This is a genomic window from Mesorhizobium sp. M0500, assembly GCF_040321165.1.
Taxonomy (GTDB): domain Bacteria; phylum Pseudomonadota; class Alphaproteobacteria; order Rhizobiales; family Rhizobiaceae; genus Mesorhizobium.
Window position 1 is genome coordinate 114,464 of record NZ_JAMYRB010000011.1, and the last position, 55,073, is coordinate 169,536.

Annotated in this window: 60 protein-coding genes and 1 tRNA gene (2 of these 61 running past the window's edge); 46 read left to right on the forward strand and 15 right to left on the reverse strand. The window is 61.9% G+C overall.

Annotated elements, in window-relative coordinates; translation table 11 throughout:
• Positions 1 to 1,002 carry the final stretch of a DNA gyrase subunit A gene (gene gyrA / locus NKI70_RS20410; protein ID WP_023674872.1) on the forward strand. The gene continues 1,809 nt to the left of window position 1, outside the view, so only the last 1,002 of its 2,811 coding nucleotides appear in the window; its start codon lies beyond the left edge, outside the window; the stop codon is at positions 1,000 to 1,002.
• A gap of 54 nt (positions 1,003 to 1,056) precedes the next feature.
• Here the strand turns inward: gyrA and NKI70_RS20415 are convergent, their stop codons facing one another.
• The gene (locus NKI70_RS20415; RefSeq protein WP_352646477.1) at positions 1,057 to 1,209 is read right to left on the reverse strand and encodes a hypothetical protein; all 153 of its coding nucleotides are present in this window, start codon (positions 1,207 to 1,209) and stop codon (positions 1,057 to 1,059) included.
• A 195-nt stretch (positions 1,210 to 1,404) separates the two neighbouring features.
• Here NKI70_RS20415 and coaD point away from each other — a divergent pair, with 195 nt between their 5' ends.
• The 8 genes from coaD to NKI70_RS20455 all read left to right on the forward strand — a co-directional run bounded on the left by coaD (position 1,405) and on the right by NKI70_RS20455 (position 7,599).
• Positions 1,405 to 1,905: a pantetheine-phosphate adenylyltransferase gene (gene coaD / locus NKI70_RS20420; RefSeq protein WP_023674874.1), complete on the forward strand. Its 501-nt coding sequence runs from the start codon at positions 1,405 to 1,407 to the stop codon at positions 1,903 to 1,905.
• A gap of 75 nt (positions 1,906 to 1,980) precedes the next feature.
• Positions 1,981 to 2,571, forward strand: a complete 591-nt coding sequence (locus tag NKI70_RS20425) for a peptidylprolyl isomerase (RefSeq protein ID WP_352471695.1) — start codon at positions 1,981 to 1,983, stop codon at positions 2,569 to 2,571.
• A 29-nt stretch (positions 2,572 to 2,600) separates the two neighbouring features.
• Positions 2,601 to 3,113 carry a peptidylprolyl isomerase gene (locus tag NKI70_RS20430; RefSeq protein ID WP_352568728.1) on the forward strand — a complete coding sequence of 171 codons (513 nt, stop codon included), beginning with the start codon at positions 2,601 to 2,603 and terminating at the stop codon, positions 3,111 to 3,113.
• Positions 3,110 to 3,508 (forward strand): hypothetical protein, encoded by a 399-nt coding sequence (locus tag NKI70_RS20435; protein WP_352568726.1) that lies wholly within the window; start codon positions 3,110 to 3,112, stop codon positions 3,506 to 3,508. The genes NKI70_RS20430 and NKI70_RS20435 overlap by 4 nt, the downstream gene beginning before the upstream one ends.
• Positions 3,509 to 3,520: 12 nt before the next feature.
• On the forward strand, positions 3,521 to 4,606 hold the full coding sequence (queA, locus tag NKI70_RS20440; protein WP_352568725.1) for a tRNA preQ1(34) S-adenosylmethionine ribosyltransferase-isomerase QueA: 1,086 nt from the start codon (positions 3,521 to 3,523) through the stop codon (positions 4,604 to 4,606).
• A complete protein-coding gene (locus NKI70_RS20445; RefSeq protein WP_023674879.1) occupies positions 4,596 to 4,865 on the forward strand; it encodes a hypothetical protein in 270 nt (89 codons plus the stop codon). Before queA ends, NKI70_RS20445 begins: the two co-directional genes overlap by 11 nt.
• Positions 4,866 to 4,873: 8 nt before the next feature.
• Positions 4,874 to 6,004, forward strand: a complete 1,131-nt coding sequence (gene tgt / locus NKI70_RS20450; RefSeq protein ID WP_023674880.1) for a tRNA guanosine(34) transglycosylase Tgt — start codon at positions 4,874 to 4,876, stop codon at positions 6,002 to 6,004.
• A gap of 215 nt (positions 6,005 to 6,219) precedes the next feature.
• A complete protein-coding gene (locus tag NKI70_RS20455) occupies positions 6,220 to 7,599 on the forward strand; it encodes a glycosyltransferase family protein (protein WP_352697705.1) in 1,380 nt (459 codons plus the stop codon).
• Between the two features lie 9 nt (positions 7,600 to 7,608).
• Here NKI70_RS20455 and NKI70_RS20460 read toward each other — a convergent pair whose 3' ends face one another.
• Positions 7,609 to 8,028, reverse strand: coding sequence for a DUF4864 domain-containing protein (locus tag NKI70_RS20460; RefSeq protein ID WP_352697703.1), 420 nt, complete (start codon positions 8,026 to 8,028; stop codon positions 7,609 to 7,611).
• Between the two features lie 243 nt (positions 8,029 to 8,271).
• On the opposite strand from NKI70_RS20460, the gene NKI70_RS20465 reads away from it, so the two are divergent.
• The 15 genes from NKI70_RS20465 to glpK all read left to right on the forward strand — a co-directional run bounded on the left by NKI70_RS20465 (position 8,272) and on the right by glpK (position 24,720).
• Positions 8,272 to 8,508, forward strand: coding sequence for an Lrp/AsnC ligand binding domain-containing protein (locus NKI70_RS20465; RefSeq protein WP_023674883.1), 237 nt, complete (start codon positions 8,272 to 8,274; stop codon positions 8,506 to 8,508).
• 173 nt (positions 8,509 to 8,681) lie between these two features.
• Complete coding sequence (locus tag NKI70_RS20470; protein WP_352448777.1) at positions 8,682 to 10,094, forward strand: circularly permuted type 2 ATP-grasp protein; 1,413 nt, start codon at positions 8,682 to 8,684, stop codon at positions 10,092 to 10,094.
• Between the two features lie 178 nt (positions 10,095 to 10,272).
• Complete coding sequence (locus tag NKI70_RS20475) at positions 10,273 to 11,214, forward strand: alpha-E domain-containing protein (protein WP_023674885.1); 942 nt, start codon at positions 10,273 to 10,275, stop codon at positions 11,212 to 11,214.
• Between the two features lie 61 nt (positions 11,215 to 11,275).
• Entirely contained in the window at positions 11,276 to 12,070 is a 795-nt protein-coding gene (locus NKI70_RS20480; RefSeq protein ID WP_352455718.1) for a transglutaminase family protein, read from the forward strand.
• A gap of 31 nt (positions 12,071 to 12,101) precedes the next feature.
• A complete protein-coding gene (locus NKI70_RS20485) occupies positions 12,102 to 12,833 on the forward strand; it encodes a proteasome-type protease (RefSeq protein WP_352593478.1) in 732 nt (243 codons plus the stop codon).
• 61 nt (positions 12,834 to 12,894) lie between these two features.
• Positions 12,895 to 14,307 carry a pyridoxal phosphate-dependent decarboxylase family protein gene (locus NKI70_RS20490; protein WP_352697701.1) on the forward strand — a complete coding sequence of 471 codons (1,413 nt, stop codon included), beginning with the start codon at positions 12,895 to 12,897 and terminating at the stop codon, positions 14,305 to 14,307.
• A gap of 128 nt (positions 14,308 to 14,435) precedes the next feature.
• Complete coding sequence (locus NKI70_RS20495) at positions 14,436 to 15,203, forward strand: DeoR/GlpR family DNA-binding transcription regulator (protein ID WP_023674889.1); 768 nt, start codon at positions 14,436 to 14,438, stop codon at positions 15,201 to 15,203.
• 125 nt (positions 15,204 to 15,328) lie between these two features.
• A complete protein-coding gene (glpD, locus tag NKI70_RS20500; RefSeq protein WP_352697699.1) occupies positions 15,329 to 16,855 on the forward strand; it encodes a glycerol-3-phosphate dehydrogenase in 1,527 nt (508 codons plus the stop codon).
• A gap of 39 nt (positions 16,856 to 16,894) precedes the next feature.
• Positions 16,895 to 17,974 (forward strand): ABC transporter ATP-binding protein, encoded by a 1,080-nt coding sequence (locus tag NKI70_RS20505; protein ID WP_352697697.1) that lies wholly within the window; start codon positions 16,895 to 16,897, stop codon positions 17,972 to 17,974.
• Between the two features lie 9 nt (positions 17,975 to 17,983).
• A complete protein-coding gene (locus NKI70_RS20510) occupies positions 17,984 to 19,051 on the forward strand; it encodes an ABC transporter ATP-binding protein (RefSeq protein ID WP_352455722.1) in 1,068 nt (355 codons plus the stop codon).
• 1 nt (position 19,052) lies between these two features.
• Positions 19,053 to 19,919 carry a carbohydrate ABC transporter permease gene (locus NKI70_RS20515; protein ID WP_023674893.1) on the forward strand — a complete coding sequence of 289 codons (867 nt, stop codon included), beginning with the start codon at positions 19,053 to 19,055 and terminating at the stop codon, positions 19,917 to 19,919.
• 1 nt (position 19,920) lies between these two features.
• Entirely contained in the window at positions 19,921 to 20,835 is a 915-nt protein-coding gene (locus NKI70_RS20520) for a carbohydrate ABC transporter permease (protein ID WP_352523506.1), read from the forward strand.
• A gap of 173 nt (positions 20,836 to 21,008) precedes the next feature.
• On the forward strand, positions 21,009 to 21,275 hold the full coding sequence (locus NKI70_RS20525) for a DUF2160 domain-containing protein (protein WP_031211283.1): 267 nt from the start codon (positions 21,009 to 21,011) through the stop codon (positions 21,273 to 21,275).
• Between the two features lie 78 nt (positions 21,276 to 21,353).
• Complete coding sequence (locus tag NKI70_RS20530; RefSeq protein ID WP_352646485.1) at positions 21,354 to 23,081, forward strand: ABC transporter substrate-binding protein; 1,728 nt, start codon at positions 21,354 to 21,356, stop codon at positions 23,079 to 23,081.
• Between the two features lie 145 nt (positions 23,082 to 23,226).
• On the forward strand, positions 23,227 to 24,720 hold the full coding sequence (gene glpK / locus NKI70_RS20535; protein ID WP_352724861.1) for a glycerol kinase GlpK: 1,494 nt from the start codon (positions 23,227 to 23,229) through the stop codon (positions 24,718 to 24,720).
• An 86-nt stretch (positions 24,721 to 24,806) separates the two neighbouring features.
• Here glpK and NKI70_RS20540 read toward each other — a convergent pair whose 3' ends face one another.
• Positions 24,807 to 25,280 (reverse strand): BA14K family protein, encoded by a 474-nt coding sequence (locus NKI70_RS20540; RefSeq protein ID WP_023674898.1) that lies wholly within the window; start codon positions 25,278 to 25,280, stop codon positions 24,807 to 24,809.
• A gap of 317 nt (positions 25,281 to 25,597) precedes the next feature.
• Here NKI70_RS20540 and NKI70_RS20545 point away from each other — a divergent pair.
• Positions 25,598 to 25,673, forward strand: a tRNA-Lys gene (locus tag NKI70_RS20545).
• A gap of 88 nt (positions 25,674 to 25,761) precedes the next feature.
• Here NKI70_RS20545 and NKI70_RS20550 read toward each other — a convergent pair.
• Genes NKI70_RS20550 through NKI70_RS20570 form a run of 5 tightly spaced genes read right to left on the reverse strand, consistent with a single transcriptional unit; the run spans position 25,762 to position 30,219 of the window.
• Complete coding sequence (locus NKI70_RS20550; RefSeq protein ID WP_352646487.1) at positions 25,762 to 26,157, reverse strand: hypothetical protein; 396 nt, start codon at positions 26,155 to 26,157, stop codon at positions 25,762 to 25,764.
• 46 nt (positions 26,158 to 26,203) lie between these two features.
• Positions 26,204 to 27,328: a DNA-processing protein DprA gene (gene dprA, locus NKI70_RS20555; protein ID WP_352540581.1), complete on the reverse strand. Its 1,125-nt coding sequence runs from the start codon at positions 27,326 to 27,328 to the stop codon at positions 26,204 to 26,206.
• Entirely contained in the window at positions 27,325 to 27,912 is a 588-nt protein-coding gene (gene plsY / locus NKI70_RS20560) for a glycerol-3-phosphate 1-O-acyltransferase PlsY (RefSeq protein ID WP_352455728.1), read from the reverse strand. The genes dprA and plsY overlap by 4 nt, the downstream gene beginning before the upstream one ends.
• A 58-nt stretch (positions 27,913 to 27,970) precedes the next feature.
• Entirely contained in the window at positions 27,971 to 29,257 is a 1,287-nt protein-coding gene (locus NKI70_RS20565) for a dihydroorotase (RefSeq protein ID WP_352455729.1), read from the reverse strand.
• Positions 29,257 to 30,219, reverse strand: coding sequence for an aspartate carbamoyltransferase catalytic subunit (locus NKI70_RS20570; protein ID WP_023674903.1), 963 nt, complete (start codon positions 30,217 to 30,219; stop codon positions 29,257 to 29,259). The genes NKI70_RS20565 and NKI70_RS20570 overlap by 1 nt, the downstream gene beginning before the upstream one ends.
• A gap of 155 nt (positions 30,220 to 30,374) precedes the next feature.
• On the opposite strand from NKI70_RS20570, the gene NKI70_RS20575 reads away from it, so the two are divergent.
• The 3 genes from NKI70_RS20575 (at position 30,375) to NKI70_RS20585 (ending at position 33,028) form a co-directional block, all read left to right on the forward strand.
• Positions 30,375 to 32,003, forward strand: a complete 1,629-nt coding sequence (locus tag NKI70_RS20575) for a DNA alkylation response protein (protein WP_352455730.1) — start codon at positions 30,375 to 30,377, stop codon at positions 32,001 to 32,003.
• Between the two features lie 159 nt (positions 32,004 to 32,162).
• Positions 32,163 to 32,717 (forward strand): hypothetical protein, encoded by a 555-nt coding sequence (locus NKI70_RS20580; protein WP_352697693.1) that lies wholly within the window; start codon positions 32,163 to 32,165, stop codon positions 32,715 to 32,717.
• On the forward strand, positions 32,717 to 33,028 hold the full coding sequence (locus NKI70_RS20585; protein ID WP_352448794.1) for a DUF6105 family protein: 312 nt from the start codon (positions 32,717 to 32,719) through the stop codon (positions 33,026 to 33,028). The genes NKI70_RS20580 and NKI70_RS20585 overlap by 1 nt, the downstream gene beginning before the upstream one ends.
• Here the strand turns inward: NKI70_RS20585 and ruvX are convergent.
• A complete protein-coding gene (ruvX, locus tag NKI70_RS20590; protein WP_352448795.1) occupies positions 32,995 to 33,480 on the reverse strand; it encodes a Holliday junction resolvase RuvX in 486 nt (161 codons plus the stop codon). The genes NKI70_RS20585 and ruvX overlap by 34 nt on opposite strands.
• A 116-nt stretch (positions 33,481 to 33,596) precedes the next feature.
• Between ruvX and NKI70_RS20595 the strand changes: the two genes are divergently transcribed.
• From NKI70_RS20595 to NKI70_RS20620, 6 genes are all read left to right on the forward strand, one after another.
• Entirely contained in the window at positions 33,597 to 34,304 is a 708-nt protein-coding gene (locus NKI70_RS20595) for a metal-dependent hydrolase (RefSeq protein WP_352697691.1), read from the forward strand.
• Between the two features lie 24 nt (positions 34,305 to 34,328).
• The gene (locus NKI70_RS20600) at positions 34,329 to 34,745 is read left to right on the forward strand and encodes a hypothetical protein (protein WP_352471669.1); all 417 of its coding nucleotides are present in this window, start codon (positions 34,329 to 34,331) and stop codon (positions 34,743 to 34,745) included.
• A 76-nt stretch (positions 34,746 to 34,821) separates the two neighbouring features.
• Entirely contained in the window at positions 34,822 to 35,109 is a 288-nt protein-coding gene (gene gatC / locus NKI70_RS20605) for an Asp-tRNA(Asn)/Glu-tRNA(Gln) amidotransferase subunit GatC (protein WP_023674910.1), read from the forward strand.
• A 7-nt stretch (positions 35,110 to 35,116) separates the two neighbouring features.
• On the forward strand, positions 35,117 to 35,575 hold the full coding sequence (locus NKI70_RS20610; RefSeq protein WP_352448798.1) for a GNAT family N-acetyltransferase: 459 nt from the start codon (positions 35,117 to 35,119) through the stop codon (positions 35,573 to 35,575).
• Positions 35,575 to 37,140, forward strand: a complete 1,566-nt coding sequence (locus NKI70_RS20615; RefSeq protein ID WP_352697689.1) for an amidase — start codon at positions 35,575 to 35,577, stop codon at positions 37,138 to 37,140. Before NKI70_RS20610 ends, NKI70_RS20615 begins: the two co-directional genes overlap by 1 nt.
• 29 nt (positions 37,141 to 37,169) lie before the next feature.
• The gene (locus NKI70_RS20620) at positions 37,170 to 37,964 is read left to right on the forward strand and encodes a YdcF family protein (RefSeq protein WP_352697687.1); all 795 of its coding nucleotides are present in this window, start codon (positions 37,170 to 37,172) and stop codon (positions 37,962 to 37,964) included.
• On the opposite strand, the gene NKI70_RS20625 is transcribed toward NKI70_RS20620, so the two are convergent.
• Positions 37,913 to 38,656 (reverse strand): DUF599 domain-containing protein, encoded by a 744-nt coding sequence (locus tag NKI70_RS20625; protein WP_352697685.1) that lies wholly within the window; start codon positions 38,654 to 38,656, stop codon positions 37,913 to 37,915. The genes NKI70_RS20620 and NKI70_RS20625 overlap by 52 nt on opposite strands.
• A 170-nt stretch (positions 38,657 to 38,826) precedes the next feature.
• Between NKI70_RS20625 and NKI70_RS20630 the strand changes: the two genes are divergently transcribed.
• The 4 genes from NKI70_RS20630 (at position 38,827) to NKI70_RS20645 (ending at position 42,307) form a co-directional block, all read left to right on the forward strand.
• Positions 38,827 to 40,230 carry an L-serine ammonia-lyase gene (locus tag NKI70_RS20630; RefSeq protein ID WP_352448802.1) on the forward strand — a complete coding sequence of 468 codons (1,404 nt, stop codon included), beginning with the start codon at positions 38,827 to 38,829 and terminating at the stop codon, positions 40,228 to 40,230.
• 85 nt (positions 40,231 to 40,315) lie between these two features.
• A complete protein-coding gene (locus NKI70_RS20635) occupies positions 40,316 to 40,753 on the forward strand; it encodes a DUF1489 family protein (RefSeq protein WP_352697684.1) in 438 nt (145 codons plus the stop codon).
• Between the two features lie 124 nt (positions 40,754 to 40,877).
• Positions 40,878 to 41,609 carry a vWA domain-containing protein gene (locus NKI70_RS20640; protein ID WP_352593453.1) on the forward strand — a complete coding sequence of 244 codons (732 nt, stop codon included), beginning with the start codon at positions 40,878 to 40,880 and terminating at the stop codon, positions 41,607 to 41,609.
• Complete coding sequence (locus NKI70_RS20645) at positions 41,609 to 42,307, forward strand: DnaJ domain-containing protein (protein WP_352593451.1); 699 nt, start codon at positions 41,609 to 41,611, stop codon at positions 42,305 to 42,307. The genes NKI70_RS20640 and NKI70_RS20645 overlap by 1 nt, the downstream gene beginning before the upstream one ends.
• Before the next feature lie 47 nt (positions 42,308 to 42,354).
• On the opposite strand, the gene NKI70_RS20650 is transcribed toward NKI70_RS20645, so the two are convergent.
• Positions 42,355 to 43,740, reverse strand: a complete 1,386-nt coding sequence (locus tag NKI70_RS20650) for a D-alanyl-D-alanine carboxypeptidase (RefSeq protein ID WP_352697682.1) — start codon at positions 43,738 to 43,740, stop codon at positions 42,355 to 42,357.
• Positions 43,741 to 44,038: 298 nt separating this feature from the next.
• Here NKI70_RS20650 and NKI70_RS20655 point away from each other — a divergent pair, with 298 nt between their 5' ends.
• From NKI70_RS20655 to clpA, 3 genes are all read left to right on the forward strand, one after another.
• The gene (locus tag NKI70_RS20655; RefSeq protein ID WP_352471661.1) at positions 44,039 to 44,368 is read left to right on the forward strand and encodes a phasin family protein; all 330 of its coding nucleotides are present in this window, start codon (positions 44,039 to 44,041) and stop codon (positions 44,366 to 44,368) included.
• A gap of 274 nt (positions 44,369 to 44,642) precedes the next feature.
• Positions 44,643 to 44,969, forward strand: a complete 327-nt coding sequence (clpS, locus tag NKI70_RS20660; protein ID WP_023674921.1) for an ATP-dependent Clp protease adapter ClpS — start codon at positions 44,643 to 44,645, stop codon at positions 44,967 to 44,969.
• 6 nt (positions 44,970 to 44,975) lie between these two features.
• Positions 44,976 to 47,444, forward strand: a complete 2,469-nt coding sequence (clpA, locus tag NKI70_RS20665; protein ID WP_352593445.1) for an ATP-dependent Clp protease ATP-binding subunit ClpA — start codon at positions 44,976 to 44,978, stop codon at positions 47,442 to 47,444.
• Between the two features lie 96 nt (positions 47,445 to 47,540).
• On the opposite strand, the gene NKI70_RS20670 is transcribed toward clpA, so the two are convergent.
• The 4 genes from NKI70_RS20670 to NKI70_RS20685 all read right to left on the reverse strand — a co-directional run bounded on the left by NKI70_RS20670 (position 47,541) and on the right by NKI70_RS20685 (position 50,554).
• Entirely contained in the window at positions 47,541 to 47,972 is a 432-nt protein-coding gene (locus tag NKI70_RS20670) for an HIT family protein (protein ID WP_352593442.1), read from the reverse strand.
• A 119-nt stretch (positions 47,973 to 48,091) separates the two neighbouring features.
• Positions 48,092 to 49,306 carry a GNAT family N-acetyltransferase gene (locus NKI70_RS20675; RefSeq protein ID WP_352636757.1) on the reverse strand — a complete coding sequence of 405 codons (1,215 nt, stop codon included), beginning with the start codon at positions 49,304 to 49,306 and terminating at the stop codon, positions 48,092 to 48,094.
• Between the two features lie 40 nt (positions 49,307 to 49,346).
• Positions 49,347 to 50,075, reverse strand: coding sequence for a glycerophosphodiester phosphodiesterase (locus tag NKI70_RS20680; RefSeq protein ID WP_023674925.1), 729 nt, complete (start codon positions 50,073 to 50,075; stop codon positions 49,347 to 49,349).
• A 14-nt stretch (positions 50,076 to 50,089) separates the two neighbouring features.
• Positions 50,090 to 50,554, reverse strand: coding sequence for a RidA family protein (locus NKI70_RS20685; protein ID WP_352593436.1), 465 nt, complete (start codon positions 50,552 to 50,554; stop codon positions 50,090 to 50,092).
• A gap of 138 nt (positions 50,555 to 50,692) precedes the next feature.
• On the opposite strand from NKI70_RS20685, the gene NKI70_RS20690 reads away from it, so the two are divergent.
• The 5 genes from NKI70_RS20690 to tsf form a co-directional block, all read left to right on the forward strand.
• A complete protein-coding gene (locus NKI70_RS20690; protein ID WP_023674927.1) occupies positions 50,693 to 51,520 on the forward strand; it encodes a cell envelope integrity EipB family protein in 828 nt (275 codons plus the stop codon).
• 135 nt (positions 51,521 to 51,655) lie between these two features.
• Positions 51,656 to 52,954, forward strand: a complete 1,299-nt coding sequence (locus tag NKI70_RS20695) for a lysophospholipid acyltransferase family protein (protein WP_352593433.1) — start codon at positions 51,656 to 51,658, stop codon at positions 52,952 to 52,954.
• Positions 52,955 to 52,997: 43 nt separating this feature from the next.
• Positions 52,998 to 53,276, forward strand: coding sequence for a DUF4031 domain-containing protein (locus NKI70_RS20700; protein ID WP_352455747.1), 279 nt, complete (start codon positions 52,998 to 53,000; stop codon positions 53,274 to 53,276).
• A 204-nt stretch (positions 53,277 to 53,480) separates the two neighbouring features.
• Positions 53,481 to 54,278, forward strand: a complete 798-nt coding sequence (gene rpsB / locus NKI70_RS20705; RefSeq protein ID WP_031211288.1) for a 30S ribosomal protein S2 — start codon at positions 53,481 to 53,483, stop codon at positions 54,276 to 54,278.
• A gap of 119 nt (positions 54,279 to 54,397) precedes the next feature.
• Positions 54,398 to 55,073 carry the 5' portion of a translation elongation factor Ts gene (gene tsf, locus NKI70_RS20710; protein ID WP_352697680.1) on the forward strand. It continues 248 nt past the right edge of the window, so the window shows 676 of its 924 coding nt (coding positions 1-676); the start codon lies at positions 54,398 to 54,400; its stop codon lies beyond the right edge, outside the window.

Here is a 55,073-nt window from a genome sequence, read left to right on the forward strand (position 1 = left end):
GTCTGGCGCCTGCCGATCGGCAACCCGCAATCGCGCGGCAAGGCGCTGATCAATATGCTGCCGCTCGAACAGGGCGAGCGCATCACCACGATCATGCCGCTGCCGGAGGATGAGACGAGTTGGGGCGAGCTCGACGTCATGTTTGCCACCACGCGCGGCACCGTACGTCGCAACAAGCTGTCGGACTTCGTCCAGGTCAACCGCAACGGCAAGATCGCCATGAAGCTGGACGAGGAAGGCGACGAGATCCTCGGCGTCGAGACCTGCACCGACAATGACGACGTGCTTTTGACGGCAAGTTCCGGCCAGTGCATCCGCTTTCCGGTCAGCGACGTACGCGTCTTCCAGAGCCGCAATTCGGTCGGCGTGCGCGGCATTGCGATGGCCGATGGCGACCGGGTGATCTCGATGGCGGTGATCGAGCATGTCGATGCGCCGCCGGCGGAACGTGCCGCCTACCTCAAGCGGGTGGTGGCCGAACGCCGGCTCGCTGCTGACATTGCGGCCGGCGAGGAGGAAGAAATCCAGCTCACCAATGAAGAGGTCGGCGAAGAGGCGGAGCTTTCCGACGACCGCTATGAGTTCCTCAAGGCGCACGAGCAGTTCGTGTTGACGGTGACGGAATATGGCTACGGCAAGCGTTCATCGTCCTACGATTTCCGCCTGACTGGCCGTGGCGGCAAGGGTATTCGCGCCACCGACGTCTCGAAAACGGCCGAAATCGGCCGCCTGGTGGCGACCTTCCCGGTCGGCAACGACGATCAGATCATGCTGGTTTCGGATGGCGGCACCGTCATTCGCGTCCCGGTCAACGGCATTCGTTTCGCCAGCCGCGCCACCAAGGGCGTTACTATCTTCAATACCGCAGAGGGCGAGAAGGTCGTTTCGGTGGAGCGGATTTCAGAACCGCAAGCCGACGAGGAGATCGAAGAGAGTGTCGATGCTGAAGGTGGCGCTTCCACCGATGCCGAAGGTGGGGAGCCTGATACTACCGTCGAGTGAGTTTGCCACGACGGCGCCAGCCCTATGGGCCGGCGTGTGAAGACACCCCGCAATCTAGAAGTGGCGATAAGGCTTGCGGTTGCCGAAGCCTTCGAACCGCTTGGTATTGGCCTTGGCGGGGACGCGCTGTGCTTCCTGATGCAACCCGAATACGGTAGCGATCAGCATGGCGACGGTCATTGCGGTGGCGAGGATGTAGATCAGCATGTGCATGTTCTCCTGCGCCTAACAACGATTAGATGGGTGTTTGGTTTCATCTTCTGCAGCGGCAACTTAGTGAACACTGCGTGAAGCTGTTGTGAGCGGCACATTCATCTGTCGTTCACGTCGGCCAAAAGGTTCACGGGGCGGGCTGGCGATCGGATTTGCCTTTAGGGGAGAGGCTCGCTAGAAGCACCTGCCATGACCGAACGCATCGCCCTTTATGCCGGCTCTTTCGACCCGCTGACCAACGGCCATCTCGACGTGCTGAAGGCGTCGCTGGCCGTGGCGGATACAATCTATGCGGCGATCGGCATCCATCCCGGCAAGAAGCCGTTGTTTTCCTTCGAGGAACGGGTTGGCCTGATCGAAACGGCCGCGAAGGCGGAATTCGGCAGCGACGGTGCGCGTATCAAAGTAGTCGCCTTCGACGGGTTGGTGATCGATGCGGCCAGGAAGCATGGCGCCTCGATCATCATCCGCGGCCTGCGCGACGGCACCGATCTTGACTATGAGATGCAGATGGCCGGCATGAACGAGACCATGGCGCCGGAGCTGCAGACCGTGTTCCTGCCCGCCAGCCCTTCAGTGCGCACCATTACCGCCACACTTGTGCGCCAGATAGCTTCGATGGGAGGCGACATCCGCCCCTTCGTGCCGGCGGCCGTGGCCGGCGCGCTCACCGCCAAATTCGCGAAATAAATGCATGTCACCCAAAAGTGGAACCCGGCTTTGGGTAACGACATGCATGAACGAAGATATTCGGAGAAAGATCCCATGCAGCTGAAAAAGCTTGCCTTCTTGCTTGCCGTGCTTGCCGGTCTTGTGACCGCATCCGTGTCGGCCTTTGCCGCCGATCCGGAAAACACCATGATCGTAACGCTGAAGGACGGCGACGTGACCATCGCGCTGAGGCCCGACCTTGCGCCGAAGCACGTCGCGCAGATCAAAAAGCTGGTGCGCCAGGGCGCCTACGACAACGTCGCCTTTCACCGCGTCATCGACGGCTTCATGGCGCAGACCGGCGACGTCAAGTTCGGCAACATGAAGAGCGGCTTCAATGCCGACGCTGTCGGCACCGGCGGCTCCGATCTTCCTGACCTGCCGGCCGAATTCTCCAGCACCGAGCACTACCAGCGCGGCGTGGTCGGCATGGCCCGCTCCGACGATCCGAATTCCGCCAATTCGCAATTCTTCATCATGTTCGCGCCGGCACCGCCGCTCGATGGCCAGTACACCATCGTTGGCAATGTCGTCAGCGGCATGGAGCTGGTGGACCACATCAAGAAAGGCGACGAGGCGCAGAACGGGACGGTGACCGACCCCGATCGCATGATCAAGGTGCGCATCGCCGCGGACGGCAAGTAACCCCAATTGTTCAAAAGGATATTTCTGACATGGCCGAAATCAAGGACCGCGAGAACGCGCTTATCATGGACACGACCAAGGGCAAGGTCGTCATCGAATTGTTTCCAGATCTGGCGCCCGGCCATGTCGGCCGTATCAAGGAGCTGGCGCGCGAAGGCGCCTATGACGGCGTGGTCTTCCACCGCGTCATCGACGGCTTCATGGCGCAGACCGGCGACGTGAAGTTCGGCAATTCCAACAAGCCGTCTTTCGCGCCATCGCGCGCCGGCACTGGCGGTTCCGACAAACCCGATCTGAAGGCCGAGTTCTCCAACACCAACCACGGCCGCGGCACCTGCTCGATGGCGCGCTCGCAGAACCCGAACTCGGCCAATTCGCAGTTCTTCATCTGCTTCGACGATGCCGCCTTCCTCAACCGCCAGTACACGGTATGGGGCCAGGTCATCGAAGGCATGGACAACGTCGACAAGATCAAGCGCGGCGAACCGGTGCAGGATCCTGACAAGATCGTGTCGCTCAAGGTCGCGGCCGACGTGAAATGACCGGCCGGGCTGTCGCGGCCATCGCATTTGTGCTCGTCGCGGCGGCCACTCCGGCGCTGGCAACGGAATCGATCGTCTGCAGCGCCGACGGCGGCGCGGCATCGATTGATGTTTTGATGGGACACACGGCCGTCATTGCGGTGGCTCGTGTGTGGCTGGATGCCGGCGGCAAGACATGGACCACGGACGGACAGGCAGGCTCAACGAAAGTCATCGTTGGACAGGCATTCGAAGACGACGAGCGCATGCTGATCGATCTCACTGATGAGGGCCTCAGCTCGATCGTCGCCAAATTGCGGCTGGTCAAGGCCAGCGAGCAGTCCAGCTTCGCAATGGGCGGTACGCTGAGCATAGACAGTGTCGGCGCCTGGGCGGTGACCTGCCCGGAACCTTGAGGCGGGGATTTCTTGCGCGTCGATCTTTTCGACTTCGATCTGCCGGAGGAGCGCATCGCGCTTCGCCCAGCCGAGCCGCGCGACAGTGCCAGGATGCTGGTGGTCAGGCCGGGTGAGGGGCTCGAAGACCGGACGGTGCGCGACCTGCCGGCCCTGCTCAAGGCCGGTGATGTGCTGGTCTTCAACGACACCAAGGTCATTCCGGCACAATTGAAGGGCATCAGGCGGCGCGGCGAAGCAGCAGCGCAGGTCGAAGCCACGCTGCATATGCGGATGGCGCCCGACCGGTGGCTCGCCTTCATGCGTCCGGGCAAGCGCATCGCCGCCGGCGATCGCATCCATTTCGGTCATGACGCCAATTCCTGCTTTCTCGGCCAGCTCGACGCGACAGTGATCGAGAAGGGAGAAGGTGGCGAGGTGCTGCTCGGCTTCGACCTGTCAGGTCCGTTCCTCGACGAGGCGCTGCATGCCGTCGGCCACATCCCGCTGCCGCCCTACATCGCTTCCAAGCGTGACGACGACGAACGCGACCGCAGCGATTACCAGACCATTTATGCCAAGGAGGAGGGCGCCGTGGCCGCGCCGACGGCAGGGCTGCATTTCACGCCGGAGCTGTTTGCGACGCTCGACGCCAAGGGCATAGAGCGCCGTTTCGTCACGCTGCATGTCGGCGCCGGTACGTTCCTGCCGGTGAAGGCGGACGACACCGCCGACCACAAGATGCACGCCGAAACCGGTTCGGTCAGCCCGGAAACCGCCGAGGCGCTGAATGCGGCGAAAGCAAAAGGAGGGCGCATTATCGCCGTCGGCACGACATCGCTGCGCTTGTTGGAGAGCGCGGCTGGCGAGGACGGCAGGCTGGCAGCATGGTCAGGCCCGACCGACATCTTCATCACGCCCGGCTATCGCTTCAAGACCGCAGACATGCTGATGACCAATTTCCATCTGCCGCGTTCGACGCTGTTCATGCTGGTTTCGGCCTTCTGCGGTTTGCAGACGATGCGCGCGGCCTATGCGCATGCGATCGAGAACCGCTACAGGTTTTATTCCTATGGAGACGCAAGTCTTCTGTTCAGGGAGGATAGTAATGGACGATGACCTGGAAACCTTCGGCCGCGAAGCCTTGATCGCCGAGGTCAGGAAACTGCGCGCCGGAATCCGCCAACACCGCGACGCCACCGGCCATGATCTGTGCTGGCATCATCCCGACCTCTGGTCGCTTTTGCCCGAAAAGACCGAGCCGGCGATTGCCGTGCCGCCGTGGCCGAAATTCATGCGCGGCTGCATCCGCTACCGGCAATCACTCGACAAGCAGGCCCCGGACGCGCCGGTATTCGACAAGGAGTTCGATGGCTAGGGAATTCAATGACTGACGCATTCACCTTCAAGGTGCTGGCGACCGACGGCAGGGCGCGGCGTGGTGCAATCACCATGCCGCGCGGGGAAATCCGCACGCCTGCCTTCATGCCGGTCGGTACCGGCGGCACGGTGAAGGCCATGTATATGGATCAGGTGCGCGGCGTCGGCTCGGACATTATCCTCGGCAACACCTACCACCTGATGCTGAGACCCGGCGCCGAGCGCGTGGCGCGGCTCGGCGGCCTGCATGAGTTCGCCCGCTGGCAGCATCCAATCCTGACCGACAGCGGCGGCTTCCAGGTAATGTCGCTGTCGAAGCTGCGGAAACTGACCGAGAACGGCGTGACCTTCCGTTCACATATCGACGGCGGCGCCTACGAGATGTCGCCGGAGCGTTCGATAGAGATCCAGGGGCTGCTCGATTCCGACATCCAGATGCAGCTCGACGAATGCACGGCTCTGCCGGCCAAGCAGAACGAGATCGAGCGTGCCATGGAGTTGTCGTTGCGTTGGGCCGAGCGTTGCAAGACGGCATTCGGCGAGCAGCCCGGCAAGGCGATGTTCGGCATTGTGCAAGGCGGCGACGTGCCGGATCTGCGGCTGCGCTCGGCGCAGGCGCTGAAGGCAATGGAGCTGAAGGGCTATGCGATCGGCGGGCTGGCTGTCGGCGAGCCGCAAGCGGTGATGCTGGAGATGCTCGACATCACTTGCCCGGAGCTGCCGGCTGACCGGCCGCGCTACCTGATGGGCGTCGGCACCCCGGACGACATTTTGAAGTCGGTGGCGCGCGGCATCGACATGTTCGACTGCGTGATGCCGACGCGGGCAGGGCGCCACGGCCTTGCATACACACGGCGCGGCAAGGTCAATCTGCGCAACGCCCGCCATGCCGACGATCCGCGTCCGCTCGATGAGGAAAGCGACTGCCCGGCCGCACGCGACTATTCGCGGGCCTATTTGCACCATCTGGTGCGCTCGCAAGAGGCGCTTGGGGCGATGCTCCTGACCTGGAACAATCTGTCCTATTACCAGCAGCTGATGCGCGACATTCGTGAAGCGATCGAGGCTGGCAGGTTCGCCGAACAAGCCGAGATCATCACGCAGCAATGGGCAAACGGTGACCTCGCCGTCCGGTAGGCATGCTCGCCAGGAATCCGGCTCCAGGGAGGAGTTGCCCCTGCCATGAACTGTTTTGAAACGACTGCCTAATAAGCATTGCCGGACGACATCGGGCGAGGATCAAGAACCTGTTCGTTTCGGGGCAAGTTTCAGTTCCTGGCACGACGGTGCGGACGAACGGCATCGCTTCGCCTTCGTCCTCCGTGGCTGTCCAGCAATGGACGGCGGGGTCGTTGCTTGCCGCTCTGGCGATCGCAGTGACCGGCCTGGTCTCGCGCTTGCTTGGCGCGCGCGGCGACCTTTGGCTGGACGAGATCTGGAGCTTTGCGCTGATCGAGCCGCTGACCTCGATCGACCAGATATTCTGGCGCGTCAATCACGACAACAATCATTTCCTCAACTCGGTCTATCTCTATCTCATTGGCCCCGATGCTTCGCCGCTGATCCAGCGAGGTCTGTCGATAGCATTAGGTGTTGCCACGATCGCTGCGGCGGCAGCGAGCGCCGCATCGCGCGGACGACAGGTGATGATTGCCACAAGCCTGTTGTTTGCCGTGAGCTACCCAATGATCCATTACGGCTCGGAGGCGCGCGGCTATGCCGGCCTTGTGCTGTTCACGCTGCTGTCGGTCGTTTTTCTGGAGCGCCGGCTCGACAGTAGACGGTGGTCTGGCGTGGCCTTGGCAGCGGCGATCCTTTTCGGCTTCCTGTGCCACCTCACCATGATCGGAATGGTGGCGGTCCTCGCAATATGGACCGCCTGGCTCGCCTGGCAGCGTACGGCGAAGGTCGGCCGTGTCGTTGCGGACCTGGCGTCGATCTTCCTGCCGGGCTTGCTTGCCGTGCTGCCGCTGGCTGTCGGCGTGTTTGTCGGCGGTAGGCTGTTCGGCTTCAGTGTCGGTGGTGTTTCGCCGTTCTCGATTGCCGCCTTCGCGCAGGGCTATGGCGGGATGATCCGCTCTCTGTTCGGGCTGCCACCCTGGTTCGGCGACGGGCCCTACATCGTTGCCGCCTGCTGTCTTGTCGGCCTCTCCGCCGGTGTCTGGCGCGGTCGCCGAGCCAGCCTTTATGCGATCGGGATTATCGGACTGCCTTTGCTCATGGCGGCGGCGCATCTGCCCAACCTCGAGTTCCCACGCTATTTCATCATCAGCGGAACATTGCTGCTGCTCTGGGCCGGCGAGATGATTGGCCGCGGCCTGGATGCTCGCGGGACTGCAAGGCTACTTGCGATGGGAGCGCTGGCGATCGTGGTGGGTGGAAGCATTTCGTCGCTGCTTCAGTTCTATCAATATGGACGCGGCTCCTACGCCGCTATCGTTGATGAAATGACCAGGAACGGCGCAACCACCTATGCCAGCGACGGTAATTTCCGCACCCCCATCGTCGTCGACTATTTTGCGGCGCGAATGGATCGTCGGGCATTGCTGGTTCCAGACGACGGGATGTGCATCGAACGGCCCGCCTGGCTGGTCCTCGAGGGGGACGTGGACAAACAAGCCGAACATGTCGAACCGACGGCCGCATGCGCTCTGGCCTATGAACGGGCCGATGCGTCGAGGCATTGGGGGTTTTCAGGCCTGAGCTGGACGCTCTACCGGCGACAGGATTGAAACACCCCTTTAGGTGCTGAGCGACGTGGACGCACGCAGGCTGCAGCCGGTGATCCGAAAGCTGCCGTCAGGCTGTAGTTCGAGCGTGTAGACCGCCTCGTAGTCCTTGCCATCCGGGCCGACGATCAGCACTTGCTGGATGATCGACGTCGGGCTCGTCTCGCGGACCTTGCCGAAGGAGTAGGTCTGCGGTTGGCGCACCGGCGGATAGCCTTTTGTCACCATGTTCATGAAGGTATCGACGGTCGGAAAGATGCGTTTCACATTCGGTGCGGCAAAGCTGTAGGCCATCATTCCATCATTGGCGATGAAGGCCCTCAACTGCCCATCGATGACCGTCTGCGCCGCTTTGACTTCGGCGTCGCCAGCAAAGGCCTGGGATGCGAAAATGAATGGAACGACTGCGAATGCGAAAAACGCGCGGCGCATGGCCTGTCTCCGTTGTCCCCGAGAAATCGCTGCCTGAAGGTACATGATACCATACGCTTTGCCGTGTGCTTCAGGGTTTCAGCCGAGCGCAAACATTCGGCGTGGCAGTCCGTGCCCAGACCGAGACGCATTGTCGAGGCGAGAACAGCCTGAGCGATTGCCGATGCTTGAAAGGCGAACGGCAGTCTGCCACAAGGGCCGCTCGATTATACCTAGAGCGTGCGATGTGAGCAGGACCAGGCAATGAAGGCATTTTTCGTGCAGATAAAGTGCGATCTGGGCAAGGCCTACGACGTTGCCAGCGCCCTGGCCGATGCCGAGATTGCTTCGGAAATCTACTCGACAGCCGGAAACTACGACCTGCTCGCCAAATTCTATGTCGACGACGAGGAAGACATCGGCCACTTCGTCAACGAGAAAGTGCAGATTCTTCCCGGCATCAAGGACACGTTCACGGTCGTCACCTTTCGCGCGTTTTGATCCGCATCCGGGCATTTGCCCGGACACCAGGCAAAGCCTGATCAAGGCCCTATTGGTGCTGCCTTAATTTTAGGCAAGTGCGATATACTGATCGCCGGCGCCCAACAAATCACCGATTGCGCTTGATTTTCTCCAGCGAGGCCAGTGAAATGGCGCCACAGGGGAGTATGCGATTGGCAGCGTTCGATGAAATGCTTCCGGAAGTTTCCGGGCTGAGAAAACCGTATTCGGCTTACGATCGCTGGCTGAAGGAACAGGACCCGGCCAGACTTACCGAGAAGATGCAGGACGCCGAACGCGTCTTTCGCAAGACAGGCATCACTTTCGCCGTCTACGGCGAGCAGGAAGCATCGGAGCGGCTGATACCCTTCGATATCGTTCCGCGCATCATTTCGGGCAATGAATGGCGACGGCTGACGCAAGGCATCGAGCAGCGCGTCCAGGCGCTGAACGCCTTTCTCGACGACATCTACCATCGCCAGGAGATCTTGCGCGCCGGCCGGGTGCCGAAGGAGTTGATCGCCAAGAACGAGGCGTTCCTGCCCGAGATGATCGGGGTGCGGCCGCCGGCCGGCGTCTATACCCACATTATCGGCGTCGACATCGTACGCATCAGCGAGAACGAGTTCTACGTGCTGGAGGACAACGCGCGCACGCCGTCCGGCGTCTCCTACATGCTGGAGAATCGCGAGACGATGATGCAGCTCTTCCCCGAGCTGTTCCAGCAGATCAAGGTGCGGCCGGTTGAGAATTACCCGCAGCTCTTGCGCCAGTCGCTGGCGGCAGTGCGGCCGCAAAGCACCAAGGGCGCGCCGACCATTGCCGTGCTGACGCCGGGCAGCTTCAACTCAGCCTATTTCGAACATGCTTTCCTTGCCGACCAGATGGGCGTGCAGCTTGTCGAGGGGCAGGATCTGCGCGTCGTCGATGGCCATGTCGCGATGCGCACCACCGAGGGCTACAAGCAGATCGACGTGCTTTACCGGCGTGTCGACGACTCGTTCCTCGATCCGCTGACCTTCCGCCCCGACTCGGCACTTGGCGTGCCGGGCATTATGGACGTCTACCGCGCCGGCAACATCACTATCGCCAATGCGCCGGGAACCGGCATCGCCGACGACAAGGCGATCTATTCGTACATGCCCGAGATCGTCGAATTCTACACCGGCCGCAAGGCGATGCTCGGCAACATCCCGACCTGGCGCTGCTCGGAGCCGGACAGCCTGAAATACGTTCTCGAGCACATCGATGAATTGGTTATCAAGGAGGTCCACGGGTCCGGCGGTTACGGCATGCTGGTCGGTCCGGCGGCGACCAAGAAGGAATGCGAGGATTTTTCCAAAAAGCTCGCGGCAAAACCGTCGAACTACATTGCTCAGCCGACGCTGGCGCTGTCGACCTGTCCGATCCTGACGGACAAGGGGCTGGCGCCGCGCCATGTCGATCTGCGCCCCTATGTGCTGGTTTCCGACCGTATCCAGATCGTGCCCGGCGGGCTGACCCGAGTAGCGCTCAAGGAAGGCTCGCTGGTCGTCAATTCCTCGCAAGGCGGGGGCACGAAGGATACGTGGGTGTTGGATGATTAGAGTGGAAGTAGCGAGTAGGGAATAGCGAATAGTGAATAGTGAATAGTGAATAGATAAGGATATGGGTCGTTAATGTTGGTGAAATGCCCTGAAGTGAAGCGCGCGGAATCGTGCCCTGGAATCTGGATAGTCACCATTCACCATTCACCTTTCACTATTCACCACAGGACCGCCTGACATGCTTCTCGGCCGCACCGCCAACGGGCTCTACTGGATGAACCGCTACATCGAGCGGGCGGAAAACATGGCGCGATTGGTGGATGCCGGCCTGCGCATGGCGCTGACTCGTACCCAGAACGCTTCGGAGGAGTGGAATTCGGTGCTGCTCAGCGCCGGTTCAGACGCCAGCTTCACGCAGAAATATTCCGACTACACCGCCGCCAATGTCGCCGACTATCTGCTGCGCGACACATCGAACCCGTCGAGCACGATGTCGTCTATCGAAACGGCCCGTAACAATGCCCGCATGGTGCGCACGGCATTGACGCGTGAAACCTGGGAAAGCATCAACGAAGCCTGGATGTCGCTGAAGCGGATGCTGGCCAAGCCGATCGACGAGCGCGACCTGCCCAACGCGCTCGACGCAATCAAACGCGAGACGGCGCTGATCCGCGGCTCGTTCTACGGCACGATGCTGCGCAACGAGATTTTCGATTTTTCGCAGCTCGGCACGTATGTCGAACGCGCCGACAACACCGCGCGCATCCTGGATGTGAAATACTACGTGCTGTTGCCGTCGATCTCCTGGGTCGGCTCGACGCTCGACAACTACCAGTGGGAATCGATCCTGCGCTCGGTGTCGGCGCACCGTTCCTATCGCTGGGTCTATGATGCCGACTACAAGCCGAGCAACATCGCCGATTATCTGATCCTCAACGTCCGCATGCCGCGCTCGCTGACCTTTTGCTACCGCTTCCTGACGGAGCATCTCAAATTCCTGGGTGACGACTATGGGGAGCGCCACGCCTGTCATGCAACGGCTGCCAAGACCCAGGCCATGCTGACGGCCGGGTCGATCAAGGATATTTTCGACGCCGGCCTGCACGAATTCCTGGCCAATTTCATCCGCGACAACACCAGGCTCGGCGACGAGATCGCGCAGGATTACAGGTTCTATTGAGCATGATCCAAAAAAGCGGAGATCGGTTTTCGGAAAAGCTCATGCTCCAGGGACGAGAGCGATGCGGCTGAAGATCACCCACCGAACCGAATACCGCTACGATGCGCCCGTGCATTATCTGTTGCAGCGTTTGCGGCTGCTCCCGGTGAACGGGCGCACCCAGACGGTACTGTCCTGGGCGCTGAAGATCGAAGGCGCACGCGAGGAAGTGCGCTTCACCGACCATTTCGGCAATGATACCCGGCTGTTGAGCGTCGAGGGCGAGCGCGACTTCATCACCGTCGAAGCAGCCGGCGAAGTGGTGACGCGCGACACCGCTGGCGTCTGCGGACCGCACCAGGGTTTCGCGCCGCTCTGGCTGTTCGGCCAGGAAACGCCGCTGACGACGATCGGCAGCGGCATTCGCGAGCTTGCTGCCTCGGTCGGCAAGGGTACCGACATCGAAAGGCTGCACCGGTTGATGGCGGTGATCGGCGAGCGCGTCGCTTATACGCCGGACACCACCAACGTGACGACGCCGGCCGAAGAGGCCCTGGCGCTCAAGACCGGCGTTTGCCAGGACCACAGCCACATCTTCGTTGCCGCGGCGCGTGCCATGGATTTTCCGGCCCGCTATATCAGCGGCTACCTGATGATGGATGCGGCCATCGAGCAGGCGGCAAGCCACGCTTGGGCCGAGGCGCATGTCTCGGGCCTCGGCTGGGTCGCCTTCGATGTCGCCAACGGCATTTCTCCGGACGAGCGTTATGTGAAGGTGGCGACCGGCCGCGATTATCGCGACGCCACGCCGGTATCTGGAATTCGGCTGGGACAGGCGGAAGAACAGCTTGCGGTCACCGTCACCGTGGAGCAGTAATCCCCGGCAAGATTGTTGCCAAAGAGATTCGATGACCTATTGCGTCGGCCTGAAGATCGATCGCGGGCTCGTGTTCATGTCGGACACGCGCACCAACGCCGGCATGGATTCGATCTCGACCTTCAGGAAGATGCATGTCTGGGAAGAGCCGGGCGAGCGCGTCATCGTTTTGATGTCGGCCGGCAATCTGGCGACGACCCAGGCCGTGGTCAGCCTGCTCGACGAACGCACCAAGGCAGTGGCGGAGCGCCGTGCCACGCTGCTCGAAACGCCCTCCATGTACCAGACAGTCCGGTTGGTCGGAGACACCGTCAAGGAGGTCATCGCCAGTTCGTCGCCGGCTGGCGAAAAGGCGGATTCCTACTTCAACGCCTCCTTCATCCTCGGCGGTCAGATCAAGGGCAGCGCGCCGCGCCTGTTCATGATCTATCCGGAAGGCAATTTCATCGAATCGACCGACGACACGCCGTTCTTCCAGATCGGTGAGACCAAATACGGCAAGCCGATCATTATCCGCGCTTATGAAAGGACGATGAGTTTCGCCGAGACGGTGAAATTGCTGCTGGTGTCGTTCGACTCGACGCTGAAGTCGAACCTGTCGGTCGGCCTGCCGCTCGACCTGCTGTTCTATGAAAAGGACACTTTCAACGTCGGCCTCAAAAAGCGAATAACCCAGGACGATCAATATTATCGTACGATCTCGGATAGCTGGTCGAACGCGCTGAAGACCGCCTTTGCCAGTCTGCCTGATTTTCCCGAATGAAAACCTTCGTTTTTCGTGCTCTTTGATCGCGGCTCGATGAGGCGCCACGGAGGCGAAGAAGATGAATAGCAACGAATTCCGCGAGTGGTCGCTGCGAGCGGCTGAATGGGGCGTCGACTACAGAAACAGCCTTCGCGAGAGACCGGTGCGGCCGCTTGTCGAGCCGGGCGAAATCTTCAAAAGCATCGATGCCGCGCCGCCGGAAGACGGCGAAACGATGCAGGCAATCTTCGCCGATTTCGAACAAAAGATCCTGCCTGGCATGACGCACTGGCAGCATCCGCGTTTCTTCGCCTATTTCCCGGCCAATGCGGCACCGGTCTCCGTCGTGGCCGAGTATCTGGTTTCCGCGATGGCCGCGCAATGCATGCTCTGGCAGACCTCGCCGGCGGCAACCGAGCTCGAGACGCGTGTCGTCGACTGGATGCGGCAGGCGCTTGGTTTGCCGGAGGGATTCTCCGGCGTCATGCAGGATTCGGCTTCGTCGGCGACGCTTGCCGCCGTGCTGACCATGCGCGAGCGCGCGCTCGACTGGCAAGGCAACAAGAACGGCTTGCAAGGGCAGCCGGTCGTGAGGGTCTATTCTTCCGACCAGGTCCATACTTCCATCGACCGGGCGATCTGGGTGTCGGGCATCGGCGAGGCGAACCTCGTGCGCATTCCGGTCGCCGGACCCTTCCGCGCCATGCAGACGGCGGCTCTGGAAGCCGCGATCGTTACCGACCGCGAAAACGGCATGCTGCCGGCGGGCATCATCGCCAGCGTCGGCGGCACAAGTACCGGCGGCACCGACAATGTGGCGGCTGTTGCCGAGGTGGCGAAGCGGCACGGGCTCTACCTGCATGTCGATGCCGCATGGGCCGGCTCCGCCATGATCTGCCCCGAGTTCCGGCATTTCTGGACCGGCGCCGAAAATGCCGATTCCATCGTCTTCAACCCGCATAAATGGTTGGGGGCACAGTTCGATTGCTCGATGCAGTTCATCCGCCAGCCGGAAGACCTGGTCCGCACGCTGGCGATCAAGCCCGAATTCCTCAAGACGCATGGCCGCGACGGGGTCATCAACTACTCCGAATGGTCGGTGCCGCTCGGCCGAAGATTCCGCGCGCTGAAACTTTGGTTCCTGCTGCGTGCGCATGGCTTGGAAAATCTGCGGACCATGATCCGCAACCATGTCGCCTGGAGCGAGAGCCTCGCCGCGCGGCTGGCTCGGGAACCGGATTTCGAGATCGTCACGGAACCGATGCTGTCGCTATTCTCATTCCGCCATCTCGCGGCTGCGGCCATCGACTCTGACGAGCACAATTTGCGGTTGGTCAGCGCGATCAACGATGACGGCCGCATTTACCTGACGCAGACCCGGGTGGACGGGCAGGTGGCGATCCGCTTTCAGGTCGGGCAGTTCGAAACGACTGCGGCGGACGTCGATACTGCTTTCGAGGTCATCACTGAGATCGCGCGGGGGCTGAGTTGATACCCTCGTCGAGATTGCGCCGGAGCTTTTCTCTCTGCAGTCGCCCGATTTTCATTAGCCGGCCCATACCTGTTCATGGCTTTCGTTTTCAGCTATAGACGAGAAAAACGAAAATGAGAGGTTGCTAGATGTATCTGTCGCCGCGTCATTCCGAAATCATCCAGATGGCCAAGGACCATGGCCGCGTACTGGTCGAGGAACTGGCGACGCATTTCAACGTGACGCCGCAGACGATCCGCAAGGATCTCAACGATCTCTGCGACCAGCGGCTCTTGTCCCGCATCCATGGCGGGGCATTGTTCCCCTCCGGCATCGAGAACATGGAATATGAGGCTCGGCGCAAGATCGCCGCCGAGGAGAAGGAGGCGATCGGCCGCGCAGCAGCCCGGCTGATCCCCGACAACGCGTCTCTGTTCATCAATATCGGGACAACGACGGAAGCTGTCAGCAAGTCGCTGCTCGATCACAGCGGCCTGATGGTCATCACCAATAACATCAATGTTGCCAACAGGATGCGCATATATCCTTCGATCGAGGTGGTGATCGCTGGCGGTGTCGTGCGCGGTTCCGACGGCGGTGTGGTCGGCGAGGCCGCGGTCGATTTCATCAGGCAGTTCAAGGTCGATTTTGCGGTGATCGGCGCCTCGGCCATCGACCATGACGGCGCACTGCTCGACTTCGATTTTCGCGAGGTGAAGGTGGCTCAGGCGATCATCGCCAACGCCCGACATGTGATCCTGGTGTCGGACCAGACCAAATTCGAGCGCACCGCGCCCGTCCGCATCGGCCATCTGTCGCAGGTCAACACCTTTATCACCGATCGTTGCGACATCCCGTCGGTGCGTAAGATCTGCCAGGAGGCAGAAGTTCAGCTGATCGAAACGTCGCTATCCTAGAGATGCCGTTGCGGCATCTTCCGCCTATCATATTTCGTTTGACATTCGTTATCATTTCGAAATAATTCCTCTACGGTTTCGCAAGAACCCAAAAATGCTGCAATGCGAAATCGAGGGAGGATTCTTTGAGCGCATCACCGATTCATGACATTTTCGTCATCGGTGGCGGCATCAATGGCTGCGGCATCGCCCGCGATGCCGTTGGACGTGGCTTTTCGGTTTTTCTTGCCGAGATGAACGATCTGGCCAGCGGGACCTCTTCCGGCTCGACCAAACTGATCCATGGCGGCTTGCGCTATCTCGAATTCTACGAATTCCGTCTGGTGCGCGAAGCGTTGATGGAACGCGAGGTCCTGTGGAAGAACGCGCCGCATATCATCTGGCCGATGCGCTTCGTGCTGCCATACGCCAAGGGACTGCGTCCGGCCTGGCTCATCCGGCTCGGGCTTTTCCTCTACGACCATATTGGCGGGCGCAAATTGCTGCCGCCGACGAAAACGCTGGACATGGCCAAGGATCCGGCCGGCAAGCCGCTGAAGCCGCTGTTTCGAAAGGCGTTCGAATATTCGGACGGTTGGGTCAACGATGCCCGGCTGGTTGTGTTGAACGCCCGCGACGCTGCCGAGCGCGGCGCAACCATTCGAACCCGAACAAAGGTCGTCAGCGCACGCCGCGAAGGCAATCTCTGGACGGTCAGGCTTGAAAATGTGCGGACCGGCGATACCGAGGAGGTCAAGGCGCGGCTGCTGGTCAATGCCGCCGGCCCGTGGGTCGATCAGGTGCTGTCGGCCACCGTCGGCTTGAACGACGTGCACAATGTCCGCCTCGTACAAGGCAGCCATATCGTCGTGGGCAAGAAATTCGACGACCCACGCGCCTATTTCTTTCAGAACAAGGACGGGCGCATCATTTTCGCCATCCCTTACGAGGACGAGTTCACGCTCATCGGCACCACCGACCGTGACTATCCCGGCGATCCGCACAACGTCAGGATCAATGACGCCGAGATCGACTATCTCTGCGCTGCGGCAAGCGAATATTTCGCGCAGCCGGTCAAGCCGTCGGATATCGTCTGGACCTATTCCGCGGTGCGACCGCTCTACGACGATGGCGCCTCAAAGGCGCAGGAAGCCACCCGAGACTATGTGCTGAAGGCCGATGGAGGCGAGGGTGCCGCCCCGATCGTCAACGCCTTTGGCGGCAAGATCACGACCTACCGCCGATTGTCGGAATCGATGCTCGAGAAGATCGAGGGTTTTCTCGGCAAGCGCGGCAAACCATGGACGGCAAACGCGCCGCTGCCCGGCGGTGACTTTCCCGTCACCGGCTTCGATGCCGAGGTGGCGAAACTGAAAACGGCGTACCCGTTCCTCGACGCCCGGCTGGCCCGCCGGTTGACCCGGCTCTACGGCACCCGCGCAAGGAAGCTGCTGGGCCTCGCCAAGTCGAACGTCGATCTTGGCCGCAACTTCGGCGCCGATCTCTACGAAGCCGAGGTGCGCTACCTCGTCGAAAACGAATGGGCGATGACTGCCGAGGATGTATTGTGGCGCCGGACCAAGCGCGGCCTGCGTCTCAGCCGTGAGCAGGCGGCAGTGCTCGACGAGTTCATGCGCGGAATAAGCCGGCAGCACGTAGCGGCTGCCGAATAGGAACGGCCGACTGATGCAGAAAGCCTGGGAGGAGGCATCATGCTTGAACTGAGAAACGTGACGAAGACGGTGGGTGCAGCGGAACATAGCCGCGACGTCTCGCTGACGCTTCAGCACGGCTCGCTCAACGTCCTGCTCGGGCCGACGCTCTCCGGCAAGACCAGCCTGATGCGGCTGATGGCGGGCCTCGACGTGCCGACCTCGGGCTCGGTCTGGTTCGATGGCAAGGATGTCACCGGCATGCCGGTGCAAAAGCGCAACGTCGCCATGGTCTACCAGCAATTCATCAATTATCCGGCGATGACGGTCTACGAAAACATCGCCTCACCGCTGCGGGTGGCCGGCACGGATCAGGCAACGATCGACAGGGAGGTGCGCAATGCCGCCGCCCTTCTCAAACTAACGCCCTATCTCGACCGGACGCCTCTCAGTCTGTCGGGCGGCCAGCAGCAGCGCACCGCGCTGGCCCGCGCCATCGTCAAGAATGCCAGCCTCGTGCTGCTCGACGAGCCGCTCGCCAATCTCGACTACAAGCTGCGTGAAGAATTACGCGCGGAACTGCCGAAAGTCTTCGCGGCCGCCGGTACAATCTTTGTTTATGCCACGACCGAGCCGCACGAGGCTTTGCTGCTCGGCGGCAACACGGCAACGCTTTCCGAGGGCAGCATCACCCAGTTCGGGCCGACCATCGAAGTGTTCCGCAAACCGGTCGATCTGGTGACGGCGAGAACCTTCGCCGATCCGCCGCTCAACACCATCGTGCTTGCCAAGAAGGGCCTGGATTTCCTGCTCGAGGGCGGCGTGAAATTGCCGGTGCCGGCGGAACTCTTCGGCATTGCCGATGCGATCTATACGATCGGCTTCCAGCCGCATCATCTGTCCCTCGATCGGCCCAACGCCGCCGCAGTGCCGGTGCGCGCAAAGGTGACGATCACTGAGATCACCGGATCGGAAAGCTTCATCCATCTCGATTTTGCCGATGCGCGCTGGGTCATGCTGACCCACGGCATTCGCGACTTCGAGCCGGACGAGGAGGTCGAGGTGTTCATCGACCCGCGCCACATCATGGTCTTCGACGAGCACGGCCGCGCCGTGGCCGCGCCGAAGCTGGCGGCCTAGGAGGAAGCGATGGCGCGCATCGATGTCAATCATATCCGCCACTCCTATCTGCAGAACCCGCGCACGGATGCCGATTTCGCGCTGAAGGAAGTGCACCACACGTTCGAGGATGGCGGCGCTTATGCGCTGCTCGGCCCATCCGGCTGCGGCAAGACCACGCTGCTCAACATCATTTCGGGATTGCTGCATCCCTCGCATGGCCAGCTGCTGTTCAACGGCAGGGACGTGACCAATCTGTCGACCCAAGAGCGCAACATTGCGCAGGTCTTCCAGTTCCCGGTGATCTACGACACGATGACCGTCTACGACAATCTGGCATTCCCGCTGCGCAATCGCGGCGTGCCGGAGGCCGACGTCGACCGCAAGGTGCGCGAGACGCTGGAGATGACCGGGCTGGCCGATATGGCCAAACGAAAGGCGCGCGGACTGACCGCCGACCAGAAGCAGAAAATCTCGCTCGGACGCGGGCTGGTGCGCTCCGACGTCAATGCCATCCTGTTCGACGAGCCTTTGACCGTCATCGACCCGCATATGAAATGGGTGCTGCGCTCGCAGTTGAAGCAGCTTCACCGCCGCTTCGGCTACACCATGGTCTATGTCACGCACGACCAGACCGAGGCGTTGACCTTCGCCGACAGGGTGGTCGTCATGTATGACGGCGAAATCGTGCAGATCGGCACACCGGCGGAGCTGTTCGAGCGCCCGCGCCACACCTTTGTCGGCTATTTCATCGGCTCGCCCGGCATGAATGTCATGCCGGTGGCGATCGACGGCAAGACAGCGAAGCTGGGCTCGCAGCAGATCGAACTGCCGGGCGTGCCCAAGGCGGGCGGCGGCGCCATCGAGCTCGGCATCCGTCCCGAATATGTGCGCCTGGGCAGCCAGGGCATGGCCGTCCGGGTCAGCAAGGTCGAGGACGTCGGCCGCCACAAGGTGGTCCGTGCCAATCTCGAAGGACGCGAGATCGCCGCCGTCATCGGCGAGGACGAGACAGTTCCGGCTGATCCGAAGGTGCGGTTCGACCCGGCCGGCATCAACATCTATGCCGATTCCTGGCGCGTCGAGATGGGAGCCTGAAGTGGAAAAGACCTGGAACAACAGAGCCTGGTTCCTGGTGCTGCCGGTGCTGCTGCTGGTGGCGTTCTCGGCGGTCATACCGCTGATGACGGTCGTCAATTATTCGGTGCAGGACACTTTCGGCAATAACGTCTTCTTCTGGGCCGGCACGGAATGGTTCGAGGAACTGCTTTCCTCCAGCCGCTTCTGGCAGGCGATGATCCGCAACCTTGTCTTCTCCTTCATCATCCTGGCGATCGAAGTGCCGCTCGGCATCTTCATTGCGCTCAATATGCCGAAGAAGGGTTGGGGCGTGCCTGTTTGCCTTGTTTTGATGGCGTTGCCGCTGCTGATCCCGTGGAACGTCGTCGGCACCATCTGGCAGGTGTTCGGGCGCAACGACATTGGCCTGCTCGGCTATTACGTCAACGCGCTCGGCATCGACTATAATTATGTGCAAGACCCATATGACGCCTGGGTCACGGTCATCATCATGGACGTCTGGCATTGGACCAGCCTCGTCGTTCTGCTCTGCTATGCCGGCCTGGTCTCGATCCCGGATGCCTTTTATCAGGCGGCCAAGATCGACGGTGCCTCGCGCTGGGCGGTGTTCCGTTACATCCAGCTGCCGAAGATGAACCGCGTGCTGCTGATCGCCGTGCTGCTGCGCTTTATGGATAGCTTCATGATCTACACCGAACCGTTCGTGGTGACCGGCGGCGGACCCGGCAACTCGACGACCTTTCTTTCGATCGATCTCGTCAAGACGGCGCTCGGCCAGTTCGACCTCGGCCCGGCGGCGGCGATGTCGCTGGTCTACTTCCTTATCGTCCTGTTGTTGTCATGGGTGTTCTACACCGTGATGACCAATTACGACGCGGAGCGCTGAGATGAGCCGCGCTGACGAAAGAGCCGACAGAGTGAGCGAGACGACAGCTTCGGAAGGGCTTGCCAGCACGCTACGGCAGGACGAGATCGCACGGCTGATGCGCCGTCGCGGCGAGGAGTCGCGCTGGTGGTGGATCGTGCCGACGCTCTACATCATCGTTCTGCTTTTGCCGATCTACTGGCTCATCAATATGAGCTTCAAGACCAATGGCGAGATCGTCTCGTCGCTGACGCTCTACCCGCACGCACCGACATTGGCGAATTACCGCACCATCTTCACCGACGCGTCCTGGTACTCTGGCTACATCAACTCGATCACCTATGTGGTTATGAACATGGTGATTTCGGTGGCTGCGGCACTGCCTGCTGCCTATGCCTTTTCGCGCTATCGCTTCCTCGGCGACAAGCATCTGTTCTTCTGGCTGCTGACCAACCGTATGGCGCCGCCGGCGGTGTTCGCGCTGCCATTCTTCCAGCTTTATTCGGCCTTCGGCCTTATCGACACCCACATCGCCGTGGCTCTGGCGCATTGCCTGTTCAACGTGCCGCTGGCGGTGTGGATCCTCGAAGGCTTCATGTCGGGCGTACCCAAGGAGATCGACGAGACCGCCTATATTGACGGCTATTCGTTCCCACGCTTCTTCATCAAGATCTTCATGCCGCTGATTGCGAGCGGCATCGGCGTGGCGTGCTTCTTCTGCTTCATGTTCTCGTGGGTGGAGCTCTTGATCGCCCGTACGCTGACGACAACCGATGCCAAGCCGATCGCCGCGACCATGACCCGCACCGTTTCGGCCGCCGGCATGGATTGGGGGCTGCTCGCCGCAGCCGGCGTGCTGACGCTGATTCCCGGCGCGCTCGTCATCTGGTTTGTGCGCAACTACATCGCCAAGGGCTTTGCCCTGGGGAGGGTATGATGGAGCAGGTCGACAGAAGCCCATGGTGGTGGGCCGTGCTGCTTCTCGCCCTGGTCGTCGTGGCCTGGGTGGCACTTCAAATCGATTTCGTGGCAATAACGGTGGGCTTCAGCGATCCGGCCAATATCCGCCTGTGGGGATTTAACCTCTCGTCCAACCTCGATTTTTCGTGGATGGCCTGGACGTGGCCGACCGCGGCCTTCTTTGGAACCATCTTTCTGCTGCTTTGCGGCATGGCGGCGTGGGAATACGTCTCGCCGGGCGGCAATCCGCGCGTCGGCGTGCTGCGGTTCGAAACGACGCGTGGCGACCGCCTGTTCCTGTCGCTGCTTGGCAGCGCCTTTATCCATCTCGCTTGGCTGGGTCTAGTCGGACCCAATCTGTGGTGGGCTCTCGCTCTCTCCGTGGTCTACGCCGTCGGCGTGTTCCGCTACGTATAGAGGGGGAAACTGTTGGAACGGCGGCGTGCCGGCCGCCGATCCAGATCGCACTTTGAACTTTAACAGTGGAGGAAATACATGCGACGGCAATTCTTGACATCAACAACTGCGCTTGTCCTGTTGCTCGGGGCAAGCAATGCCTATGCCGGAATGGACGAGGCCAAGGCCTTCCTCGATAAGGAAATCGGGCCCCTTTCGACGCTTTCGCGCGCCGACCAGGAAGCCGAGATGCAATGGTTCATCGATGCCGCGAAACCTTTCGCCGGCATGGATATCAAGGTGGTTTCCGAAACCATCGCCACGCATCAGTATGAATCGCAGGTGCTGGCGCCGGCCTTTACGGCCATCACCGGCATCAAGGTTACGCATGACGTCATCCAGGAAGGCGACGTCGTCGAGAAGATCCAGACCCAGATGCAGACCGGCCAGAACCTCTATGACGGCTGGGTCAACGATTCCGATCTGATCGGCACGCACTGGCGCTACCAGCAGGTGCGCAACCTGACCGACTGGATGGCAGGCGACGGCAAGGATGTCACCAACCCGAATCTCGACCTGAAGGATTTCATCGGCACTTCGTTCACCACCGCGCCCGACAAGAAGCTCTACCAGCTTCCCGACCAGCAGTTCGCGAACCTCTACTGGTTCCGGTACGACTGGTTCAACGACGAGAAGAACAAGGCGGACTTCAAGGCCAAATACGGCTACGACCTCGGCGTGCCGGTCAATTGGTCGGCCTATGAGGACATCGCCGAGTTCTTCACCGGGCGTGAGATCGATGGCAAGAAGGTCTACGGCCATATGGATTATGGCAAGAAGGACCCGTCGCTCGGCTGGCGGTTCACCGACGCCTGGCTGTCGATGGCCGGCAATGGCGACAAGGGCATTCCGAACGGTCTGCCCGTCGACGAATGGGGCATCAAGGTCGACGAGAATTCGCGTCCGGTCGGTTCCTGCACGGCGCGCGGCGGCGACACCAATGGCCCGGCTTCTGTCTATGCCATCCAGAAGTACCTCGATTGGCTGAAGGCCTATGCACCGGCGGAAGCCCAAGGCATGACCTTCTCCGAATCGGGGCCAGTTCCGGCGCAGGGCGCGGTTGCCCAGCAGATCTTCTGGTACACCGCCTTCACCGCCAGCATGGTCGACGCCAGCGCCAAGGCGGTGCTGAACGACGACGGCACGCCGAAATGGCGCATGGCGCCGTCGCCGCATGGCGTCTACTGGAAGGACGGCATGAAGCTCGGCTATCAGGACGTCGGTTCCTGGACGCTGATGAAGTCGACGCCGACCGACCGCGCCAAGGCCGCCTGGCTCTACGCGCAGTTCGTCACCTCGAAGACGGTCGACGTGAAGAAGAGCCATGTCGGCCTGACCTTCATCCGCGAGAGCACGATCCACGACAAGAGCTTCACCGAACGTGCGCCAAAGCTCGGCGGCTTGATCGAGTTCTACCGCTCGCCGGCGCGCGTCCAGTGGTCGCCGACCGGCACCAACGTGCCGGACTATCCTAAGCTGGCACAGCTCTGGTGGCAGGCGATCGGCGATGCTTCGTCGGGTGCCAAGAGCGCGCAGGAAGCGATGGACTCGCTCTGCGGCGAGCAGGAAAAGGTGATGAGCCGCATCGAGAAGTCGGGCGTCCAGGGCGATATCGGCCCGAAGATGGCCGAAGAGCATGACCTCGCCTACTGGAATACGGACGCGGTCAAGAAGGGCAATCTCGCTCCTCAGCTCAAGATCGAGAACGAGAAGGAAAAGCCGGTCACCATCAACTACGACGAGCTGGTGAAGAGCTGGCAGCAATAGGACCGTTTGATGCGGGCGTCCGCGCCCGCATCGCCATGCTCAGGGGAGGCGGCATGTTGCCGTCTCCCCTGTTTGCGTGAACGGCTCCGCGCCATCTGGCGTCGAGACATCGTAGCACCTTGAATTCGCTTCGACGGGAGAGAGAATGACCGGATATATCCTTGCAATCGACCAGGGGACGACATCGAGCCGGGCGATCCTGTTCGACGACAAGATGATGGTCGTCGGCAGCGGGCAAAAGGAATTCACGCAATATTATCCGGCCTCCGGCTGGGTCGAGCACGATCCCGAGGAGATCTGGTCGAGTGTCGTGGAAACGGTAGAGGCTGCGCTGAAGACAGCCGGCCGCAATGCGGCGGATGTCGCGGCGATCGGCATCACCAACCAGCGCGAAACCGTCGTCATCTGGGACAAGGAGACCGGCAAGCCGATCCACAACGCGATTGTCTGGCAGGACCGCCGCACCGCGCCGCTGTGCCAGAAATTGAAGAAGCTGGGACTGGAGAAGAAATTCACGAAAAAGACCGGCCTGCTGCTCGATCCGTATTTCTCCGGCACCAAGATCGCCTGGATGCTGGACAAGGTGAAGGGCGCAAGAAAACGCGCCGAGAAGGGCGAGCTGCTGGCCGGCACCATCGACAGTTTCCTGATTTGGCGGCTGACCGGCGGCAAGGTCCACGCCACTGACGCCACCAACGCCTCGCGCACACTGGTCTACAACATCGAACAAAACGCCTGGGACGACGAGCTGCTGGCCATTCTTGGCATACCTGCAAGAATGCTGCCGCAGGTGAAAGATTGTGCCGATGATTTTGGAATCACCGACAAAAGCCTGTTTGGTGCACAGATCAGAATCCTCGGTGTGGCCGGCGACCAGCATGCGGCGGCGATCGGCCAAGCCTGTTTCGAGCCAGGCATGATGAAATCCACCTACGGCACCGGTTGCTTCGCGCTGCTCAACACCGGCAGCGATCTGGTGCGTTCGAAGAACCGGCTTTTGACCACCATCGCCTACAGGCTGAACGGCAAGACCACCTACGCTCTGGAAGGCTCGATCTTTATCGCGGGCGCCGCCGTGCAATGGCTGCGCGACGGCATCAGGGTAATCGGCAAGGCCGAGCATAGCGGCAAATTGGCAGCGGAAGCCGATCCGACGCAGAACGTCTATCTTGTGCCGGCTTTCGTCGGGCTCGGGGCACCGCACTGGGATGCCGGAGCGCGCGGCGCCATCTTCGGGCTGACCCGCAACTCGGGGCCGGCGGAATTTGCCCGCGCGGCACTGGAATCAGTCGCGTTCCAAACACGCGACCTGCTTGACGCCATGCGCAAGGACTGGAAGGCCGCCTCGGCCAAGACCGTGCTCAGGGTCGATGGCGGCATGGTGGCGTCGGACTGGACCATGCAGCGGCTGGCCGACATTCTCGATGCGCCGGTCGACCGGCCGACAATTCTCGAGACGACAGCACTCGGTGCGGCATGGCTGGCCGGCTCGAAGGCCGGTGTCTGGCCGAAGGCGCGGGAATTCGCCAGGAGTTGGGCGCTCGAGCGCCGGTTCAAGCCGGACATGGATGCTTCGACACGTGCGGCCAAGCTGGCCGGTTGGCGCCACGCTGTGCGCAGGACGCTAAGTACGCAATAGGCAGGGATGCCCCGATGCCCCGGGATTCGCACTAATGAAAAACCCGCGCCGTTTCGGGCGCGGGCTTGCAGCCTCTAATCTGGGACTCAGTAAGGCGACCGGCACTGCCGGCGCGGACCGTAGTTGGGCTGGTAAGTGTTGTCAGAAGCGCGATAGCTCCGATAACGGTCATAGCACCACTGCACGTGGGCATCGCCACGATAGACACGATTCTGGTTGACGATCGCGCCGGTAATCAGCGCTCCAGTAGCAAACGCAGCCAGCGGGAACCAGAAATCGCCGTGACGGCGATAGCCGCGACGATATTCGCGATAGCCGCGATGGCCACGCCAGTACATGCCGTCGTCACGCGAAAAATTGCGACGGAAATCGCGACGCGAGAAATCGCGATTGAAATTCCGGTGCCTCCGCCACGGCTCGTACTGGACGGTCTGGACATTCGAGGTGAGCCCCTGGGCCGGGGGCGCATAGCTGGGCTGAGCGTTGACTGGCACGATCTCCGCGGCAGCGAATGAGATCGAAAGAGTGGTCGCCAGCAGGCCCGACATGATCCTATTCATGGTCTTCTCCGTCTTCTCCTTGAAACGCATGTCCCTTATCGCGGGAAACGGGCAGGCTGCGCAAATTGTTCCGCCAAAAATCCCAAGTTGCTGATCCGCAAAGGTTCTTCCGATTTGCTGCTTGCCTTTGTCGGCATAGAGGGCGAGCTTCGGTCTTGCGCGAGAACGAGGCCGTTCCGTCGACGCCGAAGCGCTCCGCACGGCATGATGACACTGCAGGACAGTCCGGTTTGCGAGCCGTCTTTTTCCGGTTGACCGGCAGAGGCACTCTCCCTATGTTCCGCGCAATTTCGAGGGCGGCCTTTCTGAGCCCGCGGGAGCGCGTAGCTCAGCCGGTAGAGCAACTGACTTTTAATCAGTAGGTCATGGGTTCGAATCCCATCGCGCTCACCAAAATCAAAAGTGTCCAACCCGGAGACATAGGTAACAGATTGTACCTAAGACTTGGGTGACAACCTCGTGCCGAACGCATGCAGTGGCTTTAGCCGCCCGCCCCATCGTCCAGCATGGTGCCTGTGAGTGCCTCATAGGCCTTGCTGCACAGCTGAGAACCCGGACAATCCTTCACGATAAGCACTGGCGCCACGGTAAGAACCGCTGCGGCAAGGATTTGTACACCGAGACGGGTAGCGCTTACCTTCCTGCCCAACACACCGGCCAAGAAAAAGTAGAGACCCTGGGCCATGCAGGCTGCCGTCAGAATGCCCAAAAGCGTGCTGGTCGCTCTTGCGAAGGGCGTTATGTAGCCGTCGGGAAAACCCGACATGCCGAGATCCATCGACCATTGCAGCGCCAGTATGACGCTCAGCGCTGACCAGACGAGGGCCGTCGTGCGAGTGAACAGCGTCTGCTTTGGTTTGTTGCTCGGATCGGCCATCGGGATCACGTCGGGATTGCTTGCCGTGACATGCGCAAGCTCTCGGTCAGATCAGTGAGACGTTGCCGCCGGCGTGGCGTTCGAGCCGGCCGGCGAGGTCGAGCTCCAGCAGCACCATGAAGACTTGCGCGGGATGCAGGCCGGTGTGGCGGATGATCTCGTCTACCGCCACCGGCGTCGGGCCGAGCGCCTCGACGACGCGGTCGCGGTCGTCCTCGCGCGGCGGCGGCGTTGCCGAAAAGTCGGGCGGCTCCTCAAGCGGCGATGTCCTTGGGGCCCAGGCGCCGACCAGCGGGGCGATCGCACTGGTGATATCGGCGGCCTCGGTGACAAGGGTTGCGCCATCCTTGAGCAGGCCATTGGCGCCGGCAGCGCGCGGATCGAGCGGCGAACCGGGAACGGCAAAGACCAGCCGGCCCATCTCGCCGGCAAGCCGGGCGCTGATCAGTGAGCCGGAGCGCTGTGCGGCCTCGACCACCACCAATCCCAATGCAGCACCGGCGACGAGCCGGTTGCGGCGCGGAAAATCCTGTGCGCGCGGCTGCCAGCCAAACGGCATTTCGGAAATGATGGCGCCGCCGCGCTCGGCGATCTCGTCGCACAGGCCGGCATTTTCGGGCGGGTAGGGCAAATCGAGGCCGCCGGCGAGCACGCCGATTGTGCCAGTCGCAAGGCTGCCCTGGTGCGCGGCCGTATCGATGCCGCGCGCCAGGCCGGAGACGATGCCATAGCCGTCGCGGCCGAGATCCGCCGCCAGCATCCGCGCCATCTTGATGCCGGCCAGCGATGCGTTGCGAGCGCCGACGATGGCGACCGCTGGCAAGCGGAACACCGCGCTATTGCCCCTGACCGCGAGCAGCGGCGGCGGATGATCCATGCTTTTCATCAGCGGCGGATAATCCGCTTCGCCGATGCCGACGAAGCGGGCGCCAGCCCGCCGGGCGGTCTCCAGCTCCGCCTCGGCCTCGGCAATGGACGGGATGCGGACGATTTTTTTGGCGCCACCCGAAATCATCAGCTCGGGCAGCATCGATAGCGCTGCTTCGGCCGAACCGAACCGGTTGATCAGGTCGCGAAAGGAAGCCGGGCCGACATTCGGCGTGCGGATCAGACGAAGCCAGCTCAGCCGCTGCCGGTCGCTGAGGCGCGGCCCGGCGTCGGGCTCGCTCACTCCTTGGCCCCGATCTTACCCTCGGTGCCGGCAAGCAGCCGCGCAATGTTGGCGCGGTGCTTTACGATGACGATTAGGCTCATCGCCGCGAAAAGCCCGGCAATCTGCGGCGTGCTCAGGAAATACAGCGCCATGGGCACCACGACTGCTGCCGTCAATGCCGCAAGCGAGGAGAAGCGGAACAGGAAGGCCACCGCCAGCCAGACGACGGCGAAGATCAGCGCCGCCTGCCAGGCAAGGCCGATCAGCACGCCAAGGTAAGTGGCGACACCCTTGCCCCCCTTGAAGCCGAGCCAGACCGGAAAGAGATGACCTAAAAACGCGCCGAAGCCGGCCCAAAGTCCGAGCTCGGGCGCAAAGCGACCTGCGATCAGCACCGCCGCGGTGCCTTTAAGGGCGTCGAGCAGAAGCGTGGCCGCGGCCAAGCTCTTGTTGCCGGTGCGCAGCACATTGGTGGCGCCGATGTTGCCGGAGCCGATGTTGCGCACGTCGCCGAGGCCGGCGGCACGGGTGATCAGCAGGCCAAACGGGATCGAGCCGAGAAGATAGCCGAACACCAATGCCAAGACGGGACTGTAAGCCATTGTTCCCCCGAACTTTCCTTGGCTGAGCGGATTTTAAGCCGTGACGCCTGTTTTCGTCCTAGGCCGAAAACACTGTGCGGCCCGCCACCATCGTTTGCAAGACCTTGCCTTGCAGTCGAGCGCCTTCGAAACAGGTGTTTTTCGAGCGTGAGCGGATGCCGCTCTCGCTGACGACCCATGGCTCGTCCAGATCGACGAGCGAAAGGTCGGCCAATGCCCCCGGTTTCAGCGTGCCGCCGGGCAGGCCGAACAATCTTGCCGGCGCGGTCGACAGTGTCTCGACCAGCCGGAGCAGCGTCACGTCGCCATTGTGATAGAGCCGCAGCGCTGCGCCTAGCAGGGTTTCCAGGCCGATGGCGCCGGCCGCGGCATCGGCAAAGGGCAGGCGCTTGGTGTCGACGTCCTGCGGGTCGTGCGAGGAGACGATGAGATCGATGGTGCCGTCCTTGATCGCTTCGATCATCGCCAGCCGGTCTTCCTCCGCACGCAGCGGCGGCGTCAGCCGGAAGAAGGTGCGGTACTCGCCGACATCATTCTCGTTGAGCGACAGATTGTGGATCGACACGCCTGATGTGACATTGGCGCCATCGGCTTTCGCGCGCGCTACCGCGTTTGCCGCCATAGCCGTCGAAATCTTGGCAGCGTGATAGGCGCCGCCGGTCAGGCGAGCCAACGCGAGATCGCGCTCCAGGGGGATCGATTCGGCTTCGCGCGGAATGCCGGCAAGGCCAAGCCAGCTTGCGTAAAGGCCTTCGTTCATCACGCCGGCCGAAGCGAGGTCGGCGTCTTGTGTTTCATGCGCGATGACGCCACCGAAATCGCGCGCATAGGTCAGCGCGCGGCGCATCACCAGCGCGCTGGCAATCGAATGCCGGCCATCGGTGAAGGCGACCGCGCCGGCCTCGCGCAGCAGGCCGAATTCGGTCATTTCGCGGCCTTCCAGCCCCTTGGTGATCGCTGCTGCCGGCAAGATGTTGACGATTGCGGTGTCCTTGGCGGTGCGCAGCACGAACTCGACCAGTGCGACATTGTCGATCACCGGGTCGGTATCGGGCATCATGACGATTGAGGTGACGCCGCCGGCCGCCGCAGCGATGCTCGCCGAAGCAATGGTCTCCCGGTGTTCGCCGCCGGGTTCGCCGATGAAGACGCGCGCGTCGATCAATCCAGGGATGATAGTCTTGCCGGCGCAGTCGATGATGGTGGCGCCTTCGGGCGCGCCCTGATTCAAAGCCGCCTTGCCGGCGGCAACGATTTTGCGGCCTTCGACGATGACGGTGCCGACCTCATCGATGCCGCGCGACGGGTCGACGATGTGGGCCCGGCTGAAGACCGTTATGCTCATCAGGCGCGGCCCTCGTGGTTTCGACGGGGGTCGAGCAGCGCTTCCATAACCGCCATGCGCACGGCGACGCCCATCTCAACCTGTTCCTGGATAACGCTTTGCGGGCCGTCGGCGATCTCGGAGGCGATCTCGACGCCGCGGTTCATCGGGCCGGGATGCATGACCAGCGCACCGTCCTTGGCCGCCTTCAGCTTCTCCGCGTCGAGGCCGAAATAGCGGAAATATTCGCGTACCGACGGTACGAAAGCGCCTTCCATGCGTTCGCGCTGCAGGCGCAGCATCATCACCACGTCGGCGTCCTTCAGACCCTCGGCCATGGAACGGGTGACGATGACGCCCATCTTCTCGATGCCGGCGGGCAAAAGCGTCGAAGGGGCGACGACCCTGACCTGGGCACCAAGCGCGTTGAGCAGGATGATGTTGGACCGGGCCACGCGCGAATGCAGGATGTCGCCGCAGATCGCCACGATCAGCTTCGGCAACGGACCCTTGACGCGGCGGATGGTCAGTGCGTCGAGCAGCGCCTGGGTAGGGTGCTCATGGGCGCCGTCGCCGGCATTGACCACCGAACAGCCGACTTTTTGGGCGAGAAGTGCTGCCGCGCCGGCCGATTGATGGCGGATGATCAATATGTCGGGACGCATGGCATTCAGCGTCATCGCCGTATCGATCAGCGTCTCGCCCTTTTTCACCGACGAACTCGCTACGGACATGTTCATGACGTCGGCGCCGAGCCGTTTGCCGGCCAGCTCGAATGACGATTGCGTACGGGTCGAGGCTTCGTAGAAGAGATTGATCTGGGTGCGGCCGCGCAGCGTCGATGTCTTCTTGTCCGACTGCCGCGAGATGGCAACGGCCCTGTCCGCCCGGTCGAGCAGAAGCTCGATGTCGGCAGGGGAAAGATCGCGGATGCCCAGAAGATGGCGGTGGGGATAAAGCGGCAGGGACGATGCGTCGGTCATCTCAAGTCGCTGCTATAGGGGGGAGGCTCCGCGGCTGCAAGCACCGGCTTGGGATTGGATTGGTTCTCCCCGGTATTTTCGTCGCGCGCCGCTGGCCATAGGCTATAAACCGCCTTGGCTTTGGATTCGCAGCCTTCAGGTGATAAGGACGAAGCGTGACTGACGACGTGACCAACCAGCCGCCGCCGCTGGCCGGCGGCAACGCCTGGCGGGGCGATCCGTTGCTGATCCAGCTTGCCGAGCGCTTTTCCGATCCGGTGCGCAAGGACCTCGACGGGCTTGGCCGTTTCGTTCTGACCCATGAGGCGCAGGAACTGGCCCGTCTTGCCAATGTCGAGATGCCGAAGCTCAGGACCCATGACCGCCAGGGCCGGCGCATCGACCAGGTCGAGTTCCATCCCGCCTATCACGCGCTCATGCGCCGCTCTGTTGCCAACGGGCTGCATTCGTCGGTCTGGGAGAATGGCGACGCCGAGATCGGCCGCCGCCACCAGGTGCGCGCTGCACGCTTTTACCTCACGGCTGAGCTCGAGACCGGACATCTCTGCCCGATCACCATGACCAGCGCTTCGCTGGCAGCGCTGATGGCCAGCCCGAAGCTGTTTCGCGAATGGGCGCCTCGGGTGACGACGCGCAAATACGATCAAAGCCAAAAGCCTCCGGTCGAAAAAGCCGGGCTGACGCTCGGCATGGGCATGACCGAGAAGCAAGGCGGCACCGATGTCCGTGCCAACGTCACCAGGGCCGAGCGCGCCGGCAGCGGGTTTTATCGCCTGACCGGCCACAAATGGTTCATGTCGGCGCCGATGTCGGATGCCTTCCTGGTGCTCGGACAGGTGCCGGAGGGACTGTCGTGCTTTCTCGTTCCCCGCCTGCTCGGCGACGGATCCGGCAACGGCTTCCGTTTTCAACGGCTGAAGGACAAGCTCGGCAACCGATCCAATGCCTCGTCGGAGGTGGAATTCGTCAATGCCATCGGCGAGATGGTCGGCGAGCCCGGCGCGGGCGTGAAGACGATCATGGACATGGTGACCCTGACGCGGCTCGACTGTGCCGTCGCCTCATCGGCGATCATGCGGGCCGGACTGGCCGAGGCCGTCCACCACACGCGCCACCGCAAGGTGTTTGGAACCAATCTGATCGAGCAGCCGCTGATGCAGCGTGTGCTGGCCGATATGGCGCTCGACGTTGCCGCCGCTACCGCGCTGTCGTTCCGGCTGGCGCGCTCCTTCGACGAGGCGGCCGGCGACCGCGGCGAGGCGGCCTTCGCGCGCGCCATGACGCCGGTCGTCAAATACTGGGTCTGCAAGATTGCGCCGCCGCTGCTCTATGAAGCGATGGAGTGCCTCGGCGGCAATGGCTATGTCGAGGAGGGGCCGCTCGCCCGCTACTATCGCGAAGCTCCGGTCAACGCGATCTGGGAGGGATCCGGCAACGTCATGGCGCTCGATGTGCTACGTGTGCTGGGGCGTGCACCCGGCCTGTTCGATGACGTGCTGGCCGGCATCGACCGCGATCTCGGCGCCGGCGGACGCGGCACCGTCGGCGTGCTCAAGGCGGCAATGCAGGTCGCTGCAACCGACGAGGGCTCGGCGCGGCTCTTGACCGAGCAATTGGCATTGTCGGCGGCGGCAGCAGAGCTTCGCAGGCTGGGGGCAGGGCGGATCGCCGACGCCTTCGTCGAAACGCGCCTCGCCGGCCAGTGGCGCAATACCTATGGCATGATCGATTCCCGCCATGATGCGCGCATGATCATCGATACGCTCTACCCGCCGATCAACTAAGGGCCGTCGCCCAATTCGCTGCCGCTCTCGCGACCCTGTGGATGGCCGTTAACCTTAACGAATGGTTTCCATTGCGGCGGCCGGTGGCAAAGCCCAGTGTTATGGTTAAGGCAAGGATTGTTCAGCTTGAGCGGCTTTGCCCTGCGAAGCAGGAGCGTCATGCGGCATATTCTGAGCTCTTTTCTGGCATTGCATTGGGCGGCCGTTTTCGCCCTGCTGGCGTTCATTTGCATCGACGGGAATCGAGGCGTGGCGACGGCCCTTGGCGTACTGGGCGTTCCCGTCCAGAACACTCGATTTGCCGATCTCGAAAACGCCGTCGTTGTGGCGCCGCTCGCCGTGGCACTGCTTGTCGTCGCGGTGCTGTTCTGCTGGGCCTTTGTTGAAGCACTGACCAGCGACAGGACCAACCCGGATCCCGCCGATAGCGTCATGCGAATCGCCTTCATTTCCGCCTTGGGCGTGCTGTCGCTGATCGTCATCGGCGGCGCCGCGCACGGCATCAATGGGCTGTTCATGATTGTCGCGGTGCAATTGGCGGCACTTCTGGCGTCCTATGTCGCGATGCTCGCGGAGCGGCGGTCGACCGTTGCCGCGGCAGTTCCAGGGACCGGCGAAATCCGAGCGGCCGCGCATGTCATGGCCAAGGCAGCGGCGCATAATTCCTCGCTTGCCCGCATTTCCGGCCGGCTGGATTCGAGGGATGACCGCTGATGCGCACCTTGTTCGCGCTGTGGGCGGCTCCGCTCCTCTTGTTTTGGGGCTGGTTCTTTCTGTCGCTCAACGACATCAATTTCGGCTATGTCATCCTGAGCCGCCAATTACACGATCTCGTCTTCCAGCTCTATGGACAGATGCTCGGCGTTGATCCGGCGCTTATTCCGGGCATGGTGGCGAAAGCTTGCGTGTTCGATGGGCTGCTGCTGGTGGCGTTCTGGGCATTTCGCCGCCGCAAGGCGATTGGTGGCTGGATCACGGCGATGCGCAACCGCTATTTCGACCAGGCATCGACGCCGAGCGCCTGAAGCCGGTCGAGAACACCTTGGAGGATAAAAGCGGCCGCCGCAGAATCGATCTTGCCGGCGCGTTTCTTGCGGGAAAAATCCATCTCGATCAGCGTCCGCTCGGCCGCCACCGTCGACAGCCGTTCGTCCCAAAAGAGGAAGGGCAGATCGGTCAATCCAGCCATATTGCGCACGAAAGCGCGGGATTTTTGGGCGCGCGGGCCTTCGGAGCCGTCCATGTTGATGGGGAGGCCGATCACCACGGCGCCGGCATTTTCCTTCTGTAGCAGAGCGAGCAGCACTGCGGCATCGAGCGAGAATTTCCTGCGCATGATGACGGGGCGCGGGTGGGCGAACGACAAGCCGCGGTCGGAAACCGCCATGCCGATTGTCTTGTCGCCGAGGTCGAGACCGGCCAGGGTCTTGCCGCCGCCGAGCCGGGCCGGCAACTCCTCGATGGTGATGATGCCCAACGGCTTTTCCTTTGACCGCGACGCCGCACGTCCTATACGCGCAAAGCGTGCGCGGCACTTTAATTTCGCCGTCGGCGTTCTATCCTCTACCGAAGCAAAAATCGAGGAAAGCATTGATGAAACTGACCTGGTACGGACATTCGGCATTCCGAATCGAAATCGAAGGCGCGAAAATCCTCATCGACCCCTATCTGGTCGGCAATCCGTCATGGACAGGCGGCTGGGAAGGGCCGGCCGAAGGGGTCACGCACGTGTTGCTCACCCATGGCCACAGCGACCACATCAGCGGCGCCATCGAAGTGCTCAAGAAGAGCGGCGCGATGCTGGTCGCCAATTTCGAGATTTGCATGTACCTGGTCGGCAAGGGCGTCGGTGACAAGCAGATCAATCCCGGCAATATCGGCGGCACCGTCGATTGCGGCGGCTTCACCACCACCTTCGTTCAGGCTCTGCATTCATCGTCCTTTCCGGGCGAGGGTGGCCAGAATACCTATCTCGGCAATCCGGGTGGGCTCGTCCTGCACTTTCCCGAGGACAAGACGCTTTATCATATGGGCGACACCGACATTTTTTCCGACATGGCGCTGATCAACGAGTTGCACGAACCGAAGATCGGCATCGTGCCGATCGGCGACCGCTTCACCATGGGTGGCGCGGTAGCAGCCCTTGCCTGCCAGCGTTTCTTCAAGTTCGAGACGGTCGTTCCTGCTCACTTCGGCACATTTCCGATGATCGATCAGACCGCCGACAAATTCGTGGCCGGGCTGGATGGATCGGGTGTGAAAGTTGCGTTGCCGAAGATCGGCGAGACGATTACGGTGTAAAGAAAGCCGGTCCGGAACGATACGATGCGCTTGAGAAATTCTCTTTGCATTTCCATGCTGGTTGCCGCGTCGCCGACGCTGGCCGCGGAAAATTTCATCGAGGGCGTCTATCTGCAATCGGAGGACCTCTGCGCGCAGGCCAAAAAGGATACGCTGCAGACGGTGATCGAGGGCGGCAATATCGTGCTGTCGGCAAATGGCCTGGAAAGCATCGAATATAATTGTGAATTCCTGCAGATCACCAAAGCGACACGCTCACCAAGCTGGGCGGTGACCGCTATATGCCAGGAGCCGGGCTACGTCTTTCCCGATGTTCTCTCACTGACACAGATGAGCCCGAAGCAGATCGACCTGGTATCGGTTCGGCCTGCCGCCGACGAAGGCGAGCAGAGCGGCAACGGCGGCAGTTATTTCCTCTGCGACGGCGTGGCGATGCCATAGGGCAGTTGATGGCACGATGCATGTTGCGCGGCACGCGCCGCGCCGCTATAGCGCTGGTTTTCCCCGAGGCACAAACATGTCCGTTGATATAAAAACCGTGAAGCGCGTCGCGCATCTTGCCCGTATTGCGGTGAGCGAGGAGGATGCAGAGCGCATGACCGGCGAATTGAACGCCATTTTGGGCTTTGTCGAGCAGTTGAACGAGGTCGATGTTTCCGGCGTCGAGCCGATGACCTCGGTCACGCCGATGGCAATGAAAAAGCGCCAGGACGTCGTCACCGACGGCGGCAAGGCAGCCGACATCGTCGCCAATGCACCGGCGACCGAAGAGAATTTCTTCCTTGTGCCGAAGGTCGTGGAGTAGCAGGCTGATGGCAATCGACATCGCGGCTGAGACGCCGCTGCAGGACGATGTGCGTGGGCTGGTCGAGGAGCTCAACGCCACATTGCTGGAGCTGACGCCGCCGGAGCATTGCTACCATTTGACGGTCGAGCAGATGGCGGACCGTGACACGACCGTCTTCATCGCCCGCGACAACGGCCTTGCCATCGGTTGCGGCGCACTGAAGCGCCACGATGCTGTCGTAGGCGAGGTCAAGCGCATGTATACGCGACCTTCGCATCGCGGCCACAAGATCGGCGCGAAGATTGTCGAGCGTATCGAGGCGCTGGCGCGCCAAGAAGGGCTTAAGCGTCTGGTGCTGGAGACGGGCGACCGTCATCCCGCCGCCTGGACCGTCTACGAACGCGCCGGTTTTTCGCGTTGCGGCCCGGTACTGGATTATCCCGATTCCGAGTGGTCGGTGTTTTACGAAAAGAGCCTTGCCTGATGAGCGACCTTACCCAGCTGACGATTTCGCAGGCCCGCGCCAAATTGCGTTCCAGGGAGATCACCGCCACCGAAATCACCGAGGCTTATCTATCGGCGGTCGAGCGAGCCAATCCGGCGCTCAATGCCTACGTGGTGGTCACCGATGACAAGGCGCGCGACATGGCCAAGGCCTCCGACGCGAAACTGGCCAAGGGCGAGGGCGGGTCGCTCGAGGGTATCCCGCTCGGCATCAAGGATTTGTTCGGCACCGAAGGTGTCCACACCCAGGCCTGCAGCCATGTGCTGGATGGCTTCAAGCCGCGCTATGAATCGACTATCACCGCCAATCTTTGGGCGGATGGCGCCGTCATGCTCGGCAAGCTCAACATGGACGAGTTCGCCATGGGCTCGTCCAACGAGACTTCGTATTACGGGCCGGTCATCAACCCGTGGCGGCGTTCGCGCCTCGACACGGTGGTAATGCCGACGACGCATCAGGGCGAGGGTGGCTTCGTTTCGGCGGGCGGCACCAGGACCGCGCGCACGTTGGACAATGCCCAACTGGTGCCGGGCGGTTCGTCCGGAGGCTCCGCATCAGCGGTCTCGGCCTTCCTGTGCGCCGGCGCCACCGCCACCGACACCGGCGGCTCGATCCGCCAGCCCGCCGCCTTCACTGGCACAGTTGGCATCAAGCCGACCTATGGCCGCTGTTCGCGCTGGGGCATCGTTGCCTTCGCCTCGTCGCTCGACCAGGCCGGGCCGATCGCGCGCGACGTACGCGACGCCGCGATCCTGTTGAAGTCGATGGCTTCGGTCGACCCGAAGGACACGACGTCCGTCGACCTGCCGGTGCCGGACTACGAGGCGGCGATCGGCCGCCCGATCAGGGGCATGAAGGTCGGCATTCCCAAGGAATATCGTGTCGACGACATGCCCGCGGAGATTGAGGCGCTGTGGCAGAAAGGCATTGCCTGGCTGCGGGATGCTGGTGCCGAGATCGTCGATATCTCGCTGCCGCACACCAAATATGCGCTGCCGGCCTATTACATCGTGGCGCCGGCCGAAGCCTCGTCCAACCTCGCCCGTTACGACGGCGTCCGCTATGGCTTGCGCGTGCCCGGCAAGGACATTGTCGATATGTATGAAAAGACCCGCGCCGCCGGCTTCGGGCGGGAGGTCAAGCGCCGTATCATGATCGGCACCTATGTGCTTTCCGCCGGCTACTACGATGCCTACTATCTACAGGCGCAGAAGGTTCGAACCCTGATCAAGCGTGACTTCGAAAATGTGTTTGCCGCAGGCGTCGACGTCATCCTGACGCCGGCAACGCCTTCCGCCGCCTTCGGCATCGCCGACGAGGACATGGCCGCCGACCCGGTCAAGATGTATCTCAACGACATCTTTACGGTGACGGTGAACATGGCCGGCCTGCCCGGCATAGCGGTTCCGGCCGGGCTCGACGCCAAGGGGCTGCCGCTCGGCCTGCAGCTGATCGGCCGGCCCTTCGACGAGGAAACGCTGTTCCAGACCGCCCATGTCATCGAACAGGCGGCGGGCACATTTCAGCCGGAAAAATGGTGGTAGGATCGTTTCTCATCTTGAGGGGGTGAGGGATGTTCTTCTATGTCTCCAAGGTTCTCGGGTTCTTCGTCGAGCCGTTGAATCTCGCGATCTTCCTGCTGCTGGCGGGGCTGATCGCGGCGATGTTCGGGCGGCGACGGTTGGCGACCGCCGGCAGCGCTCTTGCCTTCCTCATTCTGGCGGTTTCGATATGGAGCCCGCTCGGCCCCATGATGCTCAATCGGCTGGAGGAACGCTTCCCCAGGCCACCGCTGCCGGAAAAGGTTGACGGTATCATAGTGCTTGGCGGCAGTCTGGATGGCGCCGTCAATCTGGTGCGTGGCGGCTATGAAATGAACTCCAGCGGCGACCGGATGGTCGAGGCGGTCGTGCTGGCGCGGCGCTTTCCGACAGCGAAAGTCGTTATCTCCGGTGGCAGCATCGAAACGTTCCGCGGCGGCGAAGGCGATGCAGATACCGCGCCGCGTCTTTTTGCCGCATTCGGCGTGGCGGCCGATCGGCTGATCCTCGAGAACAAATCCCGCAGCACCTACGAGAACGCTGTCTTTACCAGGGAACTGGTGACGCCGAAACCGGGCGAGACCTGGTTGCTGGTGACCTCGGCCTTCCACATGCCACGCGCCAAGGCGCTGTACGACAAAGCCGGCTTTTCGACCGTTCCGTGGCCGGTCGACTATCGCACTTCCGGCAAGGAAAGCATCGGCACCTTGCCTTATCCCGGCGACTGGCTGGAGGTCACCACTGTTGCGATCCGCGAATGGATAGGGCTCACCGCCTATTGGCTGTCGGGGCGCATCGATCGGCCTTTCCCCGGACCGGGCGGCTGACCGAGCACCGCCTGCCGCGCCGCCGAGAAAAACTGGCGGCGCACCAGTACCGCCAGAAGCAGCAGCGTCGATAGCACGAAGACGGTGGGATCGACGAACCAACCAAGATAGCCGATCGAGAAGAACACGCCGCGCAGGCCCGAATTGAAATGCTTTCCGGCCAGCATGTTCATGCGCGCGGCACGCCACACCGCCGTTTCGGTGACCGGATTGCGCGACGCCTCGCCATGTGGAATCGGCACGGCGCCGATCAGGATCGAGCAATAGTTGAACAGCCGGTAAGCCCAGCCGAACTTGAAGAAGGAAAAGGCCAGGATCAGCACCAGCCCGAACACCTTCGTCTGGAAGGCCGCGCGTGAGGACGTGGCGCCAAACGGCAGGTCGCTCAGCACGGTCAGAACCTGATTGGAGGCGCCGAGCAGGGCAAAACAGCCGCCGATCGCAATCAGCGAACTGGAGGCAAAGAAGGCAGTCCCCTGTTGCAGCCCGCTCATGATAGCGGTGTCGACGATGCGGATCTCCCGTTCGGCCATGGTCCGCATCCAGGCCTCGCGCTGCGCGTTCATAGCCCTCGTCAGCGACACGCGGCTGACCAGCATTCCGTCCGCGGCGAGCGTATGCAGCACCCACGCGGCAAGGAAGAACCCCAGCGCCGCAAGGTCGGCCATCGATAGATGAAAGGAATCGCTCATGCGTTGCTTTTACCACAGGCGGAGGGGGCGCTTCGATGGTCGAAGCTGGAATGTCGCTGCCGGAGCAAACGAGGTCGGCAGGCGCAGCGCGGCGGTCTTTAAAACAGCGGAAAACATCATGGGAATTCCTATATGTAGACCTCAACAGGGTCCCAGGAGAAAACGCCCACGTGTTCCTTTCGGTTTTCGACTTGTTCAAGATCGGCATCGGCCCATCGAGTTCGCACACGATGGGGCCGATGACGGCCGCGCGGCGGTTTCTCGACGAGATTGCGGGAGACGACTGGCCGCGCCCGGCCGGCGCCAAGGTCGACCGGATCGCGGCCAGCCTGCATGGCTCGCTCGCCTATACCGGCATCGGCCATGGCTCCGATCGTGCCGTGGTGCTCGGCCTCGCCGGCCAGACGCCGCAGACGGTGGATCCCGACCTAGCAGACGGCATCGTCGCTCGCATCGCCGCCGAGAAGCGGATTTCGCCGCCCGGCCATCCGTCCTACCGTTTCGACCCGGCAACGGATCTTGTGCTGGATCGCAAGACGCCGCTGCCGGGTCACGCCAACGGCATGGCCTTCTCTGCCCATGATGCCGGCGACCGGTTGCTGCTGAGGCGCGTCTATTATTCGATCGGCGGCGGCTTCGTAGTGTCCGAGGAAGAACTGCAGCGGATGAAAGCAAGGGGCTCGGCGACAACCGAAGGCAAGAAGGTTCCGTATCCGTTCAAGAACGCCGTCGAAATGCTGTCCATGGCAGCGAAAAGCGGGCTTTCCATTGCCGAGATGAAGCGCGTCAACGAGGAGACGCAGATGTCGCGCGGGGAGCTCGACGCCGGCCTCGACGGCATCTGGAGCGCCATGAAGGGCTGCATCGAGCGCGGCCTGTCGCAAGACGGCATCATGCCGGGCGGACTCAAGGTGCGCCGCCGTGCCCGGATGCTGCACGACAAGCTGCAGGAGCAATGGCAGCAGAACCGGCCCAACCCGCTGCTCGCCAACGACTGGCTGTCGATCTATGCGATGGCGGTCAATGAGGAGAACGCTGCCGGCGGCCGTGTCGTCACCGCGCCAACCAATGGGGCGGCCGGCACTCTGCCCGCAGTGCTGCGCTACTGGTTGCATTTCCATCCCGAAGCCGACCAGCCCAGCATCCGCGATTTCCTGCTGACGGCGGCGGCGGTCGGCGGCATCATCAAAACCAATGCTTCGATCTCGGGGGCGGAAGTCGGCTGCCAGGGCGAGGTCGGTTCGGCTTCGGCAATGGCTGCGGCGGGATTGTGCGCCGTCATGGGCGGCACGCCCGAGCAGGTCGAGAATGCTGCCGAGATCGCGCTGGAACATCATCTCGGCATGACCTGCGATCCGGTCGGCGGCCTGGTGCAGGTGCCGTGTATCGAGCGCAACGCGCTTGGTGCCGTCAAGGCGGTGACCGCCGCTTCGCTGGCCATCAAGGGCGACGGCGTTCATTTCGTGCCGCTCGATGCCGCGATCGAGACGATGCGCCAGACCGGTCTCGACATGAACGAAAAGTACAAGGAAACCAGCCTTGGCGGATTGGCCGTCAATGTCGTGGAGTGTTGAGCGCCAATCTGGCGGCATGGACCACCACTGTGGAGAAGTCGATCAGGCCGTTGACGCGTTCGCGTGCTGGACTAAACCTTAAACGATGTCTCTCAATCTCATAAAGCTTTGCGTCGGCTGTGACAGCGTCGAGGATCTGGAAGAGTGGATTGCCTTCCGTCTCGACGAGCCGCGCCGCGCCGGCGAACCGGCCGAGCACTACCACACCACCCGCATGGTGCCGACGCGTGGCGCCGAGATTACCGGCGGCGGCTCGCTCTACTGGGTGATCAAGGGCAATGTCCAATGCCGCCAGCTGATCACCGAAATCCGGCCCTTCACCGATGACGAGGGCATCGGCCGTTGCCATCTGATCCTCGATCCCGAGGTCGTGCGCACTGACTGGCAACCGCGCCGTGCATTCCAGGGGTGGCGCTACCTGAAGCCGGCGGACGCGCCGGCCGATCTCGGCAAGGGCAAAGCCGGGCTGATCGAGATGCCGCCGAAGCTCAGGCGTGAGCTTGCCGATCTCGGCCTGCTCTGACGCCAAGAAACGCAACGCCAAGACCACCAGCCGAAGCGTTGTCCGCAGGTGCCATCATCACCGGTCCTCCAGGTCGCCTCATCTGGGCTTGCAAGCCGGGGAACAACGCCACATCTTGAATGTCATGAGCGACAAGAAGCAGCCCGTGTCTGCAAAGGCCAATCCTGCGCCGGTCGAGTCTCAATCGAGCACCGGCGAGATCGACGCGTTTCTCCGTCAGGCAAGGACGCTCGCTGCATCCGCCACCGGTTCAGGTAGGCTGATCCTGTCCCTCGACGCGACGATGAGCCGCCAGCCGACCTGGGATCTCGCCTGTGCGCTGCAGGCCGAGATGTTCGACGCCGTCGGCAAGGCCGGGGCGCTCAAGGTTCAACTTGTCTATTTTCGCGGCCTTGGCGAGTGCCGCTCGTCCGCATTCGTCACCGATACCGAAGCTCTGAAACAGCTGATGACGCGCATCGACTGCCGCAGCGGCCATACCCAGATCGGCAAGGTGCTCGCCCATGCGCTGAAACAGACGGCGGCGGCCAAGGTCAACGCGCTGGTCTATATCGGCGACGCGATGGAAGAAAACATAGATGATCTGGCCGAAAAGGCCGGCAGCCTCGGTCTGCACGGCGTTCCTGTCTTCGTCTTTCAGGAGGGCCATGATGCCGCTGCGGAAAAGGCGTTCAAGGAAATTGCGCGGCTGTCGAAAGGGGCCTGGTTCCGGTTCGATCGGCGGGCTGCCGCGACGTTGGCCGGCCTGCTTTCGTCTGTCGCCGTGTTTGCGACCGGCGGGCTGAAAGCACTGGAGGCCCGGGGCAGGCCGGAGGATCGGCTGATGATCGAGCATATGCGGGGCGGCGGAAACTGATGGGCGCGATTATCGCTTTCGTAGCATTGCTTCTGGTGTTTCTCGGCACGGTCACTGTCTTCCTGCGCGCCGATCCGGCGAAGCTTGCAGGCGGCATGAGGACGCTTGGACCTGTGCTGCTCGGGCTGGTCGGCGTCGCCGTGCTGCTGGTCGGGCGCGAGGGCATCGGCGGCTTGATCCTGTCGGCTGCGCTCGCCTGGTACGGCTCCATGCGCATGAATCGGCCGGCGGCAAAACTGGCACCAGGCAAGCGTTCCACAGTTCGTACGGCGGCGCTTGAGATGGAACTCGATCACGATACCGGCGGCCTCGAAGGCCTTGTGCTGGCTGGGCGCCATGAAGGCAAGATGCTTGGCTCGATGGGGCTTGCCGAATTGCAGCAACTCTATCGCGAACTCTCCGGCGATCCGGAGAGCCGCCAATTGCTAGAGACGTATCTTGACGGCAGATTTCCCATCTGGCGCAAAGACGCTGATGCGAATGGTGGCGAAGGGCTGGGTGTTGCGCCAGGTTCTGGCGCCATGACTAAGGAGGAGGCCTACAAGATCCTTGGTCTTGAAGCGGGGGCTGCCGCGGCGGATGTCCGCAAGGCGCACCGCCGCCTGATGCAGCGCCTGCACCCCGATATCGGTGGCACGTCTTTCCTGGCGGCGCGGATCAATGAAGCCAAGGACGTCTTGCTCTCCAATCACAACTAGTCTCCTTCGACGCAGAACTTCGGGAAAGATATCGTTTCGCGCGCCGCTTACTGCTGGACGGCGTAGCACTCGATCTTCTTCTTTTTCAAAGCGTTGCAGGCTTTCCAGGCAGCCGTCTTCGAACCGAAACCACCGAACCGGGCGCGGTAGTAGGTGACACCGTCCTTGTCGAAGGCGACGGTGAAACCGGAGGCATCGGTCAGAACGGAGGGCGCCTGCTTCGTCGCCTTGTCGAGGAAAGCCTTCGCTTCGGCCTGTTTTGGCGAAGAGGCGACCTGTATTGCCCAGCCGGATGGCACCGACGCCGTGCTGACCGGATCGACCTCTGCCGCCGGTTCGGCATAGGCTGCGGCGACCCGGGCTGTCGCCACGTCGTCCACCGTCGACACAGCCGTCGTCTTGACCCTCTTGGCCTGAACGACCGGAGCGGTCTCTTCAACGACGGGCGCATTTTCCTCGACAAGAGAGGCAACGGCATCGTCGTCCGGCTTACTGTCCGGTGTCGGCACGTCATGCTTCGGTAGAAGCACCTTGGCCAAGGCTGAAATCGGATTGCCGCCGGCCTTGGCAACCAGCACGCCGCCGCCGCGCGACGACGCCTGCGGCATGTAGGCATTGATCAACCCGGCCATCTGGCTGTCGCGGCTGCCGCCGGACCTGCCGCCCATGACCACCGCTACGATGCGCCGATCGCCATCCGAGACCGAGGAGACCAGATTGTAACCGGAGGCGCGGGTGTAACCGGTCTTGATGCCGTCGACGCCCTTGATGCGTCCGAGCAGACGATTGTGGCCGTTGATGCGCTGCCGCCCGTAAAGAAAGGAGCGCTGCGAGAAATAGCCGTAATATTGCGGGAAATGCTCTCTCAGGGCGATGCCGAGCATCGCCATGTCGCGCGCGGTCGTGAACTGGCCGGGATCAGGCAAGCCGTTGGCGTTGCGGAAAACGGTTCCCCTCATGCCCAGCGCCCGCGCCTTGGCGGTCATCATGCGGGCGAAATTGGCTTCGTTGCCGCCGAGCATCTCGCCAAGCGCTGTTGCGGAATCGTTTGCCGATTTGGTCACCATCGACAGGATCGCGGTCTCGACCGTGACCGAGCCGCCCCGCTTGACGCCGAGCTTCGTCGGCGGTTCGGCAGCGGCATTGGCCGAGAACACGACCGGGGAATTCTTGCTGATCCTGCCCTTCGCCAACGCCTCGAACGTCAGATAGAGCGTCATCATCTTGGTAAGCGACGCCGGATAGCGCCGGCCATCGGCGTCCGACGAATAAAGCACCTTGCCGGTCTTGGCATCGATGACGATGGCCGCCGACTTGGCCGCCATGGATGAGGCCGCGTCCGCGACGACGAAGCTCATCGCCATGGCGAGGATCATGATCGTTTTGAGGGGGGACGCGGATTTGGAAACGAAGCCCGACAACGCCTTACGCACTGATAGTTCCTTTGAATTTCCGTTGCCTTGGAGGCGGCAAAGGGTCCTGCCTCACCTCCGGCCACGCTAACGCGGACAGCGTTACCAATCCGTTTATGGTAACCGCCGCGTTCACCATTTTCTGTGGGATTGAGCTTCTCTTTATTCGAATCTTAGCGATTGCCGGCAGCTCACGATCCGCATTGCCGCGGGAATCTTGACTTTTGTGCACTGCACAATATATTTACACGCATTGCACAACGCGGCCCGGACAAGCCGCGTCTATCGTCCAAGGCAACCGTTCAAGGGAATGCGTGAAATGACCCAGACCTATGAAGATTTCAGCAAATACGGCAAGGAATTTGCGGACACCGGATTGAAAAGCTTCGCCTCGCTGTCCAAGGGTGCGCAGGCTATCGCCGCCGAGGCGGGCGAGTACACCAAGAAAAGCTTCGAAGCCGGCAGCGCCGCTGTTGAGAAGCTCTTTTCCGCCAAGTCGCTGGACAAGGCGATCGATATCCAGTCCGACTATGCCAAGCAGTCCTATGAGAGCTTCGTCACCGAAGCCACCAAGCTTGGCGATCTCTATGCCGAACTCGCCAAGGAAGCCTACAAGCCGTTCGAATCGATCGTCGCCAAGGCGAAGTAAATTCGACGAACATTCCGAGCCGGCCCCTGGGCTTGCAAAGACAGACCCGGTCGCGAACGCGCGGCCGGGTTTTTTCATGCCAGCTCGAAATCGGGGGCCTGCGGTCTTCACGATTTGAAAAATCGGTCAAGTTTGGCCACCTAGCCATATTGTCAGCTAAACAGAAGGGCTTAAAATCGTCCATCGAACACCTACATGTCGAGCATGCATGAGGATTCGAAAGAGGCAGGACTACGTGACTACAGGTTTGACTGCCACGAGCTACGTGGTGCGAATGCAGAACGGCAGCAACGGCAATGAGGCCGGTCGCGGCACGGCCGTCATCACGCGCACAAAAACCAAGACCAAGAAGCCCAGTCTGTATCGGGTCCTCATTCTTAACGACGACTACACACCCATGGAATTCGTGGTCCATGTGCTGGAGCGCTTTTTCCAGAAGGACCGCGAAGCCGCCACACGCATAATGCTTCATGTTCACAATCATGGGGTGGGCGAGTGCGGGGTCTATACATTCGAGGTGGCCGAGACCAAAGTGGCTCAGGTCATGGATTTCGCCCGACAGAATCAGCATCCGCTGCAATGCGTGATGGAGAAGAAGTGAGGTAACATGCCGGCTTTCTCCCAAGGCCTGGAAAAGGCGCTTCACCAAGCGCTGACGCTCGCCAATGAGCGGCACCATGAATATGCAACCCTTGAACATTTGCTGCTCGCCCTGATCGACGACACCGAGGCGGCGGCCGTCATGCGTGCCTGCAACGTCGATCTCGACGAGTTGAAGCATACGGTCCTCACCTATATCGACACCGAGCTCGACAACCTCGTCACCGGCTACGATGAAGATTCCAAGCCGACTGCCGGTTTCCAGCGCGTCATCCAGCGCGCGGTGATCCATGTGCAGTCGTCAGGTCGCGAGGAGGTGTCCGGCGCCAACGTGCTCGTCGCCATCTTCGCTGAGCGCGAGAGCCACGCCGCTTACTTCCTGCAGGAACAGCAGATGACCCGCTACGACGCGGTCAACTATATCTCGCATGGCATCGCCAAGCGCCCCGGCGCTTCCGAGACGCGGACGCCGCGCGGCGCCGACGACGAGCAAGGCGGCCAGAGCGGGGCCGAGCCGCAAGAGGAAGGCGGCAAGAAGAAGCAGCAGCAGGACGCGCTGACTGCCTATTGCGTCAACCTGAACAACAAGGCCAAGGCCGGCAAGATCGATCCATTGATCGGTCGCGAGAGCGAGATCAACCGGACCATCCAGGTGCTGTGCCGCCGCTCCAAGAACAACCCGCTCTATGTCGGTGATCCCGGCGTCGGCAAGACGGCAATCGCCGAAGGCCTCGCCAAGCGTATCGTCGAGGGCGACGTTCCCGAAGTGCTGCACAATGCCACCATCTTCGCGCTCGACATGGGCACGCTACTGGCCGGCACCCGCTATCGCGGCGATTTCGAGGAGCGGCTGAAGCAGGTCGTCAAGGAGCTCGAGGATTATCCCGGCGCCGTGCTGTTCATTGATGAGATCCACACCGTGATCGGGGCAGGGGCCACCTCTGGCGGCGCCATGGATGCGTCGAACCTGTTGAAGCCGGCGCTGTCGTCCGGCGCGATCCGCTGCATCGGCTCGACCACCTACAAGGAGTTCCGTCAGTTCTTCGAGAAGGACCGCGCGCTGGTGCGGCGCTTCCAGAAGATCGACGTCAACGAGCCGACCGTCGAGGACGCCATCGAGATCATGAAGGGCCTCAAGCCCTATTTCGAGGAGTTCCACAAGGTTCGCTACACGAGCGAGGCGATCAAGGCTTCGGTCGAGCTCTCGGCGCGTTACATCAACGACCGCAAGCTGCCGGACAAGGCGATCGACGTGATCGACGAGACCGGCGCCTCGCAGATGCTGGTGCCGGAAGCCAAGCGCAAGAAGACCATCGGCATCAAGGAGATCGAAGCGACGATCGCCACGATGGCGCGTATCCCGCCGAAGACGGTTTCCGCCGACGACGAGAAGGTGCTGCAAGGTCTCGACATCGAGTTGAAGCGCGTCGTCTACGGCCAGGACACCGCGATCACCGCGCTGACTTCGGCCATCAAGCTGGCGCGGGCCGGCCTGCGGGAACCGGAAAAGCCGATCGGCTCGTACCTGTTCTCGGGTCCGACCGGTGTCGGCAAGACGGAAGTGGCCAAGCAGCTCGCCGCCTCGCTCGGCGTGGAGCTGATCCGCTTCGACATGTCGGAATATATGGAACGCCACACCGTTTCACGGCTGATCGGCGCGCCTCCCGGCTATGTCGGCTTCGACCAGGGCGGCCTTCTGACCGACGGCGTCGACCAGCATCCGCATTGCGTGCTGTTGCTGGACGAAGTGGAGAAGGCGCATCCGGATCTGTTCAACATCCTGTTGCAGGTCATGGATCACGGCAAGCTGACCGACCACAACGGCAAGCAGATCGACTTCCGCAATGTCATCCTGATCATGACCACCAATGCGGGCGCGTCCGACGCGCAGCGCGCGGCCATCGGTTTCGGTTCGACCAAGCGCGAAGGCGACGATGTCGAGGCGATCAACCGGCTGTTCACGCCGGAGTTCCGCAACCGTCTCGATGCGATCATTCCGTTCGGCTCGCTGCCGGTGCCGGTCATCCATCAGGTGGTGCAGAAGTTCGTCATGCAGCTGGAAGCACAGCTTTCCGAGCGCGGCGTGACATTCGACCTGTCGCAGGAGGCGATCGCATGGCTGGCCGACAAGGGCTATGACGAGCGCATGGGCGCCCGGCCGCTTGGCCGTGTCATCCAGGAGCACATCAAGAAGCCGCTGGCCGACGAGGTGCTGTTCGGCAAGCTCAAGAAGGGCGGCACAGTACGTGTCACTGTCGAGAAGAAGGAAACCGGCGAGACCGGCCTGAAGCTCGAATCGCTCGCCGACGAGGCGCCGGTGAAGCCGAAGAAGGAAGAGCCGGACGACGCGCCGAAGGCCAAGAAGGCGGTGGCGAAAAAGCCCGCCGCGAAAAAGGCGGTGGCGCAGAAGCCGGAGCCGAAAGGCAAGGATGGTGGCAAGCGCAGCCTTGTGCCGCAACTGCCGCGTAAGAACTGACGAATCCGCAAGTCAAAAAAAGCCCCGGAAACGGGGCTTTTTTTGTGACACCTTCCGATTAAGCACCCGGCGCCCGCCGGAGCGGTTTGCGCCGGTTCAGCTTGCCAGCGCCATCCGTATCTTGCCGGCGTTCTCGGCCAGGACTTCAGGCTTTTCCATCTGTCCGCTGTGCGGTTTCAGGGGAATGCCCTCGAAGCGCGGAATGACATGGACGTGAAGGTGAAAGACAGTCTGCCCCGAAGCTGGTTCGTTGAACTGCATAACCGTGACGCCATCGGCATCGAAGGCCTTCTTTACGGCCCGCGCAATTTTCTGGACGTGAGCGAAGAGCGGGCCAAGCGCCGCCGGATCCGCGTCAAGCAGGTTGCGCGACGGCGCTTTCGGCACCACTAGCGTGTGACCCTGCCCTTGCGGCATCACATCCATGAAGACGATGACCGCGTCATCTTCGTAGACGCGGTGCGAAGGGATTTCTCCGCGCAGGATTTTGGCGAAGATGTTGCTGCTGTCATAGGTTGCTTCGGCCATGGCGCGCGCTCCGGTTCTTGGCTCGCTGTCTCGTGTAGCGAAGCTGTTCCGGGCGGGCAAGACGATCGGTCGACATCGGCCGTGCCGGCCCGCTCGGCTGAGCGATTGGGCTCGCTACCCTACTCCGCCATGTCCTTGCGGAACGGGGTGTGCTCTTCCAGATATTCGCTCATCCGCTCGACTTCGCGCCGCTCGCGCTGGAGGTAGTCGGCCACTGCATTGCGCAGACCTGGATGGGCGATGTAGTGCGCCGAATGCATCGTCACGGGCCGGTAGCCGCGCGCCAGCTTGTGCTCGCCCTGCGCACCGGCTTCAACCACCTTCAGCTTGCGCGAGATGGCGAAATCGATTGCCTGATGGTAGCAGACCTCGAAATGCAGGAATGGGTGGTCCTCGATGCAGCCCCAATTGCGGCCGTAGAGCGCGTCTGAGCCGATGAAGTTGATGGCACCTGCAATGTAGCGCCCGTTGCGTTTGGCCATGACCAGCAGGATGTCGTCGGCCATGCGCTCGCCGATCAGCGAGAAGAAATCGCGGTTGAGGTAGGGCCGGCCCCATTTCCTGCTGCCGGTATCCATGTAGAACGCGAAAAAGTCGTCCCAGGCCTTTTCGGTCAGATCCTTGCCGGTCAGCCAGTCGATCGAGATGCCGTCGGCGAGGGCCTCGCGCCGCTCTTTCTTCATTGCCTTGCGCTTGCGCGAGGCTAACGTTGCGAGAAAATCGTCGTAGCTCGAGAAGCCTTCGTTGAAGAAGTGAAACTGCTGGTCGGTGCGATGCAGGAAGCCGGCCGCCGCCAATATCTGGACGTCGTCCTCCGGCGCGAAAGTAACATGCGCGGAAGACACGCCGAGCTTATCCGTCACCGCCTTCAGGCCGGCCGCAAGACCGGCCTTGACGGTGGGGCTGTCCTCGCCCCTGCCGACCAGCAGGCGAGGGCCGGTGACGGGTGTGAACGGCACCGCGCATTGCAGCTTCGGATAGTAGCGCCCGCCGGCGCGTTCGAACGCGTCCGACCAGCCATGGTCGAAGACATATTCGCCCTGGCTGTGCGACTTCAGATAGCAGGGGACCGCTCCGAGCAACTTGCCTCGCGCGGTTTCCAGCCTGAGGTGATGGCCTTGCCAGCCGGTGCGCCGAACAGCGCAGCCGGAATCTTCCAGCGCGCTCAAAAAAGCCAATGAAACAAGCGGGTTGTAGCCGTATTCTGCATCGCCGCGTGTAGTGCCGCCGAGGCTGTCCCATTCAGCGCTGGTAAAGGCGCCGATGCCCGCGGCGATGCGGATCGACAGCTCCGCATTCGCCGTTTGTCTTTCGCAGTCGTCCCCTTGATCCATGAGGCTTACTTAAGCTCGCTGCGGACCCATACAAGCCCGCTCAGGCAAGCCGTACCAGATCGGGCTCGAATCCTTCGAACGTCATCTGGTCGGCATATTTGAAGGTCAGGTCGACGGCAGGCTGGTCGTGCACGGTCCAGGTGATCACCGGCATACCGAGTCTCTCTCGCACGAAGGAGACGAACCGGTTCGGCAGGTCGCCGGCAGCGTAGGAGGTGAAGGCGATGTCATGCGCCAGCATGGCGAAATGCGCCTCGATCAGGTGGTTGTCGTTGCCGTAGGCGGTCAACCCGCCGGGTATGCCGGGTGCATATTTCGGGAACTCGCGGATCAGCCAATGGTCGAACGACATGATCGCGGTCTTGCCCTTGTAATGCTTGAGCATCTTGCCGACGCTTTCGACCAGGCCTTCGTCGTGCCCGGCAGCACCTTTCAGCTCGACAACCATCGGCACACGGCCGTCGACCAGATCAAGCGCCTGCTGCAGCGTCGGCAAATGGTCGGCGGTGCCGCCGACCTTCAGCGCCGTGATCTCTGCAGCCGTACGCTGCCAGACGAAGCCGTCCTCGCCGGTCAGCCGCCGCAGATCGCCATCGTGGATGATGACGGGGACGCCGTCGGATGATAGGTGCACATCGCATTCGATCGCGTAGCCGCGCTCGGCCGCCGCAGCGAAGGCGGAAAGGGTGTTCTCCCAGCGCGTCTTGTTCATGTCGTGGAGGCCGCGATGGGCGACGGGCCGGGCGGTCAGCCAGGAAAGATCGGTCATGGTTGCAGTCCCGGTCATTCGACTTCGAAGATCGCTTCGATTTCCACTGCGGCATTAAGCGGCAGGGAGGCGGTGCCGACGGCGGAGCGAGCGTGCTTGCCGCGATCGCCGAGCACGGCGGCGAGAAAATCCGAGGCGCCGTTGGCAACCAGATGCTGTTCGACAAAATCCGGTGCCGAGGCGACGAAGACGGTGATCTTCACCAAGCGACGGATTTTCTCGAGATCGCCAAGTGCCGCCTGAGCCTGGGCCAATATGTTGATCGCACAGTATTTTGCGGCTTCCTTGCCGGTCGCGGTGTCGACATCGCGGCCAAGCAGTCCGCTCGCCTGGAGCTTGCCGTCCTTGAGCGGCAACTGCCCGGCGGTGAACAGCAGATTGCCGGTCCGGCAATAGGGCACGTAATTGGCGGCGGGCGCGGCGGCGGCCGGCAGCGTCACGCCGAGATCGCTTAGCCGCTTTTCGATTGTTTCGCTCATGCTATTTCCCTATTGCTTGAAGGTGCCGCGCAGGCCGGGCCGAAATTGCTATTTTTGCCTCGCTTCCGCCACGACTTTTTTTAAGCTGGACCATCTTTCCATGCGGCCTGCCATTAGCCGCGATGATCGGAGCACCCCATGCGCGCAACGCGCCTCGCATTCAACGCCGTTCTCTTGACAGCGGCTTCCTGGGCGGCTCCCGCTTTTGCGGTGCCTGCGCTGCAGGCGCATCGTGCTGTTTACGACATTTCACTCGACAAGGCTTCAGACCGTTCCGGTATTACCGGCATCACCGGCCGCATGGTCTACGAGTTCAACGGCTCGCCTTGCGAGGGCTATACAGTAAAGTTCCGTTTGGTGACCCAGATCGTAACCAGCGACAACACCAGGCTGACCGACCAGCAGATGACCACCTTCGAGGATGCCGAGGGCAAGACCTTCTCCTTCGTGAACAAATCCTTTGTCGACCAGAACCTCGACAAGGAGGTCAAGGGTACCGCAACGAAGGAAGCCAACGGTCTCAAGGTCGATATCGACAAGCCCGAGAAGAACAGCCTGGAACTCGCGCCGACCCAGTTCCCGACCCAGCAAATGGTCGAAATGATCGGCAAGGCGGAAAAGGGCGAGCGTTTCTACGAAACCAACCTGTTCGACGGCTCTGAGGATGCCAACAAGGTGGTGACCACCACCGTCGTCGTCGGCAAGCAAGCCGATGCCGACAATGCCGATCCGGAAGCGCCGGCGCTGGCCAAGCTCGCCACCGACAAATACTGGCCGGTCGACATCGCCTATTTCGATGATGCCGACAAAGGCGGCGAGGAGGTGCCGGAATACCGGATCAGCTTCAAGCTGCACAAGAACGGCATCACGCGCGATCTCGTCATGGACTATGGCGAGTTCTCAATGACCGGCAAATTGGTCAATCTGTCGCTGTTCGATCAGCCAAAGACCTGCCCGTCTAAATAAGCTCGAGTGAACGGCAAGCCGCCGGCCGCTATCCGGGACGGTAGCGCTTAATCTTGCGGGGCAAGTCGCATCGACTTGAGCATGCCGCAATTGCCTATCAACGTCTTATGACAGTATGGGCCGCGGGGGAGCAGGTTGAGCAGGATCGACGTTTTTGTGGCGCCGCGGCCCAATGCGACGCTGATCAACGCTATGACATTCGTCAACCGGATTGTCATGCTGCACGGCGTTCCGGGGTTTCGCGACCTGTTGCCATTCAACCGTCTGGCCGGTTTGCGCGGCGTCGCCAATGTCCGCCACATCGATTTTCCGGAGAATGACCGGCAAAGGCTGAAGGCTTGTTGCGGCGCGGGCAAGGCGACGTTCATCACGCCCAACCATCCCGAATTCTTTACCGACTGGATGATCGACAAGGAGGTCGTCTCGCGGGTAAGCCCGCTGGCGGCATCCTGGGCCACGCACGGCGTCGTCAACGGGCTTGGCCGGCTGATGCAGAAATTCTGGTTGGCCAACAATCTGATCGCGCAAATCCCGGGCAACAGCGCGGCCGCCAAGGAACATTCGGTGGCCTGGGCGCTGAAGGGGCACGGCGTGCTCCTGCATCCCGAAGGCGGTGTCGGCTGGCATGCCAACATCATTGCCCCGCTGCTGCCGGGCGCGGTCGAAATGGGGTTCGAGGCGCTGAAGCGCGGCCGCCTGACGGATCCGGACTTCAAGGTTTGGATCGCGCCCGTGATCTGGAAGCTTGCTTTCACGGGGAATGTCGAGGCAGCGCTGGCAAAGGAATGCGCCTATGTCGAGCACAGCCTGAAGATCGAACGCCGTGCCGCCAATTCGCTGCCGGAGCGCATCCATCATATCTATGCGACCTTGCTGTCGCGCGATGAGGCTGCATATGGCCTGCGGTCCGATGAGCGGGCTTCGTACGACGCACGTCAAAAGGACCTGCTGACCGAACTCGGCCGTCGCCTTGCCGAACTTGTCTCGGTCGACGCCGGCACGCTCGACACTGCCGAGCTTTTGCGCCGGTCGCGGCGCTGGCTGGGGGAGAACATGGACGGCACCGAAATCCAGAAGCAGGTCCGAACGCTGGCAGATACAATCCAGCGCCTGCAGCGTGTCGGGCCGTGGGCTTCAGCCAATCCGCGCATCACGCAGGAGGAGATCGCCGAACATTTGAAGCGGATCCGCAACGACTATTGCAAGGGTACGCTGCGCGATACGATCAACCGTTTCGTGCCGCAGCCGGCAGGCCCACGCCGCGCCTATGTCCGGGTACCGGAGCCGCTAGGCTTGCACGCCTATCAAGGCTCCGTCGAGGAGGCACTCGCCGAACTGCACGACCGGATGCAGGAGACCGTCACCAGGACGATGACGCAACTCGAGGCCGGCGGCGGCTTCATTTTCTATGCCAATCCCTTCTATCATCGTTAGCGGCGTGTTGGTCGGCGCAAGATGAAGGAGTGCGGCAAATCTCATGGCGGTCTATGTCGATGCGGCGATCTGGAAATGGATCGGCCACCGCTGGTGCCATCTGCTGGCAGACGACACCGACGAGCTGCATCGCTTTGCCGGGCAGCTCGGCATCAAGCGCGCGTCCTACCAAGGACCGCCGAAGACATCGGCACCGCATTATGACATAACCGGGTTCGAGCGCGACCGCGCAGTGCGGTTAGGCGCCATCGAATGCAGCCGCGAGGAGATCGTCGCCGTTTTCCGGCGTGTGCGGGTGCCGAAGGGGAAGATGCGGCGATGACACCGGTGCGCTGATCGCCGCACGCTGAACCACAAGACGCCACAACGCTTGCGTTTGTCGCGCTTCCCCTCTATATGCGCGCTCATTCCACACACGGACTTTGGTGTCTGCCCGGGAGAAATCCGGCTGAAACCTCCGGTGGCGTTCGAGGACAAAGTCCAAAAATGCCTGTGTCCGTGGAGGCTAACCGGAAAGGAAATAAGAATGGCTCTGCCTGATTTCAGCATGCGCCAGCTATTGGAAGCTGGCATTCACTTCGGCCACCAGACCCACCGCTGGAACCCGAAAATGGCGCCCTATATCTACGGCGCCCGCAACAACATACACATCATCGACCTCTCGCAGACGGTGCCTTTGCTGCACCAGGCGCTGAAGCAGGTTTCCGACACTGTTGCCAAGGGCGGCCGCGTGCTGTTCGTCGGCACCAAGCGCCAGGCCTCCGACATCGTCGCCGATGCCGCGCAGCGCTCGGCCCAGTACTATGTCAACTCGCGCTGGCTCGGCGGCATGCTGACCAACTGGAAGACGATCTCGAATTCCATCCAGCGCCTGCGCAAGCTCGACGAAATGCTGGCCGGCGAGGCTCAGGGCCTGACCAAGAAGGAGCGCCTCAACCTCGACCGCGAGCGTGAGAAGCTCGACAAGGCGCTGGGCGGCATCAAGGATATGGGTTCGACGCCCGATTTGATGTTCGTGATCGACACCAACAAGGAAGCGATCGCCATTCTCGAGGCCAAGCGTCTCGGCATCCCGGTCGTTGCCATCATCGATTCCAACTGCGACCCGGACAAGATCGACTTCCCGATCCCCGGCAATGACGACGCGGCCCGCGCCATCCAGCTGTATTGCGATTTGATCGCCAAGGCAGCTATCGACGGCATCGCCCGTCAGCAGGGCGCGCTCGGTGTCGATATCGGCGCATCGGTCGAGGCTCCGGTCGAACCGGCGCTCGATCAGACCCCGGCCGCCGAGAGCCCGGCAGCCCAGACCCCGGAAGCATAGTAGCGAAGGCCGGCTGCGGCCTTCATCTTTCCAATATGTTGGCGCGGTAAGCGCTACCGGCACCAGGCGCATCATCGAAAATCGATGGTCCGTCAGTGCATTTAGACAAAGAGGCGACAATGAGCATTTCGGCTGCACAGGTCAAAGAACTCCGCGACTTGACCGGCGCGGGCATGATGGATTGCAAGGCGGCGTTGAACGAGACCAACGGCAATATGGAAGAAGCCATCGACTGGCTGCGCAAGAAGGGCATTTCCAAGGCCGACAAGAAGGCTGGCCGTACCGCTGCCGAAGGCCTGATCGGCGTAGATTCCGGCGTCCGCGAGGCAGCGATTGTCGAGGTCAATTCCGAGACGGACTTCGTTGCCCGCAATGCTGCGTTCCAGGAGATGGTCGCCAATGTCGCGAAGGTCGCGCTTGCCTATGGCGGCAAGACCGAGGCCGTTGCCGCCGCTCCCTATCCGGGCTCGGGCAAGTCGGTCGCCGAGACCATCAAGGACGCTGTCGGCACCATCGGCGAGAATCTGGGCTTCCGCCGCTCGGCCAAGCTCACCGTCGAGCACGGCGCTGTCGCAACCTACGTTCACAATGCAGTCGCCGACGGCCTTGGCAAGCTCGGCGTGCTAGTGGCCATCGAGACGACAGGCAACGCGCATGCCGCCAACGCCTTCGCCCGTCAGGTTGCCATGCATGTCGCTGCCACCAATCCGATGGCCCTGACCACCGAAGAGCTCGATCCGGCCGCAGTGGAACGCGAGAAGGCGATCTTCGCCGACCAGGCGCGCCAGTCCGGCA

Excerpts from the sequence above, each read along its gene's own strand:
- NKI70_RS20415 (WP_352646477.1), bottom strand. The coding sequence starts at position 1,209 with ATGCTGATCTACATCCTCGCCACCGCAATGACCGTCGCCATGCTGATC.
- coaD (WP_023674874.1), top strand. The coding sequence starts at position 1,405 with ATGACCGAACGCATCGCCCTTTATGCCGGCTCTTTCGACCCGCTGACC.
- NKI70_RS20425 (WP_352471695.1), top strand. The coding sequence starts at position 1,981 with ATGCAGCTGAAAAAGCTTGCCTTCTTGCTTGCCGTGCTTGCCGGTCTT.
- NKI70_RS20430 (WP_352568728.1), top strand. The coding sequence starts at position 2,601 with ATGGCCGAAATCAAGGACCGCGAGAACGCGCTTATCATGGACACGACC.
- NKI70_RS20435 (WP_352568726.1), top strand. The coding sequence starts at position 3,110 with ATGACCGGCCGGGCTGTCGCGGCCATCGCATTTGTGCTCGTCGCGGCG.
- NKI70_RS20445 (WP_023674879.1), top strand. The coding sequence starts at position 4,596 with ATGGACGATGACCTGGAAACCTTCGGCCGCGAAGCCTTGATCGCCGAG.
- tgt (WP_023674880.1), top strand. The coding sequence starts at position 4,874 with ATGACTGACGCATTCACCTTCAAGGTGCTGGCGACCGACGGCAGGGCG.
- NKI70_RS20460 (WP_352697703.1), bottom strand. The coding sequence starts at position 8,028 with ATGCGCCGCGCGTTTTTCGCATTCGCAGTCGTTCCATTCATTTTCGCA.
- NKI70_RS20465 (WP_023674883.1), top strand. The coding sequence starts at position 8,272 with ATGAAGGCATTTTTCGTGCAGATAAAGTGCGATCTGGGCAAGGCCTAC.
- NKI70_RS20475 (WP_023674885.1), top strand. The coding sequence starts at position 10,273 with ATGCTTCTCGGCCGCACCGCCAACGGGCTCTACTGGATGAACCGCTAC.
- NKI70_RS20480 (WP_352455718.1), top strand. The coding sequence starts at position 11,276 with ATGCGGCTGAAGATCACCCACCGAACCGAATACCGCTACGATGCGCCC.
- NKI70_RS20485 (WP_352593478.1), top strand. The coding sequence starts at position 12,102 with ATGACCTATTGCGTCGGCCTGAAGATCGATCGCGGGCTCGTGTTCATG.
- NKI70_RS20490 (WP_352697701.1), top strand. The coding sequence starts at position 12,895 with ATGAATAGCAACGAATTCCGCGAGTGGTCGCTGCGAGCGGCTGAATGG.
- NKI70_RS20495 (WP_023674889.1), top strand. The coding sequence starts at position 14,436 with ATGTATCTGTCGCCGCGTCATTCCGAAATCATCCAGATGGCCAAGGAC.
- NKI70_RS20505 (WP_352697697.1), top strand. The coding sequence starts at position 16,895 with ATGCTTGAACTGAGAAACGTGACGAAGACGGTGGGTGCAGCGGAACAT.
- NKI70_RS20510 (WP_352455722.1), top strand. The coding sequence starts at position 17,984 with ATGGCGCGCATCGATGTCAATCATATCCGCCACTCCTATCTGCAGAAC.
- NKI70_RS20520 (WP_352523506.1), top strand. The coding sequence starts at position 19,921 with ATGAGCCGCGCTGACGAAAGAGCCGACAGAGTGAGCGAGACGACAGCT.
- NKI70_RS20525 (WP_031211283.1), top strand. The coding sequence starts at position 21,009 with ATGGCCTGGACGTGGCCGACCGCGGCCTTCTTTGGAACCATCTTTCTG.
- NKI70_RS20530 (WP_352646485.1), top strand. The coding sequence starts at position 21,354 with ATGCGACGGCAATTCTTGACATCAACAACTGCGCTTGTCCTGTTGCTC.
- glpK (WP_352724861.1), top strand. The coding sequence starts at position 23,227 with ATGACCGGATATATCCTTGCAATCGACCAGGGGACGACATCGAGCCGG.
- NKI70_RS20540 (WP_023674898.1), bottom strand. The coding sequence starts at position 25,280 with ATGAATAGGATCATGTCGGGCCTGCTGGCGACCACTCTTTCGATCTCA.
- NKI70_RS20550 (WP_352646487.1), bottom strand. The coding sequence starts at position 26,157 with ATGGCCGATCCGAGCAACAAACCAAAGCAGACGCTGTTCACTCGCACG.
- plsY (WP_352455728.1), bottom strand. The coding sequence starts at position 27,912 with ATGGCTTACAGTCCCGTCTTGGCATTGGTGTTCGGCTATCTTCTCGGC.
- NKI70_RS20565 (WP_352455729.1), bottom strand. The coding sequence starts at position 29,257 with ATGAGCATAACGGTCTTCAGCCGGGCCCACATCGTCGACCCGTCGCGC.
- NKI70_RS20570 (WP_023674903.1), bottom strand. The coding sequence starts at position 30,219 with ATGACCGACGCATCGTCCCTGCCGCTTTATCCCCACCGCCATCTTCTG.
- NKI70_RS20580 (WP_352697693.1), top strand. The coding sequence starts at position 32,163 with ATGCGGCATATTCTGAGCTCTTTTCTGGCATTGCATTGGGCGGCCGTT.
- NKI70_RS20585 (WP_352448794.1), top strand. The coding sequence starts at position 32,717 with ATGCGCACCTTGTTCGCGCTGTGGGCGGCTCCGCTCCTCTTGTTTTGG.
- NKI70_RS20595 (WP_352697691.1), top strand. The coding sequence starts at position 33,597 with ATGAAACTGACCTGGTACGGACATTCGGCATTCCGAATCGAAATCGAA.
- NKI70_RS20600 (WP_352471669.1), top strand. The coding sequence starts at position 34,329 with ATGCGCTTGAGAAATTCTCTTTGCATTTCCATGCTGGTTGCCGCGTCG.
- gatC (WP_023674910.1), top strand. The coding sequence starts at position 34,822 with ATGTCCGTTGATATAAAAACCGTGAAGCGCGTCGCGCATCTTGCCCGT.
- NKI70_RS20610 (WP_352448798.1), top strand. The coding sequence starts at position 35,117 with ATGGCAATCGACATCGCGGCTGAGACGCCGCTGCAGGACGATGTGCGT.
- NKI70_RS20615 (WP_352697689.1), top strand. The coding sequence starts at position 35,575 with ATGAGCGACCTTACCCAGCTGACGATTTCGCAGGCCCGCGCCAAATTG.
- NKI70_RS20620 (WP_352697687.1), top strand. The coding sequence starts at position 37,170 with ATGTTCTTCTATGTCTCCAAGGTTCTCGGGTTCTTCGTCGAGCCGTTG.
- NKI70_RS20625 (WP_352697685.1), bottom strand. The coding sequence starts at position 38,656 with ATGAGCGATTCCTTTCATCTATCGATGGCCGACCTTGCGGCGCTGGGG.
- NKI70_RS20635 (WP_352697684.1), top strand. The coding sequence starts at position 40,316 with ATGTCTCTCAATCTCATAAAGCTTTGCGTCGGCTGTGACAGCGTCGAG.
- NKI70_RS20640 (WP_352593453.1), top strand. The coding sequence starts at position 40,878 with ATGAGCGACAAGAAGCAGCCCGTGTCTGCAAAGGCCAATCCTGCGCCG.
- NKI70_RS20645 (WP_352593451.1), top strand. The coding sequence starts at position 41,609 with ATGGGCGCGATTATCGCTTTCGTAGCATTGCTTCTGGTGTTTCTCGGC.
- NKI70_RS20655 (WP_352471661.1), top strand. The coding sequence starts at position 44,039 with ATGACCCAGACCTATGAAGATTTCAGCAAATACGGCAAGGAATTTGCG.
- clpS (WP_023674921.1), top strand. The coding sequence starts at position 44,643 with ATGCAGAACGGCAGCAACGGCAATGAGGCCGGTCGCGGCACGGCCGTC.
- clpA (WP_352593445.1), top strand. The coding sequence starts at position 44,976 with ATGCCGGCTTTCTCCCAAGGCCTGGAAAAGGCGCTTCACCAAGCGCTG.
- NKI70_RS20670 (WP_352593442.1), bottom strand. The coding sequence starts at position 47,972 with ATGGCCGAAGCAACCTATGACAGCAGCAACATCTTCGCCAAAATCCTG.
- NKI70_RS20675 (WP_352636757.1), bottom strand. The coding sequence starts at position 49,306 with ATGGATCAAGGGGACGACTGCGAAAGACAAACGGCGAATGCGGAGCTG.
- NKI70_RS20680 (WP_023674925.1), bottom strand. The coding sequence starts at position 50,075 with ATGACCGATCTTTCCTGGCTGACCGCCCGGCCCGTCGCCCATCGCGGC.
- NKI70_RS20685 (WP_352593436.1), bottom strand. The coding sequence starts at position 50,554 with ATGAGCGAAACAATCGAAAAGCGGCTAAGCGATCTCGGCGTGACGCTG.
- NKI70_RS20690 (WP_023674927.1), top strand. The coding sequence starts at position 50,693 with ATGCGCGCAACGCGCCTCGCATTCAACGCCGTTCTCTTGACAGCGGCT.
- NKI70_RS20700 (WP_352455747.1), top strand. The coding sequence starts at position 52,998 with ATGGCGGTCTATGTCGATGCGGCGATCTGGAAATGGATCGGCCACCGC.
- rpsB (WP_031211288.1), top strand. The coding sequence starts at position 53,481 with ATGGCTCTGCCTGATTTCAGCATGCGCCAGCTATTGGAAGCTGGCATT.